The organism is Stieleria mannarensis (genome assembly GCF_014154935.1).
Classification (GTDB): domain Bacteria; phylum Planctomycetota; class Planctomycetia; order Pirellulales; family Pirellulaceae; genus Stieleria; species Stieleria mannarensis.
Genome location: NZ_JACEHH010000022.1, coordinates 115,344 through 161,613, shown reverse-complemented (window position 1 = coordinate 161,613; position 46,270 = coordinate 115,344). Strand labels below are relative to the sequence as shown.

Here is a 46,270-nt window from a genome sequence, read left to right as displayed (position 1 = left end):
AGTAGGGACCAAGTGTCCAGGTTCAACACATCAGCAACCCAATTCTCGTGATGCCGCACAGCAGGAAGTAATTATTCACATCGCACCAAATAGAGCTAAGCGACCGGCGGCTTGGCAATCGACTGAGTTTTTGCTGATGCTCTTTAGCAACAGTCGCCAAACAACCTTCAATAAACCTCTTTTGTCTCTTTTCAATTGCCTGGTTTTTCATGGGATCAATCAAACCGTTATCCAGGCCTTGTCGAAGCCAACTCTTTGGCAGCTGAGCCAAAACTCGCTGCGAATCGAGCATGGTCGATGTTCTTTGAACCAATTTGGGCAATCGAATCCGGTCTGCTTTTGACCTTGCTTTGATCGCTCTTTAGCGGCGATTGCCTCGCTCTTTTCTGCTTGAAATCAATTCGGTGTGCTTGGGCCGAATTCGAAATCTCGATCGGCTCTGGCGGTTGTCCGATTTCTCTTTTTCCACGGTGCGAGGCGAGCGATGCCGCAGATTGATACGGGCTTGATCCGGTTGGATGAGGCGTACAGCAAGCAAATGGTGCTGCAAAGACTTGGAATCTCACAGAAGTTCTGGGATAAACTGCTCGATGAAGGGCTGCCCTACACGAATATCGGTCACTCACGGTGGGTGACGGGGCGTGCCCTGATCGAACACCTCGTCCGGAACGCAGAGAGGAAACGCGAATGCAACCAACACCAAAACTGAAACCTCAAAGGAGATTGCCATGCCGAGAAGGCCCGAAATTGGCAACATTCAACTCTATCCGGACCGGCCGCTCAAAAAGACCGACCGCAACGGCTTTGTCCTCAAGTTCTATTGCCCGATCCGTGGGACACGTGTCCGCAAAAACTGCGGCACTCGTGATCGACGCGAAGCACGGCGGATCTTGCGGGAATGCCAACAGCGGTTGCTCGATGGGAGCTACGTCGCATCGGGCGGTGCCATCACTGCAGAGCACGAAGTCGACATCAAGCCGGCTCCATTGCAAGCCTCTTTTCCCCAGTCCCATCGAACCGAATCCGATCGCGGTCCGACCTGGGAGGAGTGCTATCAGAAGTACCGCTCGTACAAACTACTGCGGATACGCAAAAAATCGTTCGAGCACTCTGCCTCGCGGCTCAGTGTCGCCGAACGGATCTTTCTGGGATACATGGCTGATCACGGGATCGAAGGCGAAGTGATGGTCCAAGACGTCATGACACTCGACATGCTGGAGTACCTTCAAGAGCGTTTGCTCGAAGGTGACGAGTCTCGGTACGACCATCGGTCACCGAACACGGTCAACAGCTCGATGGGTGCCGTGATGGCGTTTGTGCGGTTTTGCGCCAAACGCGATTGGATCGTCAAAGTGCCTGATCTCGATTCGCTGAGCGTCGATGATGTGATGAAGGGTCGCCCGATCACGGGCGAAGAGTTTGATCGCATGATTGAAGCGACATCGCGAGTGGTCGGCAAGAACGAAGCCCCGTCGTGGCACTTTGCCTTGCGAGTGCTGTGGTACAGCGGGTTTCGGGTGGGTGATTTGATGGATTTTCATTGGGAAGACGAACGCCACATTCGGCCTGTGTGGCCGAGCCGTAGCGGCGTCCACCCAACGATCACTGTCCCCTCCTCCCAGAAAAACGGCAAGCTTCAGGAGATCCCAATGCTGCCGGAATTGGAAGCCTTTTTGTTGGAAGTACCGAAGGCCAAACGCACCGGCTGGATTGTCAATCCGCAGGCGATCACGTCGACGGTGAAACCTGGCTGCAAGTGGTTCCAACCCTCACCGGATGATTTGGTCGCCCTTGTTAAGCAGTACAGCAATCTGTCGATTGCCGAGGTTTGCGGAGTGTCCGAGACGACGGTGCGGAAATGGCTGAAGAAGCAAGGCATTCGGCGGAGCCGAGAGTTCAAAATCGATACGGGATCCATTCCCGAATCTCACGAGATGGAATTGAGAGCTCGGGCGGCTCGCCGCACGGGCACTGCACGACCTCCGCGGAGCGAACGGCTGACGAAGGAGCATGTCGGTCGGGTCATTGCAAAGATCGGGGCGGAGGCCGAAATCATCGTCCGCAACGAGGACGAGCGAACGGGCACGCGAACCAAGTTCGCGAGTGCTCACGACATCAGGCGAGGCTGTGCGCAGCGTCTGATCAATGCCGGCGTCTCTGCAGAGACGCTTAAGGTCGTCATGCGTCACGCCGATTTCGCGACGACGGAGAAGCACTACGGAGCGACGCGATCTGCACAAGCCGCGGCCAACGAAGTGCGAGAGAAACTCGCCCCTGATGCAACTACGGATGCATTAGTGGGGGGACTAATGGGGGGACATAAAAAAACTCCTCAGTTTGATGCTGAGGAGCTTTTGAAGCTAAAAGCTTTGCTTGAAAGGCTTTAAGTTAATACACCCCAGAGGATTCGAACCTCTAACCTTCGGTTCCGTAGACCGATGCTCTATCCAGTTGAGCTAGGGGTGCGGTGGTGAGACGGGGAAGTTTAGCGGACCGAAAATGTTTTGCAAGGCCGGCTCCGCTGAGACTTTTCCGGGCCGTGACAGGTTCGCCCCGCCGCAGCGGAATTTGGCGCCGCGGCCGCGTTCGACTCGGCCAGATGCTTCTTTTCGGTCACTCTGCGGCGTTTCTTCAGCCCGATTTTCTGACGGCGCCGGTTTTGGAGCGGTCCTCTCATCTTTCGAGCGCTGACTTCACCCCTGGCCTGGGTCGTTCGACAAGTCGCAGGTTGGGCGGTTTCACCGGCGTCCGATCGTCGGGAATGGACTGGGGGTGGCCTGATGAAAAGGACGTGGCGTCGAAACCTGGTGAACCGGCAACGATTGAAAATTGCAAATTGAACAGTGCAAATTGCAAAATGATCTGAGCGACGATTCCCGGCAAATTTGAATTTTGCAATGAACAGTTTGCAATTTGCAATCGAGGGATCCAGCCGAATCGTTGAAGGTTCTCGAACCTATCAACGCTGCAAGTTCCATTGATTTTCGCCAGCCCAAGCTGAGGGTGAGGGCCGTCCACTGAACCAGTTGCAGATCGCTGGCCCCTCATCTCCAGCCCTTTTTGCCCCTCAAATTTAGGGGGGGGCATAAGTGAGCCATTTTAGATTCGGTCGCCGCCAATGCCCCGGAAGAGAGGGCGTGGGTGGGGGCAGGAGGGTAGGGGTGGCATTTTGAACACGGCGGTGTCTGGATGGGGTATCATCTCCCCTTGGCGGCTTCACTTCCTGTTGTGAATGATTCGGAATCGGGTGACGCAATGCAAATCCACCACCGGCGGAGTTTTTGGACTGGCACATCAAGCTCTTGCCCAAGGCGGCCCGTCAGGAGGAGACCGGGGGCGGTGAAATGCTCGCTGGTCGCCGCGACGGTGATCGCGGGGCTGCTTGGCACCACCGGGTGCCTGCCGGAGGCGCCGCCGCTGGACGGCATGCTGTCGTTTCGCGAGGCCAACGAGTTGCTGTTCGAGGAACATGCCAACCACGGCGCGATCTACGACATCGATCACGTCTGGGACGGCAAACCGTTCAAGGCCGAGTGGCGGCTGGCTAACTTTCTGAAAAAGAGCGCCCAGCTGCAAATCAAACCGCCGACGGACACCTTCGATGAAGTCGACTTGTGCATGGCGCTGGAAACCGCACTGGCCGACGAATCGTCTAACCCGTGGCACAACGTCGCCGACGACGCGATCCTGCGCGGGTTCCGCCACGCGCTGGCCAACGATGACACTCATCTCGGCTACGCCTTTTGCCCCGACGCCCCCTACGACATCACGGTCAAAGTCAAAAACAACGGGTCGGAATGGTTTTGCGAAGTCCGTGTGCAAAACCTGATCGACCCTAAAAAACTGGAGGAGGCTCAGCAGTACGCCCAAGACCAACTGGACCGACTTGAGAAACAACATGCTAACGATTAAGTGCCCCAAGTGCGCGACGCTGATGAAGTTGCAGCAGCAGGCGGTTGCGGTCAAAGTCAAATGCCCCAAGTGCCAAACGGTGCTGAAGGTCCCCGGGAAAGAAGCGGCCGCGCCGGCAAAATCGCCGGCCGCTACGAAACCTGCGGCCAAGAAACGCGACGCTCAAAAGCCAGCCGCAGCAAAGCCGGCAACCAAGGCGTCTTCGCCCGCGCCGGCTTCGGCAAGGACTTCTTCGGCAAGGACTTCTTCGGCAGGGGCAAAGCAAAAGAAACGCAAGCCGGTGCCGCAGCAGGTCCCCGCGGCCACTCCCGCAGAGTCTCCGTTTGCCGATGAAAACCCGTTCGAAAACCTGCCCACCGGCGGCTTTGACAACGCGACCGCAGCAACCGCCTCACCGGAAGCCGACCCGTTCGCCGCCGATCCACTGGCGGCAGCCCCGGCGGCAGGTGGATTTGATTTCGGCAATCTGGACCTGCCGGGCGGCAGCCCCGCAGCCGGCACAGCGCCAGCCGGTGGTTTTCCCGCCGCCGCACTTCCCGCCGCATCCGAAACGTCGTTTCCGGCCGCCGCAGGCCCCCTCGCGACGACTGCGGCCGCACTGCCGTCGGCCGATCCAGCCGCAAAAGGTAGGGGTGCGGGAACGAAAAAGCCGATCAACAAGAAACTGTTGTGGATCGGTGCCGGATCGGGGGCGGCCGTTGTTGTCCTGGGCTTGGTGATCGGGTTGACGGTGATGGCGGTCAAATCCAAACGCTCACGTCAATCGGCCTCGTCTGCCGATGCGGTCGAAGTCCCGGCGGGTTTTCAAGGCGGAGCGGTCAGTCGGGTTTCGTTTGTCGTCCCCGAAGGCAATGCTGTGGAAAAGCCACCGACATCGATCGAGGCCCAGGTGTTTGAGAGCGCGGCGACGGGCGCCACCTTCCTGGTCGCCGTTGATACCTACGAGTATCTGAATCCCAGCGACATGCAATTGTCGTATCGCGCCGGACGGATGATCATGTCAGATGTCTATGGCGGAGAACGCGTCGAGCGCAGTGGCCACGCCGGCATTAAGGGCAGCAGCAGTGGCGGCATGACGCTGACCGACATGACCGTGGAGTACTACTTGGTCGGCGACCAAGTCATCTTGCTCGGCTGCGGCATGCCGAAGGTGGAATGGTCCGAAGCGGAGTTGGAGGAGGGACGGCCGCCGGAACCGAGTGATGAGGAGAAGGCGAAACAGGAAGCGTTTGAAGCGGAGATGGAAACGTTCTTTGATTCGGTGCGGATTTAGTGGGAGGGGAGGAATGGCAGAATGATTCGGGGCAGAATGATGGGGGCTGGAGGATGGGGGCAAGACGATGGGAGACAAATTTCGAATGAGAGCGTAGCGCCAGCAAGTGGTTTTTTGGTGTGTTGCTCTCTCGCTTGCGCTTCGGGCTTGTATTCCGTCTCGCCTTCATCTTCGGGTATCGCGTAGTGGACGACGCGAGGAGTCCTTGCAGATCGCTAGCCGAATGGACTCGTCGCCTCGTCCACTACCCGCAAATCAAGCTGCGGTGGAACACTAGAACTGTGACGGGAGGAAACTCTTGGCGAATTCAGCAGCGAGCACCTTATTCGTCCAGGATCATCAGTTCGACCGAGCGGAAGTCGCAGGGGTGGCTTTCCGATTGCAGGGAGATCGTGCCTTGGTCGAGCAGGTTTCCGCCTTGCTTGTCGGCCAGCATGGCGGCGTGTTCGTCGCGGTCGTCCAATTGCGGCTGGGTGTACTCGAGCACGGTTTCGCCGTCGATGATGTGGCGGACGAGTTCCGAGCCGCGGACTTCGACTTCGGCGGTCACCCATTGCTCGCCGTGATAGGTTTCGGAGCTGGACGAGGTGCAGTGGGGCAAGAACAGTTTGCCGTTCATGACGACGTTGGTGCCGGGGGTGCACAGGTTCAATGTCGTGCGTTCGTCTTTGCCGTTGCCGCCCAACAGCTGGACTTCGATCGAGGTGGGGAAATCCTGGTCGATGGTCATCATCTTGGGGTCTTCACCGTGCAGCATCAGGCCGCTGTTTCGCGTCGCCCAGCCCGGTCCGCCTTTGACCTGGTCGCCGACGAATCGATAGACGACGCGCAAGCGGTAGTGGGAGAACGGCTTGTTGTAAAACAGGTGCCCGAACCGTTCGTCAAAGCTGGGGTAGGCCGATTCGTCGTAGCGGACTTTCAACAGGCCGTCTTCGACTCGGAACGTGTTGCCATAGTTTTCGCCGACCGCGTGGTGACGAATTTTGGGCGTCCAACCGTCGAGGTTTTTTCCGTTGAACAGCTGGATCCACTCGGACTTTCCGACGTCCTTCGCCGCGGCGGGTTCGTCGCCGCAGACACGGTTTTGGAGGGGCGTCAGGCAGAGGCAGAGGAGGGCGAGGGAGGAACGAGTGAGCAGGCGAATTTTCATGGTGTCAGGCCGGAGGCAAAAAAAGGGAAGGTGTCTTGGCTGTAGTATAGAGTCAATCTTGGCTGTAGGGATCGGCAAACGCGCCGAAGCTGCCCAGCCCTCCATCGACTTCCAGATCCGTTGCGGTGACGAAGGAGGCATCGTTGCTGGACAGCCAGAGGACGGCGGCGGCGACTTCACTGCTTTGACCGATTCGCCCCAGGGGGTGCCGGTTGGCCAGTGCTTCAGCGCCGCCTTGTTCTTGCAGTGTGGCCCGGACCAGGGGCGTGTCGATGGCCCCCGGCGAGACGGAAACGACGCGAATTCCTTCGCGAGCATACTCGACGCCCCATTGTCGCGCCTGCATCACGTTGGCGGATTTGATCGGACCATAGGCACCGACTTCACGCGCCGTCCGGTGGGCTTGGCCGCTGGCCAGATTGACGATCACGCCAGATGCTTGGCCCAGCATGACCGGCAGCACGTGCTTGGCCATCCGGTGGTATCCGGAAAGATTGACCGCCAACATCTCTCTCCAGGTGTCACTGTCCAACTGGTGAATCGGCGCGTACGACGACTTGGGCTGAATCGCGGCATTGTTGACCAGCACATCGATTCCGCCGTGGCATTTGACGGCGTGGGCGGCGACGGATCGGCAGTCCGCTTCGCTGGAGACATCGCAGTGGACAAAATCGATGCCGTCGGGCAGATCGGCCGCCGAGGCGTCGTTGACGTCGGCACAGATCACCGCGGCCCCCGACAGGGCGAAGGCGTCACAGATGGCGCGGCCGATCCCGCTGCCCCCGCCGGTGACGATCACCACCCGCCCGTGATTTTCGTAGCGGACCGATCCGGAAGGTCGCCTCGAATTCATCGCGACACTTTCTCCCTGGAAACGTCCACTCGCGGGCGGTCTTTGGAAAGCGGCAGCGTGACGTAGAACGTGGAGCCGTCGGGCGACGAATCGAACGAGAGTTTTCCGCCATGGGCTTCCACGATCGACTTGCTGATCGCCAGCCCCATCCCGATCCCTTCCTCCTTGGTCGTGAAGAAGGCGTCGAAGATTTTCGCTTGCTGCTGTTCGCTGATTCCCGCTCCGTTGTCGCGAACCGCCACCCGCGCGTAATCGTCGCCGAGGGTGACATTGATCGAAACGGTCGCCGATTCGCGTTCGCGGGTTGCGTCGCAGGCGTTTTGCAACAGATTCACGATGACCTGACGAAGCTGGACCGCATTGCCGAAAACCATTTGCGGCGATTCGCAAAGGTTGCAGGTCAGGTCGGCGAAGTGGTTGTGCAGATTGCATTCGATCAAATTGACCGAGTCTTGGACGATCTGGTTCAGGTCGATCCATTGATAATCACCGTGCCCGCGTTTGACAAAACTGCGCAGTCCGCGAATGATCTGTCCGCAGTTTTCGGTTTGATCACAAATCGTTTCCAGCCACGATTCGATCGGCACGCTGTGTTCACAGTCATCGTTTGCGATCGCGACTTTGGCGGCGACGGCAAAATTGGCGATCGCGGCCAGCGGTTGATTGATCTCGTGGGCGATCCCGGCGACCATTTCGCCCAGGGTGGACAGCCGCGAGACGTGTTCGAGTTGTATTTCCATGTCGCGCAGCTGTTGTTCGGACACCTTTTGGTGGGTGACATCGAACATCGCCCCCCGCAGCATTTGCGGATTGCCATCGGAATCGGCGACCAAGTGGGCGACCAGGTGCAGCCAAACGATCGCTCCGTCGGCCGCGGTGACGCGTAGTTCCAGGTCACGATCTCCGCTGCCGTTGGCGCACGCGGTACGAAACTCCTCGTATCGCGATCGATCTTCGTCGACAATTCGCTGGTCCCAAAACGTCGGGTCCTCGATCCAGCGCGCGACCGGGAACCCCAGAATCGCCTCCGCCTGCTGGCTGACGAAGATGAACCGGTGCGTGGGCAGTTCGGATTCCCAAACGATCGCTTTGACGTCATCCAGAAGATCGCGGAATTGTTGTTCGCTGTGGGAGAGCGCTTCGGACAGCAGGTCTTTGGCGGCGCGGTGGACCCAGAGGATCAGTTCGGCGGGATCGAGCGCTTTTTCGACGTACGCAAATGCGCCCAGATTGACGGCGTCCTTGGCCGAATGGAACGATCCATAGCCGGTGTGAATGATCACCCGCATCGCCGGCTGCAGTTGCTGGAGTTGGCGAAACAGGTCGATTCCGTCGTGTCCGTGCAGTTGCAAGTCCAGAATGGCGGCGGCGAACACTTGATCGCTGCATCGCGCGAGTGCTTCGTCAAAGGACTTGCAGGTCGTCACCTGAAACCCTTCGTGTTCGAAGAGATCGCGGAGTGTCAGCAGTTGGCTGGGTTCGTCATCGACGACCAGCAACTTTAATCGTGCGGCAGCCGTGTCATTCACGGGAGTGTCCTGGAGCTATCACGAGTCGTGAGGTTCGCCCAGATGGGGTTTGCGGATCGCGCCGGAGACGCGTTGGGCGCGCAGCGTCTGCATCACTTCGGCCAGACGCTCCGGTTCGATCGGTTTGGGAACGATGGTGTATGCGGTTCGGCGGACGGCTTCTTCGGCGATTCGGCGGACAGGTTGATCGGATCGGCTGATCATCACCGCGGTGATCGTCGGCGAGATTTCACGGAGCGCGAGATAACAGGCCAGTCCGTCGTTGGTGCCAAGCTCGACGTCAATCAACGCGACATCGAAGCTGACTTGCCGCAGCAGCGTGACCGCTTCGTCACGATTGTGCACCACCGTCAATTTCTGACCGGACGAATGCAGGCATTGCGGCAGGGTTTGCAGCAGTGTTTGGTCGGCGGTGATGGCCATCACGGCCAGTTCGGTGGAATCGGCGACCAATTGAATGACGGTGTCCAAGTTCAGCGGTTTGTCCAAAAACGCGATCGCGCCGTCTTGCAGCGCGGCATGTTTCATCTCGTCTTCGCCATAGGCGCTCATCAGGATCACGCGGACATGCTGCGACGATCGTCGGATCTCTCGAAAGGCGCTGATACCGTCGACGACGGGCATGCGGACGTCCATCAACACGACATCGTAGTCCTCGTTCTGGCATTTCGTGATCGCGTCCTGTCCGTCTTGGGCGGTGCGAACGTCATAGCCGCTATCGGCCAAAATATCGGCCAGCGTCGTGCGCATCCCTGGTTCGTCATCGGCGATCAAAACGCGTCGTTTGGGGATCAAGTTCATCGTCGGCTCACGGGCCCTCGGTCGCGGTGGAGTTGACGGGTGACGCCGTCGTCGGCAATCGGATCTGAAACTCCGTGCCATCGCCGTTGTCCACAACTCGGATCGATCCGCCGTGCTGGACGACGATTTGTTTGCAAATCGCGAGCCCCAAACCGGTTCCGGAGGACTTAGTGGTGAACAGCACGTCGAACACCGACGCGCGATCTTCGGCCGGAATGCCGGGACCGGAATCGTACACGGTGATGACGTCCTGGTCATCAACGCGTCGGGCGGTGATTCCGATGCGTCCGCCGGCCCCTTGTAGTGCATCCATCGAATTATTCAATAAGTTTTGTAGCACCTGGACGAACTGGTCGCCGTCGACGCAACACTCAAACGGATCAGGAATACAATGTACCCGAAGATCAATGTTTGGTGGCATCTGGTGTCTGGAAACGACACGCTCGATCAGGTCGCCGAGCCGCGTCGGTCGTCGGTCCAGTTTTCTGCGCCGGGTGATATCCAACAATTCGTTGATAAACTGATTGCACGTCCCGATTTCATGGTTCATCAACTCCAGATACTGCGTCTTTTTTTCTTGGTCAATTTGGGGGCTGCGTTTTAAATAATAAATCGCGTTGCTGATCGCCCCCAAGGGATTGCGAATTTCGTGTGCGACCTGGGCAGAGACCTGACCGATGGCTGCCAATCGGGTCTTGACGACCAATTCCTTTTTCGCCTCATTCAGCTCCGCCTGGACCCGTTCATGATGCCGACGTTCTAATTCCTCGGCCTGGATCCGTTCCAATACGCGTCCGACCTGTTCCCCGACGCTGCGGGCCATCAATAACATCGCATCATCGGTCGGCATGGTGCGTTGGCTGAAAAATTCCAGCACCGCGATCGTCTTGCCCTCGATCACCAACGGGAACCCGAACGCGCTTTTCATGCCGTGGGATTCGCAAAGCGACTTGCGGACGAATCCCCAGTCCTGCTGAATGTCTTCGATCCAAGCCGGCTGGCCGGTCTTCCAAATCCGCCCTGGAAGGCATTCGCCGGTCACGAGAAACGTATCCTCGCTCGAGCGACGAAACGAATCGAACCGCTGCGGGTCGGTCAGGTACCAGATGTCCGCGGAGACCAATTGCACCGCTTCGGATTGTGAGGGAAAGTAAACATGGCCCACCGCCCAATCGGTCATGCGGCAGATGATCCCGACGCACTTTTGAAGCGCATCGCGATAGGACTTGGTGTCCTGGGACATCGTCACGGCCAGATACAGCAATTCGGCTTGAGTGACCCGTCGTGCCATTTGGCGTTCCAGCTGGTCGCGGCGGGTGAGGGTGCGTTTGGCGAACACCAACAGCGTCACGATCGCGGCGAACCCCAGTCCGATCAGGCTGAAGATCAGCCCCTGGAAGGTGCCCGATTCGGCGAACCGTTGCATCTTGATCGCGTCGTCACGAAAGGCGTTGGCGTGCAGCCGATCGAGTTGGAGGCAGCGGATTCCGATCAATTCCAAGGCTGGGGATGGAAAGGCGGCGGACGCTTGCCGCCCTTCACTCGCTTGATGCAGCGACCGAATCGCTGCGCCCAGACGCCGCGTGGTGGCTTCAAATTCGGGTTCGCCGAACCGCTGTTGGATCGTCTCGATTTTGTCCAGGTGACGATCGATGATGTAGGTGGATCGAATCGTGTCACGAAGTGTTTGCTCGGCGACCTGCGGATCCGATGACTGGACCAGGGCTTGATAGCGGTTTTGCCGAATCAGGCTCAGTTCGGTTTCGATTTTTGAGATGGCGAGACGTGTCGCGGAGTGGTAATCGGCGGAGTTTCGGCTGAGTTGATTGACGGAACTTCGTCGATGAATCAAGGTGCCGGCGATGGTCCAACTGACGAGCATCGTGACCACAATCACGAGAACGACGTAGGCAAAGATCGATCGCGAGGTGGATTGCAGGGCGGATCGAAGCTGTTTCATCAGCGCGTTCCTTCCGCATCGATTCGGTCGACGATCGTTTGCAGTGCATCGAAATCATTCCGGTGGACCGGAATGAAGTAACCGGCCAACAGAGAATCGAGGATGTCGGCATGCTGTGGATCCGCCTCGGACAAGTCCAAAAACGCGTCACGGAGCTGCGTGCGGAGATCCGCCGGAAGGTCGGATTGGCAGGCCCAAACGTAATCCACGTATGGCGGCGTTTCTTCCAAGATGCGGATTTCGTTTTTGCTGACGCGTCCCGACGCGAACATTGATTCGATGATCGGTCCGTTGGCGACCCCCAAATCGACCTCGGAGTCGCGCACCGCCATCGCGGTCGCATCGTGGGCGCCGCTGTAGACCACGGACCGGAAAAATCTTTCGGGCTGGATCCCCGACTGGAGCATGAAGTACCGCGGCATCAAATGACCGGATGTGCTAAGTCGTGATCCGAACGCGAACCGCTTACCACGAAACTCCGCCAGTTGTGTCGCCGGCTCGTCGGCCCGGGTCAGGTAGTAACTGGTGAAACGCATGTCGCGATCACGTGAGACCAAGGGGAACGCCTGGTGGGACCGATCCAGTTTCACAAACGTGTATCCGCCCAACCAGGCGAGATCGACGCCTCCATTTTCGAACGCGGTCTGCAGTTGCTCGTAAGAATCGTGCAACACCAATTTGCAAGCGACACCGGTGCTGCGTTCCAGGTAGGCGACCAACGGCAGGTAACGTTTCTCCAGCATGCCACGTGATTCGTCCGGCAACACGCCGATGTGCAGCGTTTGCGGGACGGAGGCTGGAGGCGGTTGCCGGGCACATCCGAGCAACATCACCGCGACGATGGTCAGACGCAAGGTCGAACGGAGGGCGTCGATTGTACAGGTGGCGAATCTGTCCGTAGCGGAAGTCGCCAAGGTTTTCGCAAGCCGCGCGCCCTCTCTGGCGTTTACTTGCTGCGCAAACGCCGACTTTCCCTGAGGGAGAGAATCTGAGTTAGCTGCCAGATCGCTCCGTAATACGGTCGCCGTCGCGCGGGCGATCGAGCGTGGTCTGTCAGTAACGAATCGCGGTCCGTCAGATTGTCCGTTCAACATCGCAGCTCCGTCAACGTGTCCTTGCCCCCGCGGCTCCGATCAATGGGTTCCGCCGCTTGATTCATTTCCCGGCTCGTCCAAGCATTTTCATCACCTCGGTCCAACCGAGCGACTGGGCATAATCATACGCCGTCCAGCCTCGGTCACAGATGGCATCGACGTCGGCTTGGTTTTGCAACAGCACGCCGACCGATTTTTCGCGGCCGAATAGCGACGCCATGTGCAGCAGTGTACGACCGCCGTCAAAGACTTCGTCCACGGTCGATGGAGCGGTCGCGATCTGGTCGGCCAGAGCACTTGCGATCATCTCCTCGAACGTCTCGCAGGTCGGTGGGACGTGGACCGTCTCGGGTTCAGGAAAATTCAACTCCCAGGCCTCGTCGTGTCGCTCTCGTTCTTCAGCGTCCATCCGCGAACGGATGACCTGGATGGTGAACCCGCCGTAGACCACGTCGTCGATCACGCACAGCCAATCGTCCAGCCGGCGGAGCGGAAATTCCACGTCGTCACCCGCGTTGACCGAGCGCAGCTTGTTGGGCGAATTGATCAACACTCCGCTGAGGTTCACGCCGTCGAATTCGACTTGATCGACCCACATGTGTTCCAAATCATAGTCGGGGTCGGAGAAATCGTCGCAAAACGGCGTCTTCACACAAGCCAACTCGCAGGCCGGGACGATCCGGTTGAAATCCGCGCTGAGGCAATGAAAAAAGTGTCGAAAGGATTCGCGAGCCCGGGCCGACGCGCGGAGCATTTCCCGATCGTCGCCGAGGTGGTAGATGACCGAACTGGAACGATTCATGTTGGGTTCCCCGAGAGTCTCGGAAGCGGCTCTTCGCCCCAAAACGCCGGCGCAGCTTCCTGTGTTGTAGCCGCCCTGCGTCTGGGCACCTGCATTGTATCCGCCCCGCGGTCGCGGCGTTTGTTGCGACCGGCATGGTTTGTTGCGACCGGCATGGCGACCGGTTAGAGTGGCCCTCCGTTGTTGGGGGGCATGCGGTAGTTGAAATAACCTGCTTCGTACCAAGGCTCCGCCTGGGGATGAGTCGGGGAAGCTGAGATCCACGTCATGATGAATCGAATTCGTTTGCGACGCCTGTGCGGCATCATTGTGTTGCTGCTACTTTCTGGCGTTCAGGCCTGTGCCGACCCCGTGCTTTTTTTGGTCGACGGGAATACGTCCAGCCTGTATACGGTCGCCCCGACAAGTGGAAATGCGACCCAAGTCGGGAATTTGGGCGTCACGGCCAGTCTGCTGGGGTTGGCCTACGACACCGTCAACGACCAACTGTATATGACCAGTACCAGCGATTTGAACAGTCAGCTTTATCGGGTGGACGTGACGACCGGGCAAGCCAACCTGGTCGGCGACACCGGATTTCAGGCGATCACCGGATTGACCTTCGATTCCGACTCGCAAGTGCTCTATGGTGGAAGTGGTGCCAGCGATTCGCTGTTCACATTGGACGTTCTGACTGGTGCGGCGACGACGGTCGGCAGCTTTGGTGTGGATATGCGTGGCCACGGTATGGGGTATGACCCGCAAACGCAACGGATTTTGATGACCGACGGTTCCCAGGATCGGCTTTTCGCCGTCGACAAAACCACCGGAGCAGCCACGGAGATCGGGGCAACCGGACTGGATAGTGTCGCCGCGTTGGCGTTTCACACCGGCGAAAATCGTCTGTATGGAATCAACACCAATGACGATACACTGGTCCGGCTGAATACTTCGACGGGCGCCGGCGAAGTTGTCGGAAACCTGGGCTTTGATGCCTTCAATGTCGGTCTCGCCTTTCGCCCCTCCGCAGTGCCCGAACCCTCGTCTTGGATGTTGCTCGTGCTGCTCGGCATCGCTGCAATCTTGCGAACTCGGCGGCGAAGTCGGTCGATCGCGGTTGTCCCGAATCGCGCCGGCGGATCGGGGATCTCAGCTTAACACGCCCTCGCTTCTTTGCTTCCCCGTCATCCCATCCATGCGTGCCGTTTGTTTTCAAAGTGTCCGACAGGTTGCCGTGCAAGAGATCGCCGATGCGGCGTTGCAGTCCGCCACCGATGCAGTGGTCCAAGTCGAACTGGCCGGCTTGTGTGGTAGCGACCTGCATCCCTATTTCGGCCGCGAATCCGGCTTGGATCCCGGCACGGTGATGGGGCACGAATTTGTCGGACGGGTGCTGGAGGTCGGTGATCAGGTCCGCAGCGTGGCGATCGGTGATCGCGTCTGCAGCCCGTTCACGACCAACTGTGGGACCTGTTTCTATTGTCAACGTGGACTGTCATCGCGATGCCCCCGCGGCCAATTGTTCGGTTGGCGTCAAAACGGCGTCGGGTTGCACGGCGGGCAATCGGAACGGGTTCGCGTGCCACTGGCCGATGGAACGTTGATGAAAATCCCCGACGGGATCGATTCCGTCGCGGCGTTGTTGCTGGGCGATAACATGAGCACCGGCTATTTCGGCGCCTCGATGGCGATCGAACCGTCGTCGATCGGCGAGGACGTGTTTGCCGTGGTCGGGTGCGGGACGGTCGGGTTGTTGGCGATCGCCTCGGCGCGTCGGATGGGGGCACGAAACATCTATGCGGTCGACCCCAACACGTCGCGGTTACAGATTGCCCAGCGGCTCGGTGCGACCGTGTTCAGCGATTCCGAGGAGGTGTTGTCGGCGGTTCGATCGGCGACCGAGGGCCGCGGTGCCGACGGGGTGATGGAGTTTGTCGGATTGCCTGAGGCGCAAGCGTTGGCCTATCGGTTGATTCGGCCCGGCGGCCGTCTGTCGGTGATCGGATGTCATTGCACACCAAACTTTGCGTTCACACCGGCCGACGCCTACGACAAAAACCTGACCTACCGCACCGGCCGCTGTCCCGCGCGGAGCTACATGGATGTCTTGCCGGAAATGTTGTCCAGCGAGCCAATGGATTTTTCCTGGTGCGTCACCCATCGGTTCGGCGTTGACGATGCCGAAGAAGCCTATCAAACGTTCGCCGGCGGAAAAGACGGATGTGTCAAAGCGGTTTTGGAATTCGGTTGACCGGAATGGAATCGGTGCGTGTCGGAGTACATCGCCGGTCGAACGTAGCTACGCCAAAGTGGTGCGACCCAACCTAGGGCTCGCATTGATCCGACAGCGGCTTTCCATCGACGCTGATCAGCCGATCCAGGCGAATGATCGTCCCGTCATCGAGCTTCAACCATTCCTGTTTGTCTTTGGAATAAACATCGACCACCACCGCGGTGACTTGTTGTTCGTGTTCTTCGGCGTCTCGGTAGCGGATCATTGTCGACGACTTGCGCATCGCCAGGATTTCGAGCTGGTCGTAGAAGCCGCAGCTGATCGGAGTGTAGGGCTTGTCCATCGTTTCGTTTCGAGCGAAGGGGCAACCGAGCGATTGAGAACGAGTGGGAGAGAACCAGCGGGAGCAGATTCCATTGGATATACTAGCCGATCGACAACGACCACGACACTTCATCCACAGCAAAGGCGGCTTGGGCAATGAACGATGAACCCCGCACACAGTCTTCTCCCGCGGGTGTGAATCGGCGGAAGGCGATCACATCGACGCTGGCAGCCGGTGTTGTGCCATCGGCGCTCGCCTCGCGGGCCTACGCCGCGGGATCGGACCGCATCAAGATCGGGTTGATCGGTTGTGGCGGACGCGGAACCGGAGCGGCGGCGCACTCGCTGTCGACCGGCCGCGATGCCGTGCTGTGGGCCATGGCCGATGCGTTCCCGGATCGCTTGCGGATCAGCCACAGTTCGCTGATGCGTGGCAAAGCCGGCAAATCGAAGATCGAACAAGGCAGCGGATTCGGCAATGCGATCGATGTGCCGCCCGAACGCCAATACGTCGGATTGGACGCCTATCGAAAGGTCCTCGATTCCGACGTCGATTTGGTGATCTTGACCGGACCGCCCGGTTACCGCCCGCTGCATTTCGAAGCCGCCGTCAACGCGGGCAAACACGTGTTCATGGAAAAGCCGTTGGCCAGTGATGCCCACGGCGTCCGGCGGATCCTGGCTTCGGGCGAAAAGGCTCGGCAAGCAAACTTGAAAGTCGGTGTCGGGCTGCAGCGGCACCATCAAGACATTTACCTGGAGGCGATGAAGCGGATCCATGGCGGTGAAATCGGACGTATCGTTTCGATGCGTTGTTTTTGGAACACCGGCTTTCCCGCCAAGACCGCGATGCCTCGCGAAGACATGACCGAATTGCAGTACCAGGTCCGCAACTGGTACTTCTTTGACTGGTTGAGCGGCGACCATATCTGTGAACAACACATCCACAACCTGGACGTCTGCAATTGGGCGTTCGGGGATCACCCGGTCCGGGCCGAAGGGATGGGAGGGCGTCAGGTTCGCACGGACAAAAAGTACGGGAACATTTTTGATCATCACGCGGTCAACTATGAGTACGCCGACGGAACCATTCTGCACAGTTACTGCCGCCAAATCCCGGGCTGTACCAAATTGGTTGCCGAGCAGATTGTCGGCACCGAGGGCGTTGCGGAATTGAGCACGACGCGCTGTTCGCTGACCAGCGGCGAGACAACGATTTGGGAATCACCGCGCCGGCGTGGCAAGGATTACCAAAGTCCCTACCAAGTCGAATGGAACGCGTTGATGAAGGCGGTGGTGGAGGACACAGCACATCACGAGGTCGACTATAGCGCCAGCAGCACGATGACGGCGATCCTGGGCCGGCTGGCGACCTACAGCGGCAAAACGGTCGCTTGGGACGACGCGATGGCCAGCGAAACGGTGTTGACGACCGACGCCGAATCCTGGGACGCCCCCGCGCCGATCCGTCCGCTCGACGACGGTTCGTATGCGATTGCCAAACCCGGCGAAACGAAGGTGCTGTGATGGATCGACGTCAATTCTCCGTCGCCACGGCGGCCACCGTGCTCGCGTCAACGCTGGCCGGTGGCAACACATCGGCCGCCGACCCGTCGCGGCCGTTCACATTGAACTACGCCCCGCATTTCGGAATGTTCGCCCACTCGGCGGGTGAGGATCTGCTGGACCAGCTTCGCTTCGCCGCCGACCAAGGGTTCCGCGCCTGGGAGGACAATCCGATGAAGGATCGGTCGCCCGACCAGCAAGCCGCGATCGCCCAGGAGATGCAGCGGCTGGGGATCCAGATGGGCGTGATCTCGGCGCTCAAGGGCGTTTGGAAATCTGTCAATTTTGCCGGTGACGATCAGGAGGTTCGCGAAGAGATTGTGAAAACCATGCGTGGAATCGTCGACGTGGCCCGCCGCGTCAACGCGACCCACTTGACCGTCGTTCCGGGGTTGGTCGATCCGAAATTGCCGCATGAGTATCAAATGGCTAACTGCATCGAGTTATTGAAACGATGCTGTGACGTGGTCGAACCGCACGGCTTGGTGATGGTGCTTGAACCGCTCAATCGCAAAACCAATCATCCCGGCGTGTTGCTGCACGGTTCACCACAAGCCTATTTGATTTGCAAAGCCGTCGCGCGGCCCTCGTGCAAGATTCTGTTTGATATCTATCACCAACAGATCACCGAAGGCAATTTGATCCCGAACATCGATCGATGCTGGGACGAGATCGCTTATTTTCAATGCGGTGACAATCCGGGACGCCGCGAGCCGGGCACGGGCGAGATCAACTATCGCAACGTGTTTGCCCATCTACACCAGCGTGGCTACACGGGCATCGTGGGGATGGAGCACAAGAACGCCGGCAAGGGGCCCGCCGGCGAAGCGGCCGTGATCCAGGCCTATCGAGCCGTGGATCCAGTTCTCCCGCTGAACGTCGAGCACGAATGAGTGCTTGACGCCCATGGTTCTGCTGCGACCGGGGCCATCGGATTCCAACAGACCGGACTTCGTCAGTCCCCCCATTTCATTGAGCGTCCGCCACGATCACCTGCGTCGTTCCCCGTTTTAGATCGTCCAGCCAGCGGGCACAGGATCGCGTCCACTGGGCAAACGGGCCTCCGATTTCACGTAGCCCCTTGCCGTGGCCGCCGCTGGCGTAGACGTGCAATTCCCCGGGCACGTTGGCCTGGTGCAGGTGCAGCAGGTAGTGCAGCGAGTCGGGGGCGAAGCGATCATCCGCTGCGACGGCCAGGTAAACCGGTGGGTAGTCGCTGCGGGACGGGAGTGCTTTGACCAGCGGGTCCAAGCCATCGGTCGTTCCGTCGGCAGTCAGGTAGGCGGGATAGATCAAGATCGCAAAGTTGGGGGCGACGTCGACCTTGTCCATCGCATCGCCGGGCGGGTAACTTTGGAAATCCGACTGATGGACGGTCAACATTGCCAGATTGCCGCCGGCGGAAAACCCCAGCACACCGATTTGGTTCGGATCGATGTCGAAGTCGGTGGCGCGGCTCCGCACCAGCCGGATCGCCCGTTGAGCGTCCTGGAGTGCAACGGCGTGCTTGTCCAAACCGTCGCGGCGTGGGACACGGTATTTGGTGACGAAGGCGGTGATGCCCAGGCTGTTTAACCAGCGCGCGATGTCCGTGCCTTCATGTTGTGCCGCCAAGGCGTTGTAGGCGCCACCGGGAAAGATGATGACGGCGCGGCCGTCGGGTTGTTCGGGCCGCCACACGTGCAGGGTCGGCCGGGAAACGTTCGTGATGCGGACCAAACCGTCCGGCCGTTGCGGAAGTTGTTCTTCCAAGTCGTTCGCCGGATCGTCAGCGCATTTGCCATCCCCGGGCCACAGCGAGATCACGTCCGGGGGCGATTGCCGCAGTGCGGCGAGTTTTTGATCGCCGGCGGTCCAACCCGAGTGGTCTGACTCGAGCGACTGTTTCACCGTGTCGGATTCCCCCGCCTTCGGTTGAACCGCGACGGCGTCCAGAAACGTCGATTCCAAGCGATCCAGCAGCGCGTTACTTTCCTGCTGCATCGATTCGGTAAACAGCCCCTGGCCATTCAAAAACCGGGCCGCCGGACGGACGAATTCCATCAACGGATACTTGTCAAAACAGCCGCCGTGTCCGCCTTCGGGATAGACATGCAGCTCGGCCGGCACCTTGGATTGTCTCAGTCGCAGCATCGTGTTGACCGCGCCCCAAGTGAACTTGTCGGGGCGGGTGACGGTCATGAACACCGGCGGCGTTCGCTCGGGGCTCAACTGATCGAGGTGCAAATGCGGATCCGCATTCAACGAAGTGGTCGGCTGGGTCAGGTAGGCCGGGTACAACAGCAGCACCGCGTCGGGGCGCGCACTTTGCCGATCGGCGGTATCGAGCGGCGAGTACGTTTGCGCGCCGTGATTGTTGGCCAGATTGAAGGCGAGATGACCGCCCGCGGATGATCCGACCATGATGATCTTGTCCGCATCGAGTCCGAGTTCGCTTGCGTCAGCACGCAGCAGTCGCACGGCACGCTGGGCGTCGGCGAGTGGAATCCGATGCCCCGGGTCGTCGGCCGCACGTGGCACGCGATACTTCAGCACGGCGCAGTGGGCACCGACGGTACCGGCCCAGTTGCAAATGTCGACCGCGTTGGGCAGCGAGAGACGGCCGTAGCCACCACCGGGGGCGAACACGAGCGTCGTGCCGGTCGCTGGGACGCCATCGGGTGGAGGCACCAGGATCACGCTCGGCACCGAGACGTTGCTGATCGCGGGTTTGCCGCTTTTGGAATCTGCGACCGCTTCCGCAGGAACGTCGCGAGTGAGTTGATTGGCAACATGGTTCTCGGGCCAGAGCGGGATCACGACGGCATCGCGGTGGACCAGTTCTTGCAGCTTTCGCTCACCCGGACTTTCGGCCGTCGACAAGGTGCACAAACCGATCGTCGCCAACAGAAAGAGGCTGTAGGAAAATAAACGCAACATCGTTGTGGCTGTATTGAAGGAAGGAGAACGTGTCGCAGTCCGCCGGTAGCCGACGCCACGCGTGTCGACGCGGCCGACATGGACGCATCACCGGCATTGTAAACCAGATCGCGCTGCACGATCCGTCTTCGACATCGCCGGTCCCCCATGCGGCTCCGGCGAGCCTGGATTTCGATCCGGCAGGCCGGGAACCTGTCCCACGTCGTTTTACGCGATGATGTCGTGGACGACGTTGCCGTGGACGTCGGTCAATCGGAAATCGCGGCCGGCGTAACGGTAGGTCAGCCGTTCGTGGTCGAACCCCAGCAAGTGCATGATCGTGGCGTGCAAGTCATGTACATGCACGCGATTCTCCACGGCCTGGAAACCGAATTCATCGGTCGCCCCGTGCACATGGCCCCCCTTCACGCCGCCGCCGGCCATCCACATCGTGAAACCGTAATGGTTGTGGTCGCGACCGCTGTTGGTTCCGGCATTGGCCCCGGGCTTGGGCAGTTCGACCGTGGGCGTGCGTCCGAATTCGCCGCCCCAGATCACCAGCGTGTCTTCCAGCAGCGAACGCTGTTTCAAATCTTTCAACAACGCGCCGATGGCTTGCGAACACTGGCCGGCAAGTCGGCGATGGTTGTCTTCGATTTTGTCGTGGCTGTCCCACGGTTGGCCGGCTCCGTGCCAAAGCTGGATGTAACGCACTCCGCGTTCGACCAATCGTCGGGCGATCAAGATCTGTCGGGCTTGGACCGAATCGCCGTACATGTCGCGAATCGATTGTGGTTCGCGGCTGATATCGAACGCGTCGGTCGCCTCGATTTGCATGCGATAGGCGAGTTCGAAACTCTGGACCCGCGATTCCAGTTCCGCGTCCTGCTGGCGCGCTTCCTGGTGCCGGCGATTTAACGTTTGCAACAGATCCAATTGACGCCGTTGTTGGTCCCGGGGCAAACCGGCGGCGTTGCGGATGTTGGCGATCAGCTTTTCGATTTCTTTGTGTTTGCTGTCGATGTAGGTCCCTTGATAGGCACCGGGCAGAAATCCGGCCTGCCAATTTTCGGCTCCCTTGATCGGGTATCCGTTGGGGCACATCGCGATGAATCCGGGTAGATTCTGGTTTTCGCTGCCCAGTCCGTACGTCACCCAGGACCCGACCGAGGGGCGGACCAGTTGGCCGTTACCGCAGTTCATCAGCATCAGCGACGGTTCGTGATTGGGGACATCGGCGTGCATGGAACGGATGACGCAGACGTCATCGATCATTTCACCGACGTGGGAAAACAACTCGCTGACTTCGATACCGCTTTGGCCGTACTTTTTGAACTTGAACGGCGACCGATAGGCCGCGCCGGTTTCGCGTTCGGTGCGCAGATCCAGCGGGATCGATTTACCGTGGTATTGATCCAGCGCCGGTTTGGGGTCGAACGTGTCGACCTGGGACGGCCCGCCGTTGAGGAACAAGTGAATCACCGCATTGGCCTTGGGGGCAAAATGCGGCGTCTTGGGCGACATCGGGTTGGTCGCACCTGCGGCCAGCAGCGAGCGTGAGCTGTCATCGGCCATCACACCGGCCAACCCGAGCGTGCCCAGTCCGATCCCGCTGCGACGCAGGAATTCACGACGGGTGGTGGGGCATCGGTTGAGAGCTGAAAGAGGATTCGACATGGTGGGCTGTTCGCTCAAACGCGGCGGGATGATCTAGTCGACAAAGGCAAATTCGTTACTCAAAAGCAGCACTTGGGAGAGCTGTCCCCAAGGATCCAGGGTGTTGTCGGGATCCTGGCTGTCGGGATCCTGGCTGTCGGGATCCTGGCTGTCGGGATCCTGGCTGTCGGGATCCTGGCTGTCGGGATCCTGGAGGACAAAATCGAGCGCCGCTTCGATTTCAGCGTCTTCCGGGTCGCGTGCCAAGGCGAAACGGTACAACCGCCGGATCCGCCGCCGCGCGTCGTCGTCCGCCTCGGATCGACTTCGCGCCGCCAGCGCCTTGGCTTGTTCAATCACAAAGCCGGAATTCATTAAGAACAGGGCTTGTTGGGGAACGGTGGTCTTGGCCCGTTTGGCTTGACTGGCATCGGGACTGGGAAGGTCAAAACTGGCCAACAAGCCTGGCAGGTCTTCGCGGTCGATGTACGCGTACAGGCCGCGACGCGTTGCATCCTTGTGGATCATGACCGACCGTCCGCCGACCGATTGGTCCAAACGTCCCGAGGCGAACAACAAGCGATCGCGGAACGGTTCAAAGTCCATCCTGCGTCGCGGCATGTGCCACAGCAAACGATTTTCGGGGTCTTGTTCCATCGCGTCGGGGCGTGTTTGGCTGGACTGTTGCCACGTCGCCGACAACATGATTCGGCGTTGCAGTCGTTTGACGGACCAGCCATCGGCGACAAACTCGGCGGCCAGATGGTCCAACAACTCCGGATGCGTCGGCGGTTCACCGCGGACACCGAAGTCGCTGGCCGTTCGCACCAAGCCGTCGCCGAACTGGTGTTGCCAAATCCGATTGACGATCACGCGTGGTGTCAGGGGATTGTCGACGTCGGCGATGGCCCGGGCCAGTTCCAACCGTCCGCTACCGTTTTGAAAGGGTTGTCCGCCGTCGACGTGCGACAAGACTTGCAAGAACCGCCGAGGAACGCGGTCGCCGCGGTTTTCCGGAACACCACGCCGAAAGATCACCGGCTCGACCGCTTTGGCCTTGTCCACCATCACCATCCCACGCGGGGGCGCGCCTGGATGCGTGACGCTGACTCCGTTGACACCGTTGATCAGTTGGTTGTGTCTGCCGCGTTCGGATTGGTCCAAATGCGCGACCGCTTGGGCGGTGTCCAAGGAAGTCGGTGCGTCGGCGGCACACAGCACCATTCGCAGCGTTTCATCGTCGGCATCCGGCAATCGTTGCAGCGTTTCATCGGCTTTGCGGGCTTCAACCCACTGTGCGTGAACCGCTTCCAAAACGTCGCCGACGACCTGCGCCGCATCGGGCAACGATTGCGGTTGCGACTGTTTTAGCGCATCGAGCAAACGCTGGGGGACCGAATCGGACGGTATTTTGTCTGCCGCCTGGTCGAAGATCGCCCCCGACGTTTCGGCAAACTCTTCCGGCGGCAGAGCGGCCAGTTGGCGGAGCAGGTCCCAGACGGCGTGCGGTGATTCGTTGGGCGTGACCAGGTACTGTTGCCAACGACGCGCGGCGGGTAATCGCAACGCACCGCGTTTCCCTTGAGGCGGCACTTTGCCTTTGCGGTACTGTGGCAGCGACTTGGCGATGTAGACCAGATAGTCGGCGACACGGGAACGCAGCTCGTGCTGGATTGCCTGGCGACGTTCTTCGACCCAATCGTCGACTTCTTTTTGCTTGTCCGCCCTGGCCTTCAGAAAAGCCTCGTACTCTGGCGACGGCTTCGGTTCGCCGAGCAGCGGCAGTGTGCCGGGTTCTTCCGAACTGGCGAACACGCCGTACAGCGAATAGTAGTCGGCCGTCGGGATGGCGTCATATTTGTGGTCGTGGCAGCGGGCACAGGCGACACTCATGCCCAAAAATCCACGTGTGACGACATCGATCTGGTCATCAATGATGTCGTGCCGACGATTCATAAAGCGTCTGCCGACGGTCAAGAAGCCCATGGCAGCAAGCGCCGTTCTGTCTTCGCCGTCCAGATCCAGCTGGTCGGCGGCAAGCTGTTCGACGATGAACTGGTCAAACGGCTTGTCTTCGTTGAACGCATCGATGACATAATCGCGATACGTGAACGCATAGGGGTAACGTGTTTCTTGGTTTCCCGGCAGATAACCCTTGGTGTCGCCGTAGCGTGCGATGTCCAGCCAATGCCGTGCCCAGCGTTCGCCGTAGTGCGGGTTTTCCAACAGCCGATCGACCAGTTTGGCGAAGGCGTCGGGAGCGTCGTCTTGCACAAAGGCTTGCACTTGTTTGTAGGTCGGCGGCAAACCCAGCAGCGTGTCGTAGGCGCGATGGATCAGGCTGCGACGATCCGCCGGTGGGTTGGGCGGCAGGTCGGCTTCGGCAAGCCGTGCGAGCACGAAACGGTCGATCCGAGTCATGGTGCTGCCGCCCCAGGATTCGAGTTGGTCCGCAGAGACTCGCGTTGCCAAGTCGTCGATCGACGGCGGTTCCTTGGGCGTGATCGGTTGGTAGGACCAATGCGATTGACGCTGTGCTTCGATTTGCTCGGCGGGCGTCATGGCGGCCGATGGCTCGGGCGACGGCGTCGTTTCGGCCGGCCAATAGGCTCCCTCGCGCACCCATCGCGACAGAATTTCGATTGCTTCGTTGGGCAGCTTGTTGTCCGGAGGCATTTGCAAGCCGTTGTCTTGATAGCCGACCGCCCGGATCAGCCGACTCGCGCCAGGATCCCCGGCAACGACGACCGGGCCGCTGCCCCCACCGCGTTTGAAATGGACCTGTCGATCCAAACGCAATTCGCCCGACTGGTCATCCGGGCCGTGGCACTCGACGCAGTGTTGGACCAACAACGGACGCACGGAGTTTTCAAAAAACTTCTCCTGCTCTGCCGACTCAGGTTCATTCGCATGGGTCGGCGACGCGGCGGCCGCGACACACGACGCGGCAAGCAACGCGACCGCCGACAAGACGACGCGGCGTGGCAACGGGCTTCGAAGACCAGCAACGACTTTCGACGATTCACTGGCCGAACGACGAGAATACACGTGAGGCATCTCTTTCTTGGCGGGGCAGGCGGGACCAATGCGTCAAAATCTCAGTCGGCTCTGACGCAGATGGGGGTGGCGGGTGGGGGTGGCGGGGAGAGGCCGCAGACGGACCGACGTGGTTGCGTCTGGCGGATCCGGCTTCCATTGTATGTCAGATCCGACGGCTAGGCGAGTGTTCAACAAAACACGTCGGAAATTCGCGACCACCTCAGTGAGGATGAAAAGAGGGATGGCAGAATGATACGGGGCAGAATGATGATGCAACGGCCCCGGGCGGCTGATCTATCATTCTGCCCACCATCATTCTGCCCACCATCATTCTGCCCATCATCATTCTGCCCACCATCATTCTGCCCACCATCGTTTTGCCCCCCATCGTTTTGCCCCCATCATTCTGCCTTCCCTCTCCCGATTCCCATCAGCGTGACCGCGAACAATGGCAGTGAAGAAAGGCAGTATGATTTCGGAGGCAGGAAAACTGGCAGCGGGCAATGAGCGATCTATTTGGACAGCCCCGACAGTTGCAACGGCAGTTCGATGACAGGTTTTCCATTGATGTCGCAGATTTGAAACGACAACTTCGGATCGTCCGATTCCCAACCAATCATCAACCGGCCGTAGTTCTCGCGGTGGTAGGTCGACTCGCTAATCCGATGTCGATTCTCCGTGGGCGTTCCCCGCTTGTGCAGCTGATTTAGACTGCTACAGGTGATGTCGTGGATCGGATAAAGCATGTCCTGTTCCATCAACGAAACCTCCGACCAGTGGCGATCGCCGCTGATGAAGACGACACCGTTGGCCTTGGTCTCGCGGATCAGGTTTAACATGCGCGTTCGCTCGGCCGGCAAATTCGCCCAACATTCTTGGCCGGCATCCTGGGCGATGAATTGGATACTGGAGACGATCAAGCGGATATCCGCGGGTTTGCGAAGCTGTTCGCCAAGCCATCGCCACTGTGCCTGGCCGAGCATCGTCTTGTCGGCGTCGTCGTCCGGGTAATAAGGACCGCCGACGCGGCGCTGGCCGGTTTTCAGCGGCGAACGAAAGTAACGCGTGTCCAGCGAGATGACTTGCAATCGCTGCCCTTTCGGTCCGAAGGTTGCCGCGTGGTAAACGCCTTCCCGATCACGACGAGGCGAGTCATCAGGAACGCCCCAAAAGTCGAGGAACTGTTTCTGCGACTCGGCGCGTTTGGGATACGCCGCACCGCCATCGTTGACACCGAAATCGTGATCGTCCCAGGTCGCCAGGACGGCGGCCGATTCGATCAGTGACGAAAACCCGGGCAATTGCGACAGCGTTTGATACTTGGCACGCATGACGTCCATATCATCGGTGTCTGCGTAAATGTTGTCGCCGGTAAACAGAATCAAGTCTGCTTTCTCAGCCGCCATCGCGGCGAAAATCGGCGCCGGCTGGTCTTGTTTGATGCAGGATCCAAACACGACGTGGGTGATCGGCGTGGACGGTGGGTCAGCAGCGATTGCCAGCGGAGCGGCGGGAAGCAGAAGGGCGAGAAAGAGGATTTTGTGCATGTTGGTGGGGCAAAACGATGGGGGCAAAACGATCCGAGACGACTGCCAGCGGGAAGCGTCAGCGAGCGGCCCGTGCGGGAATCCGTGCGATGGGGAAGAGGCAGAATGATACGGGGCAGAATGATGGGTGGGGACATCGGTGGGAACACTTTGCCATCGGTGGGGCTGTTCTGTCGAACGCGGCGATGATTCAGCAGTCGGAGTCATGTGCCTCAACTGTGGTTGTCAAACCGCAGTACACTGGTCTGCACAAGCTTTATTCATGACGGTTTAAACAGAGGGTCAAGATGACATTGCGACTGATTGTACTGGCGATAATGGTAATCGGTGTGGGCGATCAAGGCCACGCGGACCAGATGCCTCCCGCCGCTTCCTACGTGTTCGGGTACACCGATCAACTCAGCTACGTCGGCGGGGACACGATCGCGTTTCATCTGTCGTCCAGCGAGCCGAACGTGGAACTGACGATCTCGCGCGTCGGCGCCCAGGCGGAACGGGTTCATCGTGAGATCGGGATCGCCTGCACCGCACACCCGATTCCCGATCGTGCGTCGTCGGATGGATGTGGCTGGCCGGCAGCCTGGACGTTCACGGTCCCCGACGCATGGAAGAGCGGCTATTACGAGGTCGCGATCAGCAGCGGTGGAGACAACCCGGCAAAAGGATCCGCGTTTTTCGTCGTTCGATCCGGTGATTCGCAACCGAAGTCGACCATCCTGTTGCAACTGTCAACCAACACCTACAACGCCTACACCAACTGGGGCGGCCACAGCCTGTACAGCTACCACGACCGCGACGGTCTGCAGGGACATCAGGTTTCATTTGATCGCCCGATCAATTCCCAATTCAGAAATTGGGAATTGCCGTTTGTGCGATGGGCAGAATCCAGCGGGTACGCAATCGACTATGCCGTCAACAGCGACTTGGAGTTTCACCCCGAGATCCTGAAGGACTATCGCTTGGTTCTCAGCGTCGGACATGACGAATACTGGTCGTCGCCGATGCGCGATTCCTTGGAACAATTCATCGGCGACGGCGGCAACGTCGCGTTCTTCAGCGGGAACACCTGTTGTTGGCAGGTGCGGAGCGGAAATAATGGCCGAACGCTGACGTCCTGGAAACAAACCCCGAACATGGATCCGCTGTACCGGACGGGCGATCACCGTTTGCTGAGCACTGCGTGGAGCCATCACTTGGTCGGACGTCCGGAAAACGAACTGACCGGCGTCGGATTCCTGTGGGGCGGTTACCATCGAAGCCATGGCCAGTTCATGGACGGATCCGGGGCGTTTACCGTTCATCGTCCCGATCATTGGTTGTTTCGTGGAACGGGTTTAAAACGAGGTGACGAGTTCGGTGGAAACGACAGCATCGTCGGATACGAGTGTGACGGTTGCGAGATGAAGTGGGTCGACGGTCTGCCCGTCCCCACGCACGCCGATGGCACTCCGGAGACGTTTCAAATCTTGGGAACCTGTGAGGCTCGTTGGGCGCCCGGTGACAGTTACTGGTACGACCGCTTTCCCACCGACCGCGTCGGGGCGGCCGTGTTGGGCGTCTACACGTCCGAAAAAGGCGGAACGGTGGTCACCGCCGGGACGACCGATTGGGCGCACGGGCTGCCTGGTGGCGACCGGGCGGTGATCCAGATCACCAAGAATGTACTCGATCGGCTGGGACAGTAGAACGCAAGCAATGCCAGCGGGACGCGTCAGCGAGCGGCACGTGCAGGGATTCCGTGGGGTGGTGGGGGAGGCAGAATGATACGGGGCAAAACGATGCGAGAGCAATGCCAGCGGGAAGCGTGAGCGAGCGGCCCATGGTGACATCCCGCTCACGGCGGGCCACTTGCTCACGCGTCGTGCTGGCATCGTTACGCGCTGGCATGTCTACTCGCTGATCACCAGCGCGTCGACGCACAAGGCGTGGTTTTCGTCATCGGGATCGACCAGGACGCGGACCGGGGCGTTTTGTTCGGCCAGTGACTTCGCACGCTCGATGCCTGCATACACGTTGGCGGTCGTTTTTCGTGTTTGGCCCTTCACGTCATACGTCAAATGCAGCACGTAGCGGCGTCTTCCGTTGACTTCCGTATTGGTTCGCTGGACGCGATCGATCCGTCCCGAATGAAGCGTCCCTTGTCGCAACAAACGGTTCTTGCGGCTTCCGTGTCGGATGGAAAAGAACAACATCAGTCCGCCGGCGAGCAGAAACGTTGCGGCGAAGGGCACTGCGAGCAGGCGGTCGTTTCCTTGCAGCACCACAAAACACAGTACCGGAACGACGACGCCGACGATGCAAAACACAACGCCCATCGCGATCAACATTTTCAAGTCTGCGATCACCTGACGTTGCATCCCACTTGGAATTTCCAGTCGCGGGATCGGCTGGGCAAGAAATGCCTGCACTTCAGCGCTCGAAAGCGCGATTCGGTTCAGTTCCTTGCGGAGGATCCGCCCCGCGATGCCTCCCATGTTCTCGGCCGCCGCCATCGCGTCCTGAACCTGGGTTTCTCGGTCGATATCCGGACGACGATCCAGTTCGGCCTCGCCCGACTGGAACAACCGAAAAATCTCGGCGGCATCGCGGACGAACGATTCTTGATCGTCGCTCTCGCAAACCGTCTTGTGCTTGAAGATCACCATGTGGTTCCGGTTGCCGCGGACACTCCAACCCGGATGCTGGGCGAAATAGTCGCGGATTCCCGGAGTGAACAAGACCCGGACGGCCTTTTCGTTCCAGGCATGCAGCAGGTAGTCGGCCGAGAACTTTGGCGAGTCGTCGAAATTGACGTCGTTCATGCCCCCGATCGCCGAAAAGACCGCTCCGATGATCCCTTTGAAATGCGGAAACATCGCGAATTGGGGCAGATCGATGGTGTCCTGTGGCACCGCCACCGTTTCCCGGATCCACTGCGTCGACCGCGAATCGGGTTCGCTGGACCGATAACTGATCTCGGCGACGATCACATTCAGCCCGTCATGTTCACAAATTTCCTGGTGATTGACGGCGACATTTCGCGCGAGTAGCTCGGAAAGCGTTTCGGCCAGCGATTCCGTTGTTTGACTCATGGAGATTCTGTGTCGGTAAAGGACAGTAGTTGTTGAGGAACCTCGGTCGGCCAAGGACCGGTCAGCCGGACGTTTCTGATTCGCGCCGATGTCTGCTCGCGGTTGTGGAAGAATCCGAACACCATGTCGCCGAGTCGCGATTGCGGTTGCTGGTCAAAGATCGTTTCACCATTGAGCACGATCTGGACGCGCGATCCGTGACGCGTCAATTCGACTTGGTTCCACTGGCCCGATTTCAGCGGTAACGGCTTCGGTTCAGCCCCGGGCAACGGAACCTCAAAGCCTTTGGGGATCTTCCACGCCGTATTCGGGGCACTCATCCAATGCAATTTTAATCCGCTCGGACGCATCACGTAGGCGACTCGACCGATGGAAGGATGGACTTCGGTTTTCGCCGGTTCATAGAAGAACTCATACGAAAGCGACTCACCGTCCCCGATCGGGCGTTCGTAACGGATGCTGTTCTGGCCGTTGAATTTCTGTGCCTTGATTTCGCCGCTGCGCAGCTCTCCGTCGTGCACGGTCCAAGCGAGGTTTGCGATCCGCTGAGGTTTGGGGGCGGTCCGGTAACGATTGGGGGCGTTTCCGTCCTTGTCCTGCTGGCGGGCATCCACGATTGCGGTCGGCAGCGCGACGCCATAGTACTGTCCCGACCAACCGCGCAAGGTGTCACCGGGGATCAAGTTCACGTCATGTGGAATCACGGGCTGGCCGCTGATCTTGATGTTTCGCACCGACGTCCGTTTGTTGCCGGCCAGATGAATGGCAAACCACGGGGAATGATCCTTGCGTGGTTCACGGTAGACCAGTTGGTCGTTGACGTGAAAGCGGAGCGTTTGGTCGTCCAGCGTCACACGACACCGATTCCACTCGTTTTGCTTCGTCGCCTTGGAATAGAACCGCACCCAGTCGGTCGAATTCTGGGATTTGACATACACGCTGCCATTGTGTGCCAGGGGCGCGAACAGCAGCCCATCAAACAGCAATTCCGCTTCGCGCCAGCCGCCGTCCCGGATTTCCATTTCAATGGTAAAGTCGCCTTGCAAGGGGTAGCGGAACCACAGGGAATCATTGCCGAACCCGCAAACATGATGAACTTGGGCTTCACCGTCGGATACCCAGATCGGAGCCGTTTTCCCTTCCGAGAAGTCTTTCGCACTGGCATGGGTTGCCGGGATCCAATGCGCCAATTCGTCACCGGTGCGCAGGCCTGAGGTTTCGGCCCAACCATGGTTGTGTTCGTAGCGTGCAACCCAAGGCATCAAGTAGCCGCGCGACCGGGTGTGCGTGTGGTCGATCAGGGCTTTCGTCACTTTCTTCGCGAACTCGTGATGTTCGGGTTCAGCCGCCAGGATCGAAGCGAGTTGCAATTCGGCCAAGGGGGCTTGCGATGCCGGTAGTCCATCGCCCGGATCAATCGAATCCAAATGCCGGACGACTTTGGAAAGCAACTCGGGATCGACGGGCTGATTCATCGCCGAGAGACAAATCGCCAAGGCGGTGTCGGCACCGCTGCGGCCCTCGGCTTGTGCTTTCCGCAAACGTTTCAACAAGTCATCGCCCACATTGATCTGCATCGCCAAACGGGCCAGGGAATAGAAATTGGTCGCGATCGGTAGCGATTCATCCGCAACGGGAGGAAACGGCGGATAATAGCCGCCGACCGATTCGGGAATCCACGCGGGCAGCCGTTGACGTCGGACCAGTGTCCGGATCGTTTGCAGCGGACCGTCACCCTGGAACGTCCAATCCGCCAGGATTTGATAGGCCGCTTTGCGATCGGACATCCCTTGGATCGATTCCAACGCCCAGGAACCGACCCAGTCGTTGCTGCGATCAAAGCCTTGCGAAAAACCGTCTTGACGCATTCCCAGGTAGGTCAACGCATCGCCGACTCGGCCCTTGGGAAGCAACAATTGGGCGACCTTGTCCAGTTGGCCCAACCGTCGGGTCACGCGACTGCTGGCGTTGGAATAGCGATCGTTGTCGTGGGCGGTCAATTCAAGAAAGTCGTTGATGGCTTTTGCGACCAAGTCGTCTTTTAACCCATGCTCCAATCCCTGCTTGGCCAGATAAAGTGCGAACGTGTCGTAGGGATTCACTTCGGCGTATCGCTCGCCGGGACGGTTTTGGTCGACCAGTGCGAGCCCTAGTTCCATGGCGCGGTGGCGACAATGGGGATCCTGGAACGCCAGCAACAGCGATTGCATCACCAACTCTTTCGGCAGCGCGCTGAGCGTGGTTGCATCGACCGCCTCGTATCGTGGCAGCGCCGCTTGGCCGCGTTTGTCGTTCAGCAGCACCAAACCGGCCATCAGGTGTGCTTGGGCATCGTCGCCGGAGATCAACGACAGCAGTTTGTCGGTCCGCTTTGACCAACTTGCCCGTCGAGCCAATCGATCAAAGACGCTATGGATGACGATCCGATCGTCTGGTTTGATTTCGACGGGGGCGCACAACGGCCGCGGGCGCGATCCGGGGCTTCCTAACGTCAGCGCGACGAGCGGATCAAACACGAATTTCGTGTACAACTTGTTCACCCGCCAGGCTTCATCCAATTCCAGAATCCGCCGCGCCAGCCGGATTTCGTCGGCGTCCAGTTCGTTGACGTTTGCACGAGACGATGAAGTTTGTCGCGGTCGAGCGCTGCGGAGCAGTTCGCCCAGGGAGTTGGCGGAGCGATCGGTCGACTGGTCGACCTGAACGGGACCAGCCGGTGCGGGGACGGCGGCGGAAAACGCGGCGGCGGAAAGTTCCGGCATCCCGGCTTCGATCGCCGCGTGGGACAGATCGATCAGCAACCATTGGCTTGCCGCCATGTCGACCGCGCGCTGCCACAACCGTTGCGCGGACTCTTTGTCGGATCGTTCCAGTGACTGTTTTCCCAGCGCGGCGATCAGGCAGGTCTGTTCGACTTGGTTAGTGCCGGTGATGGAACCAAAATCCAAATCAGAGGTCACGACCTGCTTGCCATTCGCTCCGCTCTCGCGAACGCCTTGGTCGGCGCGAAGCAACAGGACCATGGTCAATCGCCCACGCAAACGCTGATTGATCACCTTCGAATCGCTTTGGGGCTCCTCCTGTTTCTCCTGGGAGGATTCGGTGGGTGTCTCCATCCAACGCTCGACCAGGTCCTTGAGCGCCCCGTGGTCGCCGACGAGGTCCGCGGCGATCGCATGGGCGGCCGCGGCCGAATCGTCGTCGGGACGTCCCTCAGCGAGCGATTTCATCTGCGCTGCGAATTCACCCAACGCGTCGGCGTTGTTCGCATCGCTCGCGGCGTCTTGCAGCATTTCGACCCACAGGGATGAAACCGCGTGCTCGGTAAAGGGTTGGTCGCCGAGCGAGATTGCGAAATCGACGGCGCTGGGCCCTTCGGTCTTGGCGTTGATCATTGACTCGACGGTGGCCAATCCGCCCAGCTTGCGGACTTGATCGAGGAGTTCTTGCTGCTGTTTTTCGAACTGCTCCCGTCGCCCCGATTGATAGCGGCCTGCTTCGGCAAACAGTGACATGTCAAATTCACGCGCGATGCGAAGTGCATCGGTGGGATACTCGATCTTGGCCATGAACTCCATCATGGCCATCGTCGATTGGATCTGCTGATAGGCTTCGTACTCCGGATTGTTGAAACCTTGCTGCGGCTTCTTTTTGGCCTGCTCGATCGCTTCGAGCGCCATCTCACGGGCGCGGCGGTTGTTGCCGATGTCCGCCATGAAATTGCAAACTCGGCCTTTCAATGAATACTTAAACTCGCGATTCGTGCGATCGGTCGTATTCTGCAACGCATATTCGTAGATCCGTTCGGCCAATTCGTGCATCGGCGGATGCGTGTCGATCAAGCTGCCGACCAGCCAAAGCAGGTCGTGCGTCGGTTGGGGGCTGAGTTCCTCGCTGACCAGCGGCTCTAACAATTGCTTGGCTTCGTCGTACTGCTTGTCGGTCGTCAACACCAATGCCAGCCAGACTTTGCCTTCGTGCCAATCCTCTTTCTCGTCCAGTTTTTCGCGCAACAGTTTTTCTACCTCTTTTGCATTTCCCTGGTCGCCGGCGACGTGGCGTACAAAGTAGGTGGTCACGTTGTTGTGTCGGCCGTCGCCACTGGTGGAGTAACCGCTGAACAACGCGTTCCATCCGGTTCCATTTTCAGACGCGTCGATCATGTAGCGGGCGGTCCGAATGACGGTTTCGCGATCGGTCAGAAGCTTGCTGGCCGACCCCATGACGTTACTCATCGAGTACATCGAATTGGTCGATGTCGGCGCAACGTCCAACATCGCGGAATAGAGTTCACGTGCTTTGGCGATCCCATTGTCGCTGCGAATCAGGTCTTCGCAAATCTCCGAGACGCGGTGGTCGGTGAATTTCTGGATCCCGACTTCGATCATCAAATCCGCCAGATCGCCCAGTCGCTGCGTGGCGTCAAAGGGTCGTTTGATCTCATAAAATTTCTGGCTGAACATGTCTTGTTTTCGACGCAGCAGTTTTAAATACGCTTCACAGGCCTCGTCCATCTGGCCGGCGGTCACGAGTTGTTCGGCGGTGGCTTCCAGGGCGCGGACACTGCTGACATCGTTGATCTCGATTTCGCCGAGCAACGCCTGTGAATCCGCCGTCTTGCCGGCGGCGACGTACAGTTCGGCCAGTTCCGAACGGATCCGTTGGCTTTTGGGAGCATTTTCGAGTTTTTCTTCGGTGGCCTTGATCAGTGAGGTCAACCGCCCGGTCGTCGAGAGCGTTTGCAGGGCGTTGCGGCGTCGGACTTGGTTGGTCGTGGTGTACCGGCTGGTGGTTCGCCGCGATGGGAGACTCCGTCGCAACAGTTCCATCGCGACCTCGGCGGCCTGGTCATGTTCTCCTTGGGCAACGAAATAGGTCATCAGGGATTGCAATTGGTCGGTGTTGCTGCCGCCGCGGCTGCGGAGACGTCGGACCAGATCCGAAGCGAGTTGCCGCATGTCCAACTGACGCATCAGCTTTGCCAGTTCGATCTGCGCCTCGGTGTTCAATCGGACGCCGAACAAACGCCGCGCCGCCGTTTGGGCTCGTTGTCGATCGCCGATCGCGGCGGCCAACCTTGCCGCGGCAAATTCACGGACGGCCATCGTGTTTTGGTCATAGACGGCCAGCGAATCGATCGCCTCCAGGGCTTCGCGTTTGCGGCCGAGTCGCAACAGCAGATCCGCGGACATCAACCGTAGCTCGGGTTCCATCTGCGGCAATTCGCTGGACGCGAGCGGAATCGCCTGGCGGAGTTGCTCGAGCGCCTGGTCGGTCTGTTTTTCCCAGTACAACAGTGCTGCGGTGGCGAGTCGACGAACGATTCGCTCGCGCGGTTGCAGCGAATCCGACGCGGGCGTCTGCAACGATTCGATCCACTGGTCGGTGTGATCCTTCAATTGTTCCCAGGCGCCGTATTGGGCAAAGACGAATTGGTCGTCCGGGCCCAGACCACTGGGCGGGAACTCGATTTCGGTGCGGATGTATTGACCGGCGACGACTCGGCCCCGCGTTCGCGGTCCGCCGATTCCCGTCAAACGGATCAGACGTCGCTGCAGCGGTCGTTCCGCTTCGTCTTTGATCATCTGGTCCATCAGAGCGATGACACGCCGGCGATACTCGGGGTCAGCAGCCCTTTCGGATAATCCGTCGGTGACGCGTTTCTCTGCGGTGAAAAGTGACAGAAGTCGAGCCCCGAGGGACATCCCGAACGTCGCTTGCAAGTCCGCTTTTCCTTCGATCGCTCGCTCCAGCAGCGGCCAGAGTTGTGCGTCGCTGCCATGGGCCGACGCTTGCTGGATCGCCGCCATCAGGCCGACCGAATCAGGGTTCGCAATGGCATCGTCCAGTTGGGCTTGCAGGTATTGTTCGGCTTCGTCGGCCTTGCCGGCGATCCGCAGTTCCGATCCATAGATCATCGGCCAGGACGCGTTGCGGCCGTACTGGTCGGTGACGGATTCGTCGGGCGACTCGGCTTTCGATTTGACCCAAGCGAGTCGATCATCGCTCAACTTTTGCAGTTGGATGTCGCCACGCTCGGCATAGCTGGTCCGATTGGCGAACGCGTTGACTAACAACGGAATTCCGATCTCCCGGTCCGACTCCGCTAATCTCCACAGCGGCGCCCAGTCGGCGGGATTTTGGGGATTCATGCTGGAGCGTTGTTGGACCGTTGCCGCCAAAGAGACGGTTTCGTACCAATTCCAAACCTGATCGGCCGACGCATCCTCGGCCATCGCGGCCTTTTCCAGATCGGCCAAGTGCTCGTTGAGTTTTTTGCCCGAGGTCGACATCTGTTTGAGCTGGCAATAGCGTGCCATCAGTTTGGCGTGACCGAAGTCGATCGGTTTGGGCAGCGACATTGTGGACTGATAGCCGTAACGATCATCGACGATTCGGTAGAACTCATACATCTGTTGCAAACGCGTGATCTGCAGAGGCGGTTGCGTGTAGGTTTGGCCGCCGCTGACGCGCACCGTTCGCTGAAAGGGTTTTCCGCCTTCGGGCAGCGTGGTGTCATCGAGGCTCATCGCGATCAAATCGTCGGCGGTCTTCGACGCCGCCTCCCAGTCGTCACTGTCGGCCTGCAACACCATCAGTCGCAGACGGGTTTCCCAGTCGTCGCCGTGGCGGTCCAGCAGGCTTTGGGCCAGCTTCATCGCCGTGTCGACTTCGCCGGCCGCATACAGGCGGTTCAAATTGCGAGCCAATTGTGTCGGATCGGAGTTCGATTCGGCCATCCGAAACCACATCGTTTGGGCCTCGTCCACTTCGCCGATGTCGATCAGCAGTGAGGCGAGTCGGGCTTCGTTTTTTCGCTCGGGCGACAATCGCGTCAGTTGACGTTGCAGGGCGACGGCGGAATCGTATTCGCCGGATTGTTCGGCCAGGGAAACCAGACGTTCCAGCAACATCGTGTCACGACCGTCTTCGCTCAACAGCCCCTCGAGTGCTTGGCGGGCCAGCCCGAGGTCGCCGGCCTGTTGATGCGCCGTCGCGATCAAATCGACGGTGGACCGGCGATCGCCCGATTCACGCCCACGAATTTCCAAGCGTGCGATCAGTTGGTCCAAGCGATTGGTTCTCAAATACAGATCCGTCAACGTGGTGACGATCTCGCGTCGGCCGTCCAGGTCATCGGCGCTGTCGAGCATTTTCCAGTACAGCTCGATCGCCTGGTCGGTTTTGAAGTCCTCGGCCAGTTGGCCGGCCAGCATCCGCTGTGCTTCGTTACTGCGCGGGTTCAGCCTTGCGCAGCGTCGGAGCGTGTCCAAGCGTTGGTCGACCCGGCCGATCGAACCGCACAAATCGGCATAGAACCGATAGGCTTCGATGGAACCGGCCGAGGCGGCCAACAGTTCCTTGCCGACCGCGACGGCCTGATCGGTTTCGCCGACGCGGAGATGCAATGAGGAAAGTTTTTGCAGGTGGCCGTTTCGAAATCGTGAATCCGTCTCGGCCAGCCGCCGCCGTTTTTCGATCGCCAACGGAAGCCGTCCGGAATCTTCATACATTCGCGCGGCGATCTCCAAGGCATCGATCGATCCGGGGGCTTGCTCCAGCGACGTTTCGATCGCGTCGAGCGCTTCGGGGACTTTTCCCGCGGCGTTGTACAGGATCGCGAGCCGACGGAACGCTTCGGCGTCGCTCGCGTCATCGACCGCTTCTTGCCGAGCTTTTTCGATGCGTTGGTCCAGTTTACCCGACGCCTGGTATGTCTTGACTTCGGCGGCAAAGACGCGTTCTCGGTCGTCCATGTTATCGGTGACGGTCGATGCCAAACCGATTTGATTCAACGCCGCCTCAAATTGATCGGCGTCACGCAGCCACTCGGCATACCTCAACCGTTCTTCGATCGTCGGATCCAATTCACAGGCCTCGGCCATCACCGTCAACGCTTCGTCGGCGCGGTCGAATTGATGAAAGACTTCGGCCAATCGAACTAGGTTCTTGCGGTTGCGTTGATCGCCGGCGACCAATGAACGCCAGACCTGGGTCGCTTCGTCCTGGCGATCGAGCTGGTGCAGGTACTCGCCGAGGTATTCTTTGTATTGCGGTTGGTCCGGTGCGAGTTTGATGGCCGATTGGTACAGCGAAATCGCATCCTCGATCAAGTCCGCGCCACGCATCAGATCCGCACACTGGGATTGAACGACGGCATCGTCTTTTCGGGCGTCGGCCAATCGCTTCCAGACCTTTGCGGCCGCTTGAGTCCGCGCCGTTTTGGGTTGCGCGGGGTCGTCCATCAAGACTTGCCCCCAACGCACAAAATGATCCGGGTTGCCCGGTTCCAGCTCGATCAATGATTCGTATTGTTTGGCCGCCTGGGCGAAGTCTTCGGCGGCGACGTAGGCGTTGATCAGAGCCAGCCGCGGTGCCGGATCGGTCGGAGCCAGCTGGATCGCTTTTTCGAACCAGGACAACGCTTCGGGGCCGCGGCCTTGGATCGAAAGGGTGCGGGCGAGCCGGATCACCGCGCCCAGATCCTCGGGATGGCTATCGACCCAGTTTTCGTAGTACTCGGCCAGACCGGCATAGTCGCCGCTGGAGAGGAACGTGGCCTCGATGCGTCGCCGGGCTTCGTCATAAAGGTAGCTACCCGGCCGCAGTTTGTTGAGCAGACGCTCGAATTCGCCGATCGCTTGTTGCTGGTCACCGGATTGGGCGCGTAGGTCGGCCGCCCGCATGGCAAAGACGATCCGGTCGTTGGGCGAACGAGCGTCTTTGGCCAACGCCTCGTAACGGACCAAAGCTCCTTCGATGTCGCCTTCCTCGATCATCACGCGGGCGATGCGCTGGCGGACACCGTCATCGCCCGGAAAACTTTTTTCCAACTGTTCCCAAATCCGGATCGCATCCTCGATCTTTCCGCCGCGCTGGTACAAACGGCCCAGTTGTCCGGCGATCTTTAAGTGATCTTGTCGCGATGGATTCAGGTCGATCGCGCGCTGCATCGCCGCGGCCGCCTCCTCGGTTCGTCCGACCATCAACAACGCTTGCCCGTGGTAGTAGGCTGCCAACGGATTGTCGCTCAGTTTCTGTTCCGCTTCCGCGAGCGCTTCGATCGCAGCGGCGTCCTCGCTGCGTTGCAGTTGCAACAACCCGGCGACCATCCAGTGGCGTCCCGATTCGTCATCATCGCTGACGTCCTGGGCCTTGGCGGTCAGTTCATCAATCACCTGATCGATGTCGCCGGCGCCGATGTGGTATCCGAAAACGCGGTCCAAAGCCGTTCCGGTGTTGGGCCGTCGAAGCAACACCTCCAGAAACTTAGCCGCCGTAATTTGCTCGCGCTGCTCGGCGGGCGAAAGCGGCGTCGGCTGGGCCATGCAGGTCGCGGCGAGACAGGCACTCAATGCCAGCAAACAGCAGATGGCAATGGTTGTTTTGATCCGGTGATGGGCATGTAGGCCAGGCATCGGGTTCCCCTTTCGAACTCTCTGCAAACTGCGACGCCCCGACCCTACGGGACCGTCTTGGAGGGCTATAGGCTAACACACTCCGGCGTGGTGTCGTTGCGTGTTCCGACGTACGTCGCTCTCTCGCTTGCGTTTCGCGCTTGAACGGATCAAAAATGCAGCGAACCAGAGAATCTCCGCGGAAGGATTGCATCAGGCGGGTCGGGGATTGGTTTATAATGAGCGTTGGGGACCGCCATTCTCTTCTGGTCGTCGCGGGGCAACTCAGTTTGTCGATTTCCAACAACGACTCATCGACTCGTTCTCTGCCGGACACCGAGTTCGTGGTTTCAAACGAACTTCAGCGGCTTCTGGACCGCTGGGAATCCATGACGGCCGCCGGTGAGGAGGTCACGGCGGAACAGCTGTGCGAAGGCGACTTGGGTTTGGCCGAGCAACTGCGGGACTACGTCAACTGGCTGGAGATGTCCTCGGGAAGCGGCCATCCGTCGTCGCTGCCCCCACCGGAATCGATCGGGCCTTACAAGATTCTGTCGGAAATCTCTCGCGGCCCATATTCGATCGTCTATCTCGCCGAGCAGCGGTTTCCTTCGCGCAAGGTCGCGTTGAAACTGTTGCACGACCTGGCAGCCCGGCCGAGGGTCAAGTCCCGTTTTCAACTTGAGGTCGAGCTGCTCGGGACGCTTCAACATCCCAACATCGCCAAGATCTTTGACGCCGGTGTCGCCGATGTGTTGGGCGCGTCGCGACTGTACTTCACGATGGAATGGGTCGAGGGGGCGGACATCGGGCAATACATCCGTTTTCGCCGGCAAGAATCGGACTGGTCGCCCTCGGACACGATCCGGCTGTGTCTGCACTTTTGTGAAGCGCTGTCGGCGGCCCACGACGAAGGGATTGTTCACCGCGATTTAAAACCCGCCAACATGTTGGTCACCGACGACGGCGTGCCCAAGCTGATCGATTTCGGGCTGGCACGAATCCGTCGCGACAACGTGGACGATCCGCGTCATGAACCGACGACGGAGGCGTGGATCGGAACCCGCAGCTACATGAGTCCCGAACAGTTCAATGCGCAGGCGGGCCAAATCGATGTCCGGACCGACGTCTACGGCATGGCGGTGGTGCTGTATCAATTGCTTTCTGGTCGGCTTCCCTACGAGATCGACAACAAGTCGATGTGGGAGACCGCTCAAATCGTCAAATCGCAGCCGCCGTTGCCGATCGGACGCGTCGACCGTCGCCTCCGCGGCGACCTGGAGTTGATTCTGGAGACCGCGCTTGCGAAAGATCCGGCCGAACGCTACGGGGCGATGGAAGCGTTCGCGACGGATCTGAAAAACTATCTCGATGGCAAACCGATCCTGGCCCGACGCCAAGGGGCGGGACGGGCGTTGTGGAAGTGGAGTCTGCGACACCGCCGGGTCGCTGCCGTCTCGGTGATTGCGATCGTGTTGCTGATGACACTGGCCGTCACCGCCGGCATCACCGCAAAACTTGCCAATGACCGTTCGCAAGAACTCCGGAAAACCAACCAGATCCTCCGTTCGAACGAAGCGGAATTGGTCTTCGCGAAGGAAGAATCGGAACGGTCCGCGCGGCGGCTACGTCGAACCGCGATGAACCAGGCGTTGTTGCGTCTGGGGCTGATCGCCCGACGTGAACCCGACCATGTCGCCGAGCAGCTGGCCGACGAGACGTTTTGTCCCCCCGGTCTTCGCGGCTATGTTTGGAATCTGCTGTATGGTTACACGACCCAAGTCACGACGGGATGGAACGCGGACCGCCGCGGGTTGTTGGACGTTGCGATTTCCGATGACGGATCGTGGCTGGTTACCAGCGGGCCATCGGGCGTGCGTGCCTGGGAAACGGTGTCGGGCAAACCGCTCGCGGCGATCGAGGGACAAATCGATTCGCCGACGGTTCGGCTGGCGCTGGACGGTGATTCGCGCGCGGCACTGTTCGCCCGACGCGACGGCACCGCCGTTCGGTTTGACATCGCTTCCCACCAGACACAACTGCTGTGGTCAGACGACGCGGCACGGGCGACCGCCGTCGCGGCGGTGACGGGCGACCAGGGCTATTTGATCGGCGACCAATCCGGTCGTCTGACGCACTTCGATCGCCCCGGCGGTCGTCAGACCTGGCAACGCCAACTGGATGATTCCGCGATCATCGGATTGACCATCGCCGCCCAGGGCGATCGCGTCGGGACCGTGTCACAGAACGGTGTGCTGACGATTTGTGATCTGCAAACGGGCGATCCGTTGGAACGGCAACGCGCTTCCTTCGTCGCAAACGACGCGCAATCGGTTTTCCGGGGCCGATACTCCGATGACCTGCGATTGGCCTGCCTGTGCCGCCAAGTCAAAGCCGCGGGGATCTGGGACTTGGCCTCCAATCAGTCCCTACGGACTTGGGGCGGCCAAATCTTTCTGCCCGATCTGGAAGTTTGCCAATCCGGTGCGGGGCTGCAAGGCCAGCGAATTCTGCTCTCCGGGCGCGGGCAAGTCGTTCTGTTGGGCGGTGACGGGAAACTCGCGACGATCTATCGAAGCGATCGCGCCAACCCGCTCGGCATTGCCCCGAACCAGACGACGGCGACGCCCACCGCATCCACGCCGAACGTCGATGGACATCCCTTTGTCGTCGACGCATCGCGGCAAGGCGGCAACGTTGCCATCGGGCTGCGCGGGGGGCGTGTTCTGATCGCTTCAGTCACGCCCAAACGACTCTACCAATCGTGGAAACCTCTGGGCCAAGTGGTCCGTCGATTGGCGTTTTCATCCCGCGGTGACTTGCTGGCGACCTACAGCCCGAATGGGATCATCGGCATCTACGAAACCCAGACGGGAGAACTGCAACGCCAGTGGTCGACCGGCACCAAAAACATTTATCAGATCCTGTTCGCCGGGCCCGATCCGATTCTGATCACGCGTCAGCGGGGACGAGACGTCAATCTTTGGGACGCAACCAACGGTCACCAAATCGATTCGCCGAACGTCCCCGGTGGAACGCGGGGAATCATGTTGGATGGCGATCGGTTGCTGATCGGCTTGGACGACGACCAACCGAGATGGTTGCCGTTGGAAGACTCTGAAGGGACGCTTCGCCTGGCGCATTCGGAGCTCCACGTTGACTCGGGGATCGCGATCGCTGCAAAGGATCCGTTGACAGGCTTGTTGGCCACCGCCGATGACGACGACACGGTCGTGTTGTGGCGGGAATCGAAAAACGGACAGGTGCAGCGATTGGGCGAGCGTCACCTGGACAACGTGAAAACGATGAAGTTCCACCCCGGTGGTTCTGCTTTGGTCACCGGAACACTCGACGGCATGATCACGGTTTGGTCGATGCCCGATTTTGAAGTCATCACCCGCCGGCAAAGTCCAGCGCAGTTGGCGGAAATTGATTTTTCCGTCGACGGCGGCGTCATGGCCAGCGGCCATTTCGACGGCGAAGTCTTGTTCTGGGACACCCGGGTTTGGCAGACGCAGTTGGTCGTCCAGACCGACATCGTGCCGATCCGCGACCTACAGTTTGCCCCGCACTCAAACCAACTGGCCGTCGCCGGCAAGGGGGATCACATCGCGGTGTTCAGCGCACCGGACCAGGACGGTCGGGGCCGAGCACAGCGACGCCGTGCGACTGTCCGGATGGCCGAGAATTAGAGGGACCAGACCGGACGTCCGTTCTGACTTGGGGCTGCTCCCAAACGCTCCGTGCGACGTCTTTGAATGCGGGTGCGAAATTGATCGGGGCCAACTCGAGGAGCGTTCCGGCAACGATCACCACGGTCACCGCGATCGCAGAGGCAAGTTCGCGTTTCATGTTCACGGCGGGCTTGGAACGTTTCTTGATGTAGCCGACCAGACGTGACCCGTTCATCACGATGTGGGTTGAAGCTGCAATGCCGAACAGCAGGCTGGCGTTGATGTGCAACGCCGCCCATTGTTGACGACTGATCGACAGCGCCGTCCAAGAGATGGAGTTGGCGACGCGGCCTCGGGGCGCGATGTACAACGCGATGCCTGACGCCAACATCACGATCATGCACAGGACCAGCAACATCGAAGCGAATCCGCGCACGCTGAACGGGCGCCCGACCGCAGCCGTCCGCTTGGGATCGGTGGCCATTGCAACCTGGTTCTGTTCGGCCGTCTTCATCGTCTCAACCCTCTTGATGCTGTTTGTCACGAGAAAAACACGCGTCTCAAGCGCTGCCGGCAATCAGGCCGGCCGGCTGCCGCATCATCGATGCGATGACGCCGCAGCCACTCGTTCGCAACGTTGGTCCCTACGAATCGTTTTCTCCGGATTCGTGATCGGTCGCCTCAGTCTCCGCCGGCCCGAGATCACGTCCCCTGCCGCGGCCAAGTCCGAACCCCATTCCCGGTCCCATGCCGTGCTGCGTCGTGATCGATTCATCGGCTTGGTGCTCGTGTTCACAGGAAGCCGGTTCGGCTTGATGGGCCTTGCCCCGGGGCTGTTTCGCCGAGTGGTCGCAACCGGAGACGCTGCATAGCTGACCGCCGTGTCCTCGTTGCTGACCGAAACCGCTGCGTTGTCCGCCACCCGTTCGGCCCTTCCCATTTCCTTTCCCGTTGCCGTTGCCATTTCCTTTGCCGATACCATTCCCACGGCCGTTGCCATGCTGTTTCCCACGATTGATTTGAGCGGAGGAGGCACCGCGTTTGGCGCCCCCCGTGGCCTTGCTGTTGCAAGCCTGGTCGCAGTTGCCGTTGCCCGCGTGGTCCACCAGACGCCCATGGCCTGGCGTGAGATCGCGTCCGGAAGCGAAGTTGACTCCTCGAACGGCGTTTCCATGATCGACCGCCGTGTCGCTAATCGCGGGACCGTACTTGGGCCACAATGCGCCGACTGCGATGCCGATCACCAAGGCGATCACAAAACCGATTGAAAATTGACTGTTCATGGTCACGCTCCCATTTTTGTTCCGGGCTGAGGATTGCCGCCCCGCTCGTCGGGACTTCAGCAGTGATTTCATCGCGTCAAGAAAGCAATTCCGGGACCAGGCAGCGTGGCCGCTGTAGATCAAACACGGTTTCGCGTCCAAGCCAGTTCTGTGAAACGACTTGCAATCGCACCGCGACATGACGGCGGCAAGACAACCGCCCCACCGCTGTGAAATACTTGGGACGTTCCAACCAGAATCGGTGTGAAAAGATTTCACACCGCCCCTTTCAAAACGGCCCCCCCCCTTTCAATTCGGCCCCCCTTGCAATTCGGCCCCCTTGCAATTCGGCCCACTGTGTCTTCTCCCACACCGGTCCGCTATGTTAGTGGCCCGCGATCGGTCGGCCTGGTTGCCGGCCATCTTTTCCACCTTCCCTACATCTGTTGGACTCATGTCAGAACGCATCATCCTGCGCACCGGAGAATCACTCGTTGCCGGTGGCCCCCCGTTTACCGCGGCCGAACCCGAAGTCGTGATCGGCGAACTCGACGGTCCGGTCGGGACCGCCTTGGCCACGCTGACCGGCGACCAAACCAAGGGACACACCAAAGTCTTTGCGATCTTGAACACGGACATCCAAGTCCGCCCGGTCACCCTGTGCGTCAGCAAGGTCACCGTCAAAGACAACCGCTACACCAACATCCTGATGGGGACGGTGCAAGCGGCGATCGCCAACGGCGTGCTCGATGCCGTCCGAGCCGGTGACATCCCGAAAGAAAAATGCAACGACCTGGGGATCATCTGCAGCGTCTGGCTGAACCCGGGCGTCGCCACCGCCGACAACCTGGATCACAAAGCCCTGTTCGACATCCACCGCAAAGCCATGGCACAAGCCATCCACAAAGCGATGGCCTGTGAACCGTCGATCGACTGGCTGTTGGAAAACCAAGAAAACATCACCCACAAGTATTATCAAATGGGCTTGGACGGAAAAATCTGATTTCCGGGCAACGGTGGGGATCGGGCTGACAGAAAAATGTGGGGCAGAAAAATGGCCGGGTCGCGGTTTCGATTGGCCGCTTTCCGCGCCGGGAGCAGCATGATTTTCCTGTCACCAATCTTTTTGTCGTTCTTCCCGCCGCCACCTCAGTGCCAGGTTTCGACAGCCGGAGGTTTAGGGGCTGCTTGTGAAAGATCGAGCGCGAGTTGCGTGAGCAGGTCGTCGAGTGATAGTTCATCGTCGCTATCACCGTCCGCCTGCGATTCAGCGGCCGGCCAGTCTTCCAATCGCATGACGTTCTGCGGTGATGCAGCGGTCGACGCTGAGATCGTCTCGGCCTCGGCCTGGATGATCGCCGGTTCCATAAGACGCATCCCCGAGCGTTCCCGATCACTTGCCGTGTTTGAGATCAGCGGGAATTGGGCTTGCAGACTGGATGCCGCGACGGTTCCGCTGGGTTCTGACTCCATCTCCTGCTGCAACGCGACGTAGTTAATGACCAACAGTGCGTCCAGTGGGGAGACGCGGCTATTGCCGTTGACGTCGGGGAAGGTGTTTTCCGCCGGCAATGCTTCCCCGGACGCTTGCCAAGTCTGGACGCGTGCCAGGAAATTGATGACCACCAAGGCATCCAGGGGAGTGACATCGCCGCTCAGATCCGTGTCGTAGGGATTGTCAATGGAGTTCCATCGGCTGAACAGTCCGACGTCGATCGACGAATGAGACTGGCCGGTTTCCAGTTCTATCTGTCGCAGCGCGGTCACCGGATCAAAATTGCTGTCGTGGGCATCGCTTCCGGGGCGATCGTTAAGTGTGATTTGGTCGACCGTTTCGGGAACGACTTCTAACCGATACGCCCCAGGAATGATCCCGGAAAACTGATAGCTTCCGTCCTGCGCTGTCAAAGTGTGTGCAATCGCCACCCCACTCGCTTCGTCGATCAAACGCAACGACACAGATGCGCGCCATTCCTCTGACGGATCGCGAAAGCCGTCGCGGTTGAGGTCTTGCCAAACGAGGCCGTTGATCGATCCAGGCGTGATCCGGATTCCGAAGTCGATCTCCTGGATCTGGTCCTGGTCGGTCAGTTCAATCTCGTACACCTTGCCAGCGACCGGTGCGGTTTGAACGAACCCCTGTGGGGTCATGATCGCGACGGTGTGGTTTCCCACGGGCAGATCCGCCAGGCGGTATCGTCCATCCGGCCGTGTGATCGAAAAAGGTTCGTCATCGTCCAGCGTTCCGT

29 protein-coding genes and 1 tRNA gene (1 of these 30 running past the window's edge) are annotated in these 46,270 nt (G+C 59.6%); 12 read left to right on the top strand and 18 right to left on the bottom strand.

All coding sequences use genetic code 11. The features are described from left to right. From H1B37_RS33400 to H1B37_RS16385, 3 genes are all read left to right on the top strand, one after another. Positions 1-343, top strand: a 343-nt coding sequence (locus H1B37_RS33400; protein WP_220498228.1) for a hypothetical protein, incomplete at its 5' end; no start/stop codon positions are given. 141 nt (positions 344-484) lie between these two features. Beyond that, positions 485-709 carry a topoisomerase II gene (locus H1B37_RS16390; protein ID WP_182867731.1) on the top strand — a complete coding sequence of 75 codons (225 nt, stop codon included), beginning with the start codon at positions 485-487 and terminating at the stop codon, positions 707-709. Positions 710-728: 19 nt separating this feature from the next. Next, positions 729-2,387 (top strand): tyrosine-type recombinase/integrase, encoded by a 1,659-nt coding sequence (locus H1B37_RS16385; protein WP_182867730.1) that lies wholly within the window; start codon positions 729-731, stop codon positions 2,385-2,387. A 5-nt stretch (positions 2,388-2,392) separates the two neighbouring features. Here H1B37_RS16385 and H1B37_RS16380 read toward each other — a convergent pair. Next, positions 2,393-2,466, bottom strand: a tRNA-Arg gene (locus H1B37_RS16380). Positions 2,467-3,339: 873 nt separating this feature from the next. Here H1B37_RS16380 and H1B37_RS16375 point away from each other — a divergent pair. Further along, positions 3,340-3,912 carry a hypothetical protein gene (locus H1B37_RS16375; RefSeq protein ID WP_182867729.1) on the top strand — a complete coding sequence of 191 codons (573 nt, stop codon included), beginning with the start codon at positions 3,340-3,342 and terminating at the stop codon, positions 3,910-3,912. Continuing rightward, positions 3,899-5,185 carry a hypothetical protein gene (locus H1B37_RS16370; protein ID WP_182867728.1) on the top strand — a complete coding sequence of 429 codons (1,287 nt, stop codon included), beginning with the start codon at positions 3,899-3,901 and terminating at the stop codon, positions 5,183-5,185. The genes H1B37_RS16375 and H1B37_RS16370 overlap by 14 nt, the downstream gene beginning before the upstream one ends. Positions 5,186-5,507: 322 nt before the next feature. On the opposite strand, the gene H1B37_RS16365 is transcribed toward H1B37_RS16370, so the two are convergent. The 7 genes from H1B37_RS16365 to H1B37_RS16335 form a co-directional block, all read right to left on the bottom strand. Continuing rightward, positions 5,508-6,335 carry a 3-keto-disaccharide hydrolase gene (locus tag H1B37_RS16365; protein WP_182867727.1) on the bottom strand — a complete coding sequence of 276 codons (828 nt, stop codon included), beginning with the start codon at positions 6,333-6,335 and terminating at the stop codon, positions 5,508-5,510. A 52-nt stretch (positions 6,336-6,387) separates the two neighbouring features. After that, complete coding sequence (locus H1B37_RS16360; protein WP_182867726.1) at positions 6,388-7,188, bottom strand: SDR family NAD(P)-dependent oxidoreductase; 801 nt, start codon at positions 7,186-7,188, stop codon at positions 6,388-6,390. Beyond that, positions 7,185-8,717, bottom strand: a complete 1,533-nt coding sequence (locus H1B37_RS16355; protein ID WP_182867725.1) for a hybrid sensor histidine kinase/response regulator — start codon at positions 8,715-8,717, stop codon at positions 7,185-7,187. Before H1B37_RS16355 ends, H1B37_RS16360 begins: the two co-directional genes overlap by 4 nt. Positions 8,718-8,735: 18 nt before the next feature. Continuing rightward, positions 8,736-9,518, bottom strand: a complete 783-nt coding sequence (locus H1B37_RS16350; RefSeq protein WP_182867724.1) for a response regulator — start codon at positions 9,516-9,518, stop codon at positions 8,736-8,738. A gap of 7 nt (positions 9,519-9,525) precedes the next feature. After that, positions 9,526-11,478: an ATP-binding protein gene (locus tag H1B37_RS16345; protein ID WP_182867723.1), complete on the bottom strand. Its 1,953-nt coding sequence runs from the start codon at positions 11,476-11,478 to the stop codon at positions 9,526-9,528. Further along, positions 11,478-12,332 (bottom strand): phosphate/phosphite/phosphonate ABC transporter substrate-binding protein, encoded by an 855-nt coding sequence (gene phnD / locus H1B37_RS16340; RefSeq protein WP_182867722.1) that lies wholly within the window; start codon positions 12,330-12,332, stop codon positions 11,478-11,480. Before phnD ends, H1B37_RS16345 begins: the two co-directional genes overlap by 1 nt. Before the next feature lie 301 nt (positions 12,333-12,633). Continuing rightward, a complete protein-coding gene (locus H1B37_RS16335) occupies positions 12,634-13,374 on the bottom strand; it encodes a DUF2314 domain-containing protein (RefSeq protein ID WP_182867721.1) in 741 nt (246 codons plus the stop codon). 267 nt (positions 13,375-13,641) lie between these two features. Between H1B37_RS16335 and H1B37_RS16330 the strand changes: the two genes are divergently transcribed. Both H1B37_RS16330 and H1B37_RS16325 read left to right on the top strand, forming a co-directional pair. Next, on the top strand, positions 13,642-14,511 hold the full coding sequence (locus tag H1B37_RS16330) for a PEP-CTERM sorting domain-containing protein (protein WP_182867720.1): 870 nt from the start codon (positions 13,642-13,644) through the stop codon (positions 14,509-14,511). 37 nt (positions 14,512-14,548) lie between these two features. Beyond that, entirely contained in the window at positions 14,549-15,604 is a 1,056-nt protein-coding gene (locus H1B37_RS16325) for an alcohol dehydrogenase catalytic domain-containing protein (protein WP_182867719.1), read from the top strand. Positions 15,605-15,677: 73 nt separating this feature from the next. Here the strand turns inward: H1B37_RS16325 and H1B37_RS16320 are convergent, their stop codons facing one another. Next, complete coding sequence (locus tag H1B37_RS16320; RefSeq protein ID WP_182867718.1) at positions 15,678-15,929, bottom strand: Rho-binding antiterminator; 252 nt, start codon at positions 15,927-15,929, stop codon at positions 15,678-15,680. Positions 15,930-16,066: 137 nt separating this feature from the next. Between H1B37_RS16320 and H1B37_RS16315 the strand changes: the two genes are divergently transcribed. Both H1B37_RS16315 and H1B37_RS16310 read left to right on the top strand, forming a co-directional pair. Beyond that, a complete protein-coding gene (locus tag H1B37_RS16315) occupies positions 16,067-17,437 on the top strand; it encodes a Gfo/Idh/MocA family protein (RefSeq protein WP_182867717.1) in 1,371 nt (456 codons plus the stop codon). Continuing rightward, a complete protein-coding gene (locus tag H1B37_RS16310) occupies positions 17,437-18,369 on the top strand; it encodes a hydroxypyruvate isomerase family protein (protein WP_182867716.1) in 933 nt (310 codons plus the stop codon). Before H1B37_RS16315 ends, H1B37_RS16310 begins: the two co-directional genes overlap by 1 nt. Positions 18,370-18,445: 76 nt before the next feature. Here the strand turns inward: H1B37_RS16310 and H1B37_RS16305 are convergent, their stop codons facing one another. From H1B37_RS16305 to H1B37_RS16290, 4 genes are all read right to left on the bottom strand, one after another. Continuing rightward, entirely contained in the window at positions 18,446-20,395 is a 1,950-nt protein-coding gene (locus H1B37_RS16305; protein ID WP_182867715.1) for an alpha/beta hydrolase, read from the bottom strand. 207 nt (positions 20,396-20,602) lie between these two features. Then, the gene (locus H1B37_RS16300) at positions 20,603-22,051 is read right to left on the bottom strand and encodes a DUF1501 domain-containing protein (protein WP_182867714.1); all 1,449 of its coding nucleotides are present in this window, start codon (positions 22,049-22,051) and stop codon (positions 20,603-20,605) included. Between the two features lie 33 nt (positions 22,052-22,084). After that, entirely contained in the window at positions 22,085-25,018 is a 2,934-nt protein-coding gene (locus tag H1B37_RS16295; protein ID WP_182867713.1) for a PSD1 and planctomycete cytochrome C domain-containing protein, read from the bottom strand. Positions 25,019-25,581: 563 nt separating this feature from the next. Continuing rightward, a complete protein-coding gene (locus tag H1B37_RS16290; protein ID WP_182867712.1) occupies positions 25,582-26,616 on the bottom strand; it encodes an alkaline phosphatase D family protein in 1,035 nt (344 codons plus the stop codon). A 287-nt stretch (positions 26,617-26,903) separates the two neighbouring features. Here H1B37_RS16290 and H1B37_RS16285 point away from each other — a divergent pair, with 287 nt between their 5' ends. Beyond that, a complete protein-coding gene (locus tag H1B37_RS16285) occupies positions 26,904-28,301 on the top strand; it encodes a N,N-dimethylformamidase beta subunit family domain-containing protein (RefSeq protein ID WP_220498227.1) in 1,398 nt (465 codons plus the stop codon). Positions 28,302-28,505: 204 nt separating this feature from the next. Here the strand turns inward: H1B37_RS16285 and H1B37_RS16280 are convergent, their stop codons facing one another. Further along, positions 28,506-29,687 (bottom strand): DUF3592 domain-containing protein, encoded by a 1,182-nt coding sequence (locus tag H1B37_RS16280; protein WP_182867711.1) that lies wholly within the window; start codon positions 29,685-29,687, stop codon positions 28,506-28,508. Beyond that, the gene (locus H1B37_RS16275; protein ID WP_182867710.1) at positions 29,684-39,106 is read right to left on the bottom strand and encodes a DUF1583 domain-containing protein; all 9,423 of its coding nucleotides are present in this window, start codon (positions 39,104-39,106) and stop codon (positions 29,684-29,686) included. Before H1B37_RS16275 ends, H1B37_RS16280 begins: the two co-directional genes overlap by 4 nt. 218 nt (positions 39,107-39,324) lie before the next feature. Here H1B37_RS16275 and H1B37_RS16270 point away from each other — a divergent pair, with 218 nt between their 5' ends. Further along, the gene (locus H1B37_RS16270) at positions 39,325-42,777 is read left to right on the top strand and encodes a WD40 repeat domain-containing serine/threonine-protein kinase (protein ID WP_182867709.1); all 3,453 of its coding nucleotides are present in this window, start codon (positions 39,325-39,327) and stop codon (positions 42,775-42,777) included. Here H1B37_RS16270 and H1B37_RS16265 read toward each other — a convergent pair. Both H1B37_RS16265 and H1B37_RS16260 read right to left on the bottom strand, forming a co-directional pair. Beyond that, the gene (locus tag H1B37_RS16265; RefSeq protein ID WP_182867708.1) at positions 42,704-43,273 is read right to left on the bottom strand and encodes a DUF4405 domain-containing protein; all 570 of its coding nucleotides are present in this window, start codon (positions 43,271-43,273) and stop codon (positions 42,704-42,706) included. The two genes, H1B37_RS16270 and H1B37_RS16265, sit on opposite strands and share 74 nt — an antisense overlap. A gap of 130 nt (positions 43,274-43,403) precedes the next feature. Next, positions 43,404-44,042 carry a hypothetical protein gene (locus H1B37_RS16260; protein WP_182867707.1) on the bottom strand — a complete coding sequence of 213 codons (639 nt, stop codon included), beginning with the start codon at positions 44,040-44,042 and terminating at the stop codon, positions 43,404-43,406. Between the two features lie 433 nt (positions 44,043-44,475). On the opposite strand from H1B37_RS16260, the gene H1B37_RS16255 reads away from it, so the two are divergent. Next, a complete protein-coding gene (locus H1B37_RS16255) occupies positions 44,476-45,024 on the top strand; it encodes a formaldehyde-activating enzyme (protein ID WP_182867706.1) in 549 nt (182 codons plus the stop codon). Positions 45,025-45,170: 146 nt separating this feature from the next. Here the strand turns inward: H1B37_RS16255 and H1B37_RS16250 are convergent, their stop codons facing one another. After that, positions 45,171-46,270 carry the final stretch of an ELWxxDGT repeat protein gene (locus H1B37_RS16250; protein ID WP_182867705.1) on the bottom strand. It continues 5,806 nt past the right edge of the window, so 1,100 of the gene's 6,906 nt are visible here — the last part of the coding sequence; its start codon lies off the right edge, out of view — the gene reads right to left on this strand; its stop codon occupies positions 45,171-45,173.

What these genes read in the sequence shown, in the direction of transcription:
- H1B37_RS16390 (WP_182867731.1), top strand. Translation starts at nt 485, where the DNA reads ATGCCGCAGATTGATACGGGCTTGATCCGGTTGGATGAGGCGTACAGC.
- H1B37_RS16385 (WP_182867730.1), top strand. Translation starts at nt 729, where the DNA reads ATGCCGAGAAGGCCCGAAATTGGCAACATTCAACTCTATCCGGACCGG.
- H1B37_RS16370 (WP_182867728.1), top strand. Translation starts at nt 3,899, where the DNA reads ATGCTAACGATTAAGTGCCCCAAGTGCGCGACGCTGATGAAGTTGCAG.
- H1B37_RS16365 (WP_182867727.1), bottom strand. Translation starts at nt 6,335, where the DNA reads ATGAAAATTCGCCTGCTCACTCGTTCCTCCCTCGCCCTCCTCTGCCTC.
- H1B37_RS16360 (WP_182867726.1), bottom strand. Translation starts at nt 7,188, where the DNA reads ATGAATTCGAGGCGACCTTCCGGATCGGTCCGCTACGAAAATCACGGG.
- H1B37_RS16350 (WP_182867724.1), bottom strand. Translation starts at nt 9,518, where the DNA reads ATGAACTTGATCCCCAAACGACGCGTTTTGATCGCCGATGACGAACCA.
- H1B37_RS16345 (WP_182867723.1), bottom strand. Translation starts at nt 11,478, where the DNA reads ATGAAACAGCTTCGATCCGCCCTGCAATCCACCTCGCGATCGATCTTT.
- H1B37_RS16335 (WP_182867721.1), bottom strand. Translation starts at nt 13,374, where the DNA reads ATGAATCGTTCCAGTTCGGTCATCTACCACCTCGGCGACGATCGGGAA.
- H1B37_RS16330 (WP_182867720.1), top strand. Translation starts at nt 13,642, where the DNA reads ATGATGAATCGAATTCGTTTGCGACGCCTGTGCGGCATCATTGTGTTG.
- H1B37_RS16325 (WP_182867719.1), top strand. Translation starts at nt 14,549, where the DNA reads ATGCGTGCCGTTTGTTTTCAAAGTGTCCGACAGGTTGCCGTGCAAGAG.
- H1B37_RS16320 (WP_182867718.1), bottom strand. Translation starts at nt 15,929, where the DNA reads ATGGACAAGCCCTACACTCCGATCAGCTGCGGCTTCTACGACCAGCTC.
- H1B37_RS16315 (WP_182867717.1), top strand. Translation starts at nt 16,067, where the DNA reads ATGAACGATGAACCCCGCACACAGTCTTCTCCCGCGGGTGTGAATCGG.
- H1B37_RS16310 (WP_182867716.1), top strand. Translation starts at nt 17,437, where the DNA reads ATGGATCGACGTCAATTCTCCGTCGCCACGGCGGCCACCGTGCTCGCG.
- H1B37_RS16305 (WP_182867715.1), bottom strand. Translation starts at nt 20,395, where the DNA reads ATGTTGCGTTTATTTTCCTACAGCCTCTTTCTGTTGGCGACGATCGGT.
- H1B37_RS16300 (WP_182867714.1), bottom strand. Translation starts at nt 22,051, where the DNA reads ATGTCGAATCCTCTTTCAGCTCTCAACCGATGCCCCACCACCCGTCGT.
- H1B37_RS16290 (WP_182867712.1), bottom strand. Translation starts at nt 26,616, where the DNA reads ATGCACAAAATCCTCTTTCTCGCCCTTCTGCTTCCCGCCGCTCCGCTG.
- H1B37_RS16285 (WP_220498227.1), top strand. Translation starts at nt 26,904, where the DNA reads ATGACATTGCGACTGATTGTACTGGCGATAATGGTAATCGGTGTGGGC.
- H1B37_RS16280 (WP_182867711.1), bottom strand. Translation starts at nt 29,687, where the DNA reads ATGAGTCAAACAACGGAATCGCTGGCCGAAACGCTTTCCGAGCTACTC.
- H1B37_RS16275 (WP_182867710.1), bottom strand. Translation starts at nt 39,106, where the DNA reads ATGCCTGGCCTACATGCCCATCACCGGATCAAAACAACCATTGCCATC.
- H1B37_RS16270 (WP_182867709.1), top strand. Translation starts at nt 39,325, where the DNA reads ATGAGCGTTGGGGACCGCCATTCTCTTCTGGTCGTCGCGGGGCAACTC.
- H1B37_RS16265 (WP_182867708.1), bottom strand. Translation starts at nt 43,273, where the DNA reads ATGAAGACGGCCGAACAGAACCAGGTTGCAATGGCCACCGATCCCAAG.
- H1B37_RS16260 (WP_182867707.1), bottom strand. Translation starts at nt 44,042, where the DNA reads ATGAACAGTCAATTTTCAATCGGTTTTGTGATCGCCTTGGTGATCGGC.
- H1B37_RS16255 (WP_182867706.1), top strand. Translation starts at nt 44,476, where the DNA reads ATGTCAGAACGCATCATCCTGCGCACCGGAGAATCACTCGTTGCCGGT.